At 59.1% G+C, this 57671-nt stretch carries 51 protein-coding genes, 1 pseudogene and 1 other annotated feature (1 of these 53 running past the window's edge); of the genes and pseudogenes, 22 read left to right on the plus strand and 30 right to left on the minus strand.

Going from position 1 to position 57671, the window contains the following annotated elements; genetic code table 11:
- The coding region (locus tag C8J42_RS17240) for an NAD(P)-dependent alcohol dehydrogenase (RefSeq protein ID WP_133021074.1) at nt 1-947 on the plus strand (947 nt) is incomplete at its 5' end.
- 96 nt (nt 948-1043) lie between these two features.
- On the opposite strand, the gene C8J42_RS17245 is transcribed toward C8J42_RS17240, so the two are convergent.
- The 7 genes from C8J42_RS17245 to C8J42_RS17275 form a co-directional block, all read right to left on the minus strand.
- On the minus strand, nt 1044-2636 hold the full coding sequence (locus C8J42_RS17245) for an alkaline phosphatase D family protein (RefSeq protein WP_133021075.1): 1593 nt from the start codon (nt 2634-2636) through the stop codon (nt 1044-1046).
- Nucleotides 2637-2658: 22 nt separating this feature from the next.
- Nucleotides 2659-5298, minus strand: coding sequence for a TonB-dependent receptor (locus C8J42_RS17250; RefSeq protein ID WP_133021076.1), 2640 nt, complete (start codon nt 5296-5298; stop codon nt 2659-2661).
- A 462-nt stretch (nt 5299-5760) separates the two neighbouring features.
- Nucleotides 5761-6372: a DedA family protein gene (locus C8J42_RS17255; RefSeq protein ID WP_056483499.1), complete on the minus strand. Its 612-nt coding sequence runs from the start codon at nt 6370-6372 to the stop codon at nt 5761-5763.
- Nucleotides 6369-6776, minus strand: coding sequence for a hypothetical protein (locus C8J42_RS17260; protein WP_243644566.1), 408 nt, complete (start codon nt 6774-6776; stop codon nt 6369-6371). The genes C8J42_RS17255 and C8J42_RS17260 overlap by 4 nt, the downstream gene beginning before the upstream one ends.
- Entirely contained in the window at nt 6773-8023 is a 1251-nt protein-coding gene (locus C8J42_RS17265) for an arsenic transporter (protein ID WP_133021077.1), read from the minus strand. Before C8J42_RS17265 ends, C8J42_RS17260 begins: the two co-directional genes overlap by 4 nt.
- Entirely contained in the window at nt 8020-9147 is a 1128-nt protein-coding gene (locus C8J42_RS17270; protein WP_243644567.1) for a metallophosphoesterase, read from the minus strand. The genes C8J42_RS17265 and C8J42_RS17270 overlap by 4 nt, the downstream gene beginning before the upstream one ends.
- Nucleotides 9144-10376: an MFS transporter gene (locus C8J42_RS17275; protein WP_243644568.1), complete on the minus strand. Its 1233-nt coding sequence runs from the start codon at nt 10374-10376 to the stop codon at nt 9144-9146. The genes C8J42_RS17270 and C8J42_RS17275 overlap by 4 nt, the downstream gene beginning before the upstream one ends.
- A 590-nt stretch (nt 10377-10966) precedes the next feature.
- On the opposite strand from C8J42_RS17275, the gene C8J42_RS17280 reads away from it, so the two are divergent.
- Together C8J42_RS17280 and C8J42_RS17285 are read left to right on the plus strand one after the other, a co-directional pair.
- Nucleotides 10967-11623, plus strand: coding sequence for a J domain-containing protein (locus C8J42_RS17280; RefSeq protein ID WP_165895537.1), 657 nt, complete (start codon nt 10967-10969; stop codon nt 11621-11623).
- A gap of 368 nt (nt 11624-11991) precedes the next feature.
- Entirely contained in the window at nt 11992-12453 is a 462-nt protein-coding gene (locus C8J42_RS17285) for a VOC family protein (RefSeq protein WP_133021080.1), read from the plus strand.
- A 162-nt stretch (nt 12454-12615) separates the two neighbouring features.
- Here the strand turns inward: C8J42_RS17285 and C8J42_RS17290 are convergent, their stop codons facing one another.
- Nucleotides 12616-14124 carry a diguanylate cyclase gene (locus C8J42_RS17290; protein WP_207897166.1) on the minus strand — a complete coding sequence of 503 codons (1509 nt, stop codon included), beginning with the start codon at nt 14122-14124 and terminating at the stop codon, nt 12616-12618.
- A 469-nt stretch (nt 14125-14593) separates the two neighbouring features.
- On the opposite strand from C8J42_RS17290, the gene C8J42_RS17295 reads away from it, so the two are divergent.
- The 4 genes from C8J42_RS17295 to C8J42_RS17310 all read left to right on the plus strand — a co-directional run bounded on the left by C8J42_RS17295 (nt 14594) and on the right by C8J42_RS17310 (nt 19478).
- The gene (locus tag C8J42_RS17295; protein ID WP_133021082.1) at nt 14594-16081 is read left to right on the plus strand and encodes a DUF389 domain-containing protein; all 1488 of its coding nucleotides are present in this window, start codon (nt 14594-14596) and stop codon (nt 16079-16081) included.
- A gap of 87 nt (nt 16082-16168) precedes the next feature.
- Complete coding sequence (locus C8J42_RS17300; RefSeq protein WP_133021083.1) at nt 16169-17383, plus strand: trypsin-like peptidase domain-containing protein; 1215 nt, start codon at nt 16169-16171, stop codon at nt 17381-17383.
- Between the two features lie 59 nt (nt 17384-17442).
- Nucleotides 17443-18126, plus strand: a complete 684-nt coding sequence (locus tag C8J42_RS17305) for a response regulator transcription factor (RefSeq protein ID WP_279388763.1) — start codon at nt 17443-17445, stop codon at nt 18124-18126.
- 2 nt (nt 18127-18128) lie between these two features.
- Nucleotides 18129-19478: a HAMP domain-containing sensor histidine kinase gene (locus C8J42_RS17310; protein ID WP_133021085.1), complete on the plus strand. Its 1350-nt coding sequence runs from the start codon at nt 18129-18131 to the stop codon at nt 19476-19478.
- Nucleotides 19479-19706: 228 nt separating this feature from the next.
- On the opposite strand, the gene C8J42_RS17315 is transcribed toward C8J42_RS17310, so the two are convergent.
- The 3 genes from C8J42_RS17315 to C8J42_RS17325 are packed head-to-tail and all read right to left on the minus strand — an operon-like array spanning nt 19707 to nt 21946.
- Complete coding sequence (locus C8J42_RS17315) at nt 19707-20054, minus strand: hypothetical protein (RefSeq protein ID WP_243644569.1); 348 nt, start codon at nt 20052-20054, stop codon at nt 19707-19709.
- A 12-nt stretch (nt 20055-20066) separates the two neighbouring features.
- Nucleotides 20067-21080, minus strand: coding sequence for an AI-2E family transporter (locus C8J42_RS17320; protein WP_056483529.1), 1014 nt, complete (start codon nt 21078-21080; stop codon nt 20067-20069).
- Nucleotides 21077-21946 carry a YihY/virulence factor BrkB family protein gene (locus C8J42_RS17325; RefSeq protein WP_165895538.1) on the minus strand — a complete coding sequence of 290 codons (870 nt, stop codon included), beginning with the start codon at nt 21944-21946 and terminating at the stop codon, nt 21077-21079. The genes C8J42_RS17320 and C8J42_RS17325 overlap by 4 nt, the downstream gene beginning before the upstream one ends.
- 332 nt (nt 21947-22278) lie before the next feature.
- Nucleotides 22279-22394: a sequence feature (AL1L pseudoknot), on the plus strand.
- Here C8J42_RS17325 and C8J42_RS17330 point away from each other — a divergent pair.
- Both C8J42_RS17330 and C8J42_RS17335 read left to right on the plus strand, forming a co-directional pair.
- Nucleotides 22294-22454, plus strand: a pseudogene (locus C8J42_RS17330) (IS3 family transposase); the annotation flags it as partial. Its footprint overlaps the feature before it by 101 nt.
- 404 nt (nt 22455-22858) lie before the next feature.
- On the plus strand, nt 22859-23173 hold the full coding sequence (locus tag C8J42_RS17335; RefSeq protein ID WP_133021088.1) for a PilZ domain-containing protein: 315 nt from the start codon (nt 22859-22861) through the stop codon (nt 23171-23173).
- A gap of 75 nt (nt 23174-23248) precedes the next feature.
- Here the strand turns inward: C8J42_RS17335 and C8J42_RS17340 are convergent, their stop codons facing one another.
- Nucleotides 23249-23647, minus strand: a complete 399-nt coding sequence (locus C8J42_RS17340) for a hypothetical protein (protein ID WP_056483538.1) — start codon at nt 23645-23647, stop codon at nt 23249-23251.
- A gap of 688 nt (nt 23648-24335) precedes the next feature.
- Here C8J42_RS17340 and C8J42_RS17345 point away from each other — a divergent pair.
- Together C8J42_RS17345 and C8J42_RS17350 are read left to right on the plus strand one after the other, a co-directional pair.
- Nucleotides 24336-24923 carry a hypothetical protein gene (locus tag C8J42_RS17345; RefSeq protein ID WP_056483541.1) on the plus strand — a complete coding sequence of 196 codons (588 nt, stop codon included), beginning with the start codon at nt 24336-24338 and terminating at the stop codon, nt 24921-24923.
- 375 nt (nt 24924-25298) lie between these two features.
- Complete coding sequence (locus tag C8J42_RS17350; RefSeq protein WP_133021089.1) at nt 25299-25958, plus strand: SOS response-associated peptidase family protein; 660 nt, start codon at nt 25299-25301, stop codon at nt 25956-25958.
- Between the two features lie 21 nt (nt 25959-25979).
- Here the strand turns inward: C8J42_RS17350 and C8J42_RS17355 are convergent, their stop codons facing one another.
- The 5 genes from C8J42_RS17355 to C8J42_RS17375 form a co-directional block, all read right to left on the minus strand.
- Entirely contained in the window at nt 25980-26324 is a 345-nt protein-coding gene (locus C8J42_RS17355; protein ID WP_056483547.1) for a hypothetical protein, read from the minus strand.
- Between the two features lie 88 nt (nt 26325-26412).
- A complete protein-coding gene (locus tag C8J42_RS17360; protein ID WP_133021090.1) occupies nt 26413-26940 on the minus strand; it encodes an ion channel in 528 nt (175 codons plus the stop codon).
- A gap of 106 nt (nt 26941-27046) precedes the next feature.
- Nucleotides 27047-28351, minus strand: coding sequence for a Y-family DNA polymerase (locus C8J42_RS17365; RefSeq protein ID WP_243644570.1), 1305 nt, complete (start codon nt 28349-28351; stop codon nt 27047-27049).
- Nucleotides 28312-28788, minus strand: coding sequence for a translesion error-prone DNA polymerase V autoproteolytic subunit (gene umuD / locus C8J42_RS17370; protein WP_133021091.1), 477 nt, complete (start codon nt 28786-28788; stop codon nt 28312-28314). The genes C8J42_RS17365 and umuD overlap by 40 nt, the downstream gene beginning before the upstream one ends.
- A gap of 3 nt (nt 28789-28791) precedes the next feature.
- Nucleotides 28792-28995: a hypothetical protein gene (locus C8J42_RS17375; RefSeq protein ID WP_133021092.1), complete on the minus strand. Its 204-nt coding sequence runs from the start codon at nt 28993-28995 to the stop codon at nt 28792-28794.
- 135 nt (nt 28996-29130) lie between these two features.
- Between C8J42_RS17375 and C8J42_RS17380 the strand changes: the two genes are divergently transcribed.
- The 6 genes from C8J42_RS17380 to C8J42_RS17410 all read left to right on the plus strand — a co-directional run bounded on the left by C8J42_RS17380 (nt 29131) and on the right by C8J42_RS17410 (nt 34596).
- Nucleotides 29131-29355, plus strand: coding sequence for a YozE family protein (locus C8J42_RS17380; protein WP_133021093.1), 225 nt, complete (start codon nt 29131-29133; stop codon nt 29353-29355).
- Nucleotides 29356-30057: 702 nt separating this feature from the next.
- Complete coding sequence (locus C8J42_RS17390; protein ID WP_133021094.1) at nt 30058-30249, plus strand: hypothetical protein; 192 nt, start codon at nt 30058-30060, stop codon at nt 30247-30249.
- Nucleotides 30250-30449: 200 nt separating this feature from the next.
- On the plus strand, nt 30450-30635 hold the full coding sequence (locus C8J42_RS17395; RefSeq protein ID WP_082452860.1) for a hypothetical protein: 186 nt from the start codon (nt 30450-30452) through the stop codon (nt 30633-30635).
- Between the two features lie 352 nt (nt 30636-30987).
- On the plus strand, nt 30988-31569 hold the full coding sequence (locus C8J42_RS17400; RefSeq protein ID WP_133021095.1) for a hypothetical protein: 582 nt from the start codon (nt 30988-30990) through the stop codon (nt 31567-31569).
- 187 nt (nt 31570-31756) lie between these two features.
- On the plus strand, nt 31757-33403 hold the full coding sequence (locus C8J42_RS17405) for a DUF6311 domain-containing protein (RefSeq protein WP_133021096.1): 1647 nt from the start codon (nt 31757-31759) through the stop codon (nt 33401-33403).
- Nucleotides 33404-33573: 170 nt separating this feature from the next.
- Complete coding sequence (locus C8J42_RS17410; protein ID WP_133021097.1) at nt 33574-34596, plus strand: glycosyltransferase family 2 protein; 1023 nt, start codon at nt 33574-33576, stop codon at nt 34594-34596.
- Nucleotides 34597-34784: 188 nt separating this feature from the next.
- Here C8J42_RS17410 and C8J42_RS17415 read toward each other — a convergent pair whose 3' ends face one another.
- The 7 genes from C8J42_RS17415 to C8J42_RS17445 all read right to left on the minus strand — a co-directional run bounded on the left by C8J42_RS17415 (nt 34785) and on the right by C8J42_RS17445 (nt 43314).
- Nucleotides 34785-36101: a hypothetical protein gene (locus tag C8J42_RS17415; RefSeq protein ID WP_133021098.1), complete on the minus strand. Its 1317-nt coding sequence runs from the start codon at nt 36099-36101 to the stop codon at nt 34785-34787.
- Nucleotides 36102-36495: 394 nt separating this feature from the next.
- Nucleotides 36496-37059, minus strand: a complete 564-nt coding sequence (locus C8J42_RS17420; RefSeq protein WP_133021099.1) for a transcriptional regulator — start codon at nt 37057-37059, stop codon at nt 36496-36498.
- Between the two features lie 244 nt (nt 37060-37303).
- Nucleotides 37304-38338, minus strand: a complete 1035-nt coding sequence (locus C8J42_RS17425; RefSeq protein WP_133021100.1) for a site-specific integrase — start codon at nt 38336-38338, stop codon at nt 37304-37306.
- A 352-nt stretch (nt 38339-38690) separates the two neighbouring features.
- On the minus strand, nt 38691-39650 hold the full coding sequence (locus tag C8J42_RS17430) for an acyltransferase family protein (RefSeq protein ID WP_165895539.1): 960 nt from the start codon (nt 39648-39650) through the stop codon (nt 38691-38693).
- A gap of 421 nt (nt 39651-40071) precedes the next feature.
- On the minus strand, nt 40072-41205 hold the full coding sequence (locus C8J42_RS17435) for a glycosyltransferase family 4 protein (protein ID WP_133021102.1): 1134 nt from the start codon (nt 41203-41205) through the stop codon (nt 40072-40074).
- A gap of 43 nt (nt 41206-41248) precedes the next feature.
- On the minus strand, nt 41249-42076 hold the full coding sequence (locus tag C8J42_RS17440) for a glycosyltransferase (protein ID WP_133021103.1): 828 nt from the start codon (nt 42074-42076) through the stop codon (nt 41249-41251).
- Nucleotides 42073-43314 (minus strand): WcaI family glycosyltransferase, encoded by a 1242-nt coding sequence (locus C8J42_RS17445; protein WP_133021104.1) that lies wholly within the window; start codon nt 43312-43314, stop codon nt 42073-42075. The genes C8J42_RS17440 and C8J42_RS17445 overlap by 4 nt, the downstream gene beginning before the upstream one ends.
- 696 nt (nt 43315-44010) lie before the next feature.
- Between C8J42_RS17445 and C8J42_RS17450 the strand changes: the two genes are divergently transcribed.
- Nucleotides 44011-45093: a glycosyltransferase family 4 protein gene (locus C8J42_RS17450; RefSeq protein ID WP_165895540.1), complete on the plus strand. Its 1083-nt coding sequence runs from the start codon at nt 44011-44013 to the stop codon at nt 45091-45093.
- Nucleotides 45094-45236: 143 nt separating this feature from the next.
- Here the strand turns inward: C8J42_RS17450 and C8J42_RS17455 are convergent, their stop codons facing one another.
- Nucleotides 45237-46250 carry a glycosyltransferase family 4 protein gene (locus C8J42_RS17455; RefSeq protein WP_133021106.1) on the minus strand — a complete coding sequence of 338 codons (1014 nt, stop codon included), beginning with the start codon at nt 46248-46250 and terminating at the stop codon, nt 45237-45239.
- Entirely contained in the window at nt 46247-47689 is a 1443-nt protein-coding gene (locus C8J42_RS17460; RefSeq protein WP_133021107.1) for a hypothetical protein, read from the minus strand. The genes C8J42_RS17455 and C8J42_RS17460 overlap by 4 nt, the downstream gene beginning before the upstream one ends.
- A gap of 160 nt (nt 47690-47849) precedes the next feature.
- Here C8J42_RS17460 and rfbG point away from each other — a divergent pair, with 160 nt between their 5' ends.
- Genes rfbG through C8J42_RS17480 form a run of 4 tightly spaced genes read left to right on the plus strand, consistent with a single transcriptional unit; the run spans nt 47850 to nt 51915 of the window.
- Entirely contained in the window at nt 47850-48929 is a 1080-nt protein-coding gene (rfbG, locus tag C8J42_RS17465) for a CDP-glucose 4,6-dehydratase (RefSeq protein WP_133021108.1), read from the plus strand.
- Between the two features lie 3 nt (nt 48930-48932).
- Nucleotides 48933-49859: an NAD(P)-dependent oxidoreductase gene (locus C8J42_RS17470; RefSeq protein WP_133021109.1), complete on the plus strand. Its 927-nt coding sequence runs from the start codon at nt 48933-48935 to the stop codon at nt 49857-49859.
- A 33-nt stretch (nt 49860-49892) separates the two neighbouring features.
- A complete protein-coding gene (rfbF, locus tag C8J42_RS17475; RefSeq protein WP_133021110.1) occupies nt 49893-50666 on the plus strand; it encodes a glucose-1-phosphate cytidylyltransferase in 774 nt (257 codons plus the stop codon).
- Nucleotides 50667-50703: 37 nt separating this feature from the next.
- Nucleotides 50704-51915, plus strand: a complete 1212-nt coding sequence (locus tag C8J42_RS17480) for a glycosyltransferase family 4 protein (protein ID WP_133021111.1) — start codon at nt 50704-50706, stop codon at nt 51913-51915.
- Nucleotides 51916-51957: 42 nt separating this feature from the next.
- Here the strand turns inward: C8J42_RS17480 and C8J42_RS17485 are convergent, their stop codons facing one another.
- The 4 genes from C8J42_RS17485 to C8J42_RS17500 form a co-directional block, all read right to left on the minus strand.
- Nucleotides 51958-53739 (minus strand): hypothetical protein, encoded by a 1782-nt coding sequence (locus C8J42_RS17485; RefSeq protein ID WP_133021112.1) that lies wholly within the window; start codon nt 53737-53739, stop codon nt 51958-51960.
- A gap of 114 nt (nt 53740-53853) precedes the next feature.
- Nucleotides 53854-55218, minus strand: coding sequence for a hypothetical protein (locus tag C8J42_RS17490; RefSeq protein ID WP_165895542.1), 1365 nt, complete (start codon nt 55216-55218; stop codon nt 53854-53856).
- Nucleotides 55219-55278: 60 nt separating this feature from the next.
- Nucleotides 55279-56469 (minus strand): hypothetical protein, encoded by a 1191-nt coding sequence (locus C8J42_RS17495; protein ID WP_133021114.1) that lies wholly within the window; start codon nt 56467-56469, stop codon nt 55279-55281.
- Nucleotides 56470-56496: 27 nt separating this feature from the next.
- Nucleotides 56497-57671, minus strand: the 3' portion of a protein-coding gene (locus tag C8J42_RS17500) for a polysaccharide biosynthesis tyrosine autokinase (protein ID WP_133021115.1). 1039 nt of this gene lie beyond the right edge of the window; 1175 of the gene's 2214 nt are visible here — the last part of the coding sequence; its start codon lies beyond the right edge, outside the window — the gene reads right to left on this strand; its stop codon occupies nt 56497-56499.

Raw genomic sequence — 57671 nt, forward strand, 5'->3', positions numbered from 1 at the left:
TCGTCAAGGTCGGCGCGGTTTCCCTCAACCACCGCGACAAGATGGTTATCGATAGCGGGCGCGGGCTTACGCTCGACTTTCCATTCACGCCGGGCTCGGATCTAGCTGGCCGCATCGTGGCGATGGGCGACGATGCCGAACGGTTCGCGGTTGGCGATCGCGTGATCTCCTGCTTCACGCCCGAGTGGATCGATGGTGCCCGCGCAGGCACGGCCCGCACCCCAGCCTATCGCACCCTCGGCGGCTATTTCGCCGGCGTACTGGCAGAGTATGTTGTACTGCCTGAAGACTGGCTGGTCACGGCACCATCGGCGTTGGACGACGCCCAAGCGAGTACGCTGCCCTGCGCTGCGCTCACCGCCTGGTTCGCACTGGTCGAGCGCGGCGGAGTGCGCGCCGGCGACACCGTATTAATCCGGGGGACTGGCGGAGTGGCGCTTTTCGGGCTCCAGTTCGCGAAGTTGCATGGGGCGAAAGTGCTCGTCTCTTGTAGCTCGGAGAAGATCGATCGTGTCCTGGCGCTGGGAGCCGACCATGCAATGGATCGACGCCAAGCGGATTGGCTCGAAGCTCTATATGCGTTGACTGACGACCGAGGCGCGGATCACATTTTAGAGACCGTCGGCGGGACTTTTCTCGGCCAGTCGGTACGGGCCGCCGCTGTCGGCGGACGCATCTATCAGATCGGCGCGCTCGATGGTTTTGACATCTCCTCGCCCGTTATGCCGCTCATGATGAAGGACGTGACGATCCACGGCATTGGCACCGGTCATCGCCGTGCGTTTGAGGACATGGTGCGCGCGGTAGAACGGACCAACATGACCCCGGTAATTGACAGCCGCTTTATGATTGCCGAGCTACCAGATGCGCTCGACCGCTTCGACACCGGCCCGTTCGGCAAGATCGTAATCGATAACACAACATTTTCTCACCGCGAACATGCATGAGTGCCTAAAGTTGGGGTGTTGAATCAGCGCGTGAACGGCTGGAGCTGGCCCATTCAAACATGCGAGCAGATTTCGCTAAGTAGTCTCGCGCACCGGTCAGGCGTGATGCAAGCCTGGCTTGCCGCGCTCGGTAACGAAGCTGGCGTGCGTCGAGAGCGTCCCGTTCCGCGTCGCGATCGTGTTCAGGACTTTCAGGTCGCCGCGCCATAGATCGCGACCGACGTCGCATAAGACATAGCCACGCCGGTCAGTCAGGGCCTTCAGGTTCGCATTTTCGGCGCGGGACGAACGAGTGTAGTCGTCGTCCTCGCCTACGCCGTCCGCCCCCGAGCTGATCGAGGTCGCGAGGTATTCGCTGCTGATGATCTTGCCGTTGCCGTGATCCTGGATCAGGTCGCCAGCGTAATGGCGGTGCGCGTCACCGCTGACGGTCATGACGTTGCCGGGGCAATGCGCGTCGATGTGCGCAAGCAGGCGACGGCGGCTGTTCATGTAGCCCGACCATTGGTCCATCGAGACCAGCTGCTCGGTCTGGCCCACCTTGTGATAGCCGAGGTTCATCAGGCAGACCTGCTGCGCGATCAGGTTCCAGCGTGCCTTCGAGCGATCCAGCCCCTTGAACAGCCACGCTTCCTGCGGGGCGCCGGTGATAGATCGGTCGGTGGCGAAGGCGTCCGGTCCTTGCGGCGCATCACGGTCGCCGTAGACCTGGTCGGAACGATACTGCCGCGTATCGAGGAAGAACGCGTCCATCAGATCGCCGAAGCGTGCGCCGCGGTACATTTGCATGTGCGATCCGTCGGGCATCGACGAGCGGCGTAGCGGCATATGCTCGTAATACGCCTGCATCGCCATCGCACGCCGCGTCCGGAACACCTCCGGCGCGGTGTTGTCCTGGTCGATGTCGCCGGCCCAGTTGTTGTCGACCTCGTGATCGTCGAAGCTGACGAACCAGGGCGCGGCGGCGTGCGCGGCCTGGAGATCGGGATCACTCTTATACTGCGCGTAGCGCTGGCGGTAATCGCCGATCGAATAGATTTCGTGGCCGAGGTGGCGACGCACCAGCGGCTTCTTCGCGCCGCGCGCCTGTTCGCCGCGGTCCGGCCCCTCGTAGATATAGTCGCCGTAATGGAACACGAAGTCGATCGGTTCGGCGGCGATGTGACGCCATGCGGTGTAATAGCCCTCCTCGTAATGCTGGCACCCGGCGACGGCGAAGCGCACGCGATCGAGCGGTGCGCCTGGCGGGGGCAGGGTCGCCCCGCGGCCGGTGCCGCTACGCTCGCCGCCGCAGGTGAAGCGGTACCAATAGGGCCGCGCGGGGGCGAGTCCGGCGACCTCGACATGGACCGAATGCGCCAGCTCAGGGTGTGCGATCGCCTCGCCGCGCTGAAGCACCTGACGGAAGTCGGGATCGGCGGCGACCTCCCATGCGACCAGCACCGGAGCCATCATCATCCCGCCATCCGGTTGAAGCGGCAGCGGGGCAAGCCGGGTCCAGATGACGAAGCCGGTCGCGTCCGGATCGCCGGCCGCGACGCCCAACGTGAACGGCGGGGTGGGGAAGCGCGGGGCCTCGATCAGGTTGCGGGGCCGCACCTCGGCGGCGGAGGCCCGCCAAGGCAGGACACCAGCGGCGATCAGGCGCCCCAGGGCGGACAGAAGATAGCGGCGATCGACTTCGTACATGGTCGTAACTCCGTTCGGCGTATCAGCGCAGCATGATGTGGAAAAAGGCACCCTGGCCATAGTCGTCGACTTCGCTGACGTAGCGAAGGCCGTTGCCGACCAGGAATTTCGGCTGGTCGTTTAGCAGGTTGGTGATCTCGTATTTGAACGTCACGTGTTTCGTCACGCGGTGCCACAGGCTGAGGTTGACGGTGGTCAGCTCCGCGCGGCCGTTGTCGTCCTGCGCGGTCTCGCCGATGCCCTCCATGTAACTGCCGCGGTGCGTGACGGTCGTGCGGAACGCGCCGTCGATCGCGGGCAGGCGAAGCGTCGCGCCGCCGTTGATGATCCATTTCGGCTGGTAGATTAGCCGGTCGAGCGTACGCGATCCGGCATCGCTGGTGATCGACATCCGCCCCTTCAGCCAGGTCGCGTTGAAGAACGGATCGATCCGCTGGCCGAACAGGTTCACATCGTGATCGGCCGCCTGGAACTCGATACCGTAGAGGCGCGAATTGTCCGCGTTGAGCGGCTGGCGAACCCGGTAGTTGACGTCGTCGATCAGCTGCGTCGTGGTCAGCGTGAAGATGTCGTCCTTGATCCACTTGGCGAACGCGCCGAGCGAGATGATGCCGTCCTTGTGAAAATACTGCTCGAGCTGGACATCGAGATTGTCCGACCGACGCGGGCGCAGATCGGGATTGCCGCGGCTGATCGAGCAATCCGCCCCGCCCGAGTCCTCGTCGCCGCAATTAAGCGATTCCGGCTGCGCGATGTTGCCGGGCGTCGGACGGCCGAGCGTGCGGCTGTACGAGAAACGAAGCTTCTTTCCGCCGGCGAAGTCCTGGATGCCGGTGAACGACGGCAGCAGGTACTGGTACCCGCCTTTGTTCCGCGTCATGACCGACGATGCGGTGCCGCCGGTGATCGTGGGCTGGAACGCGGAAAAGCGCGTGTGGTCGTAGCGGACGCCCGCAACCAACGTCGTGTCGTCAGTGGCGTAATGTAGCGACAGAAACGGCGTTACCAGCCGCTCGGTGTAGCGATAGTCGCCGGTAATGCTGTCATAGGTGGAATTGGGGACGTCCTTGACGAACTTGGGCCACAACTCCTTCTTCACGCGGGCCCAGTCGACCCACGGGAACGATTGGGGCGCGCCGACCGGGACGTAGCCGGGATCATAGAGATAGGCGTTCATCGCCTGACCGAGCTTGTATTCGGTCATGTCGACGTTGCGCGCCAGTTCCAGGTTTCGGAACTCGATACCGGTGACAAACCCGAAGCCGCGATCCTCCGGCTCGGCATTCCAGCCATAGTCGACGCGCGCATTGGCTAGCCCCTCGTTGGCCATGCGGTAGGTCGTCTGCGCTGTGCTGAGCTTGTAGGGAGATCCGAGCACAAGGCCGGGCTTGTTGATCCCGGTGACATAGGGCAGCCCGCCGGTGCCGTCATTGCCCGCCGCCCAGTCCAGCGAAAGCCCCGTCGGATAGGCGCGGACGCCGATATAGGGCTGCGTATTGTCGTACCGGGCGCGCGTATAGCCACCGCGAACGCGCAACGACGAGCGGTCGTCATGCCATTCGACATTGCCGATCGCGCCGACCGTCGCCTTGTTCCAGGTATCGTAGCGATAGCGTGAATAGAGGCTGTTGATGTCCGATCCGCCGCCCTCCGCGGTCAGGTCGCTGACGCTGTTCTTGGTGTAGTAATCGTTCTTGTTCATCGTCGAGGATTCCCACTGACGATAATTGAACCCCAGCAGCGACGCATAGATGTCGGTGCCAAGCGGACGCCATTCGAACTTCGCCGAACTGCCCGCAGTTTGAAGGCGGTTGGTGTAGCTGCCATAGCTGTGGTTGTACGGCACGGCGATGCCGTTCCACGCGGGATCGTCGGGGCCGGCCAGCTTCTTGCCGGCGTCGCTGAAGTAATATTTGGTGTCCTGCCACCATTTACGCGAGTTGCGGATACGGTTCTCGTAGCGCGCCGACAGGACTACGCCGAACTGGTCGCCCGCGCCGAACTTGTCGGCAAACACCATCTTGCCGCCACCGCCGAAATGCGGCGTGCTGCCGTTGCCGGCATTGCTGCCGCCATCGCCCTTGAACGATGAATAGATGCCATAGCCGTCGACCATAACGTACCGGCGCTTCAGCCCGAACGCGCTGCGCGTGACGATGTCGACGATCCCGCCGATCGCCGCGCCGTCCTGTTCGGCAGTGAAGGTCTTGTAGACGTCATTGTGGAAGGCAAGTTCCGACGGAATCTGCTGGAGGTTGACCTTGCGCGATCCTTCGCCGTCGTTGCCGATCGTAGCGAGCGTGATCCCGTCGATGGTGGTCTGGTTGAGATCGGGCGAGATGCCGCGGATGCTGACGAACCGCGGCGCATCGCCGTCCTCGATCGCGCTGATACCGGGCAGTAGGATCAACTGGCCTGCGACGCTGCCGTCGGCCGACAGCGTCTCGAGATCGTCGAATACGATCGAGTCACGTACCGACGTCGATTGCTCCTTGTCCGAGCGGATCGTGCGATCGCCCATGACGATGATCTCGGACTTGGTCTGCTCGGGATCAGCGGTCGGGTCTTCGGCGTTTGCGGCACTAGCTACGAACAACAGTGGAAGCGCACAGGCCGCGGACGCGATCCACCGGACGCGTCTGGCGGGCGAAAGGAATAACATTGGGCCAGCATCTCCGAGAGGGGCGGGCAGATAGGCCTCCCGAGGATGGAAGAGCTGGTCCTACCCATTGTGAGACCAATCTGCGGCCTCGAGCGCCTCGCCTATGATATCGACGCGACATAACCGCGTCAGTTATACTGACCTTTTATGACAGTCCGTATTAATCAGTCGAACTGTTCGGCCGCGTATCAAAGCTGTTTGGTACTGAGCTAGGCCGGTACTCGGCACCGCGACTACTAGGTAAGGCGGCCCTTTTTCGCAGCGGTCGGGATGACTTTCGGAAGCCACCGATTCCTAAGCAGTCATTTCGACCAACCGCTTCAACCGAAGGCAAGCGCTGCCTTGGAACTCGATGAATGAACGGCGGAGGTTGACACGCGGGGAACGTCGCCCGAACGGCGACTTATGGGTCGTCTGACGTTTTCCGCCGTGCCGTTTAGACCGACCGGGGATAATCAGTCTTCAAACAGTTCCTTCCGAAGGTACTTCTGCTTTTCTTTTCCCGAACAGCTTCCATCCCAGAAATCCTGTGACAAGAAGACCTAGTACGACCCAGGTAAGATTGCCGAGTAAGCTGGCCACGGTCTGAACCTGATCACTAAATTGGCGTCCGAGCGAGACGTATATGAGAAGCCAAAGCAGTTCGCCGGCAACGTCGAGCAGGATGAACCATCTCCAGGGGTATTCCGTAAGCCCGCTCGTTACATTTATCCAAGGTCCAAGCGGGCCGATCAACCAGCGGCTGAAAAAGATGCCCCAACCTGCCCATTTCCGTGAATAGGTTTCCGCTTGGGCCACTTTGTCAGCGCCACCGATGCGCTTGGTCACGGTTGTAAGAAGCGGGCGGCCCCCAAAACGACCAAATGCATAGCCGATCTGGTCGCCAAGCACAGCGCCGGCCGCACCTGAGAGCACTACCGGCCAGAAGCTTAGTTCACCTTGCGCAACGAACGATCCCATTGCGATGAGCGTCAACGAACTGGGGAAAGGAAGCCCCGCAGCCGCCAGCACCATTGCTCCAAATAGGGCAGGCAATCCGTAGGTCGTCAGCAGTTCCAGGAGCTGTTCAGTCACGACTTCGATCTCGTCGACGGGGAAGACTGCAATGGCGGGGCGGGTGGTGGGTAGGGCGGTCGGGCGTGGACGATCGCGTAAGTGAGCTTGGCTTCGATCTGCGTCATTGTTTGCCCAGTGTCCTGCGCGATGCGGCCGAGCGGACGGCGATCGGGTTCCGGGGGCAGGTTCAGCGCGCGGTGGAGGACGTGGGGTGGCACATGATACGAATGCGCGACGTACCCGATCGTCATCCAGCGCTCGATCGGTTCGTCGCGGTGAGCGTTCCAGTAGATCGCGTCGCTGACGGTGCGCGCGGCGTGGTAGCCGGTAAACGCCACCGCAGCCACGAACAGAGCGATCAGCAGGCGCCGCCACATCCCGTCGCGCGTCATCCCATCCGGCGTCATTTCATCCCGTGTCATCCTAGGGCAATCCTGACACCCAAAGCAGCGATCAATGCCAGCGGCATCGCCACCGCGCCGACTTTGAGGAACCGCCAGAACCCGATATCCTGCCCCTCCCGCCGGATCGCCTGCAACCACAATATCGTCGCTAGGCTGCCGGTGATGGACAGATTGGGGCCAAGGTCGACGCCGATCAGCAAGCCATCAATGACCAGCTTGGGCGGCTGGGCCTGGGCAACCGCGGTGCTGGCAACCAGGCCTGCGGGCAGGTTGTTCATCAGGTTCGATCCGAACGCCAGGATCGTCCCCGATACCGCCGACGCCTGCGCCGGATCGGCCGACGCGGTGCGGATCGCGTGCGCGACCCACGCGATCACGCCGGTCAGGTCGAGCGCTTCGACCAGGACGAACAGTCCAGCGACGAGCGGCAGCACGCTCCACGAGATATCGCGCAGCAGCGCGACCGGCGACGACCGCGCGATCGTGCAGACCGCCAGCGTCGTGACGATACCGGCGATCGCGGTCGGCAGGCCGAGTTCGATATCGAGCGCGGATACGGTTAGCAGTACGATTGCGGTGGCGACGATCCCGACGAACGCGGCCTTGCCGCCCGCGGTGAGCGGGGTGCGCTCGACCGCGCTGGTGCAGCTGCCTGCCAGTCGCGTGCGCTCGAGCCAGCGTAGCACGGCGAACGTGACGACGATCGACGCCAGCGATGGCAGCGCGAACGAGGCGAACCATTGCCCAAGCGGCGGCATCTTGCCACCGTAGAGGACGAGGTTGGCGGGGTTGGAGATCGGCAGGACGAAGCTTGCCGCATTGGCGATCAGCGCGCACGCGAACAGCAGCGGCAGGGGGTCAGCCTTTGCCTTCTTTGCCGCGGCATAGACTGCCGGGGTCAGCACCACCGCGGTCGCGTCGTTCGACAGGAAGGTCGTCGTGACGATGCCGGTGACGTAGACCAGCGCGAACAGCCGTGCGGTCGATCCCTTTGCGTGGATCGCCGCGGTCGCCGCGACCCAATCGAACAACCCTTGCGCGCGCGCGACCTCGCTGAGCAGCATCATACCGATCAGGAACAGATAGACATCCATGCCCTTGGCGACCGCGCCGATCGCCGCAGGCAGGGGCATCAGCCCGAACAGCAGCAGCAACGCTGCCCCTGCCACCGCCCAGATCGCCTCCGGCCAGCGGAACGGTCGTGCGATCACCGCAGCGGTCGAGGCGGCGCAGATACCCCAGGTAGCGCCGGTCGCGAGGATCACCAGTGCTTCCCATTCTTGTTCGGGCCGAGCTGCGTGCCGGCGATGCCGTGCTCGGGCCACGCGCCGATGCTGTGGAGATCGCGACCCGGCGCAATCGGCACGCCGCGCCGCGGGATATCCGCTTCGCCGCGGACCAGGATTTCGACCATATCGCGGTCGGTGCCGACGCTGGCCGCAACGCGGTGGAGCCCGGCGTCGAGCGTGATGCGCAACGACCAAAGCGCCGTGCCAGAGACGGCGAGCATCGGCTGGGCGATGCCATCGTCGACCGACAGCAGCACCGGCTGTGTCGTGCCGCCGAACAGCTTGGCGACGATCTCAACTTCGCCCGGCCGCGGGACCTGCGTGGCCTCGGCGGGGCGCGTCACCAGCCGGATGTCGGCAGGCGCGACGATCTGGACGAACGGCCAGTCGCTGCCTGTTTTCTTGAACCGCCAGCTCGGCACGCGACCGTGGAGCGTGACGATCGAAAAACCGGGCTTGCCGCCGCCTTCCTCGATCTCGCCGGTCGAACGCGTTGCGCCGTAGACGACCCGTCCGTCGTTGAGCAGTTCGTTGTAATGCGTATGCCCGGTATCGACGAAGGCGACGCGGGCGTCGGCGAAGATGCGGGCAATATCCTCGCCATCCGCGGCGAGGTCGCCGGGATAGGCATGCATGAACACGACCGGCGTCTGCCGCTCCGCCTCGGCGCGCGCGAGTTCCTCCAGCAGGCGGTTGCGGTGGTGCATCGTCAGTCGAAAATCGGGGCCGCCCGCACCCGCCGAAACGATATCGAGGAAGATGCAGCGATGCCCGGCGATGACCTCGACCTCGGGCCGGTTCGCTTCGGCAAAAGCGGCGTCGTAATGCGCGAGATCGCCGAGTTCGAAATCGTGATCGCCGGGGATGACCCGGTAGGGCAGGCGCAGGGAAGCGAGCGTATCGGCGATGACCCGGTATTGTTCGGCCGTCGCGTGATTGGCATTGTCGCCGGGCAGGTAGACGAAGTCCGCGGCGTCGCCGATATGCGCGTTGATTTCCGCGACGATCGCGGCGAGCCGGTTGCGGCTTTGCCAGTCGTTCGCCTCGTCCATGTGCAGATCGCCGATGTGCACCCATGTGATGGAGGAAGGGTGGGTCACTTGTGCGTCTCCGGCATGGCGGTGAGGTACAACACGAACCCAGCTGCTGCGATCCCGGCGAGTGTCAGGAAGCTCGCGCTGTATCCGGCCCAGACGATGATTGACCCGGCCAGCGTCGCCGACAATGCTGCCCCCAGGCCGAACACGCTCGAAACGACGCCTTGGCTGACGTTGAACCGGCCGGATCCCTTGGTCAGGTCGGCAACGATCACCGGGAACAAGGCGCCGAATATCCCCGCGCCGATCCCGTCGAGCGCCTGTACGCCGACCAGCCACCACGGATCGTTCGACACGGTGTAGAGAGCGCCGCGCGCCGCTAGGAAGCCGAACGCGACCAGGAAGATCGGCTTGGTGCCCCAGCGTTCGGTGTTGCGCCCGACGACGATCGCGACCGGCACCATCACGAGCTGCGCCGCGACGATGCACGCGGCAGTTAGCGACGTCGCCTTGTCGGTGCCGACGGTACGACCGAGCAGCTGGCTGACCGAGGTCAGCATTGCCGCGTTGGCGAGATGGAAAGTGAACGCGGCTGCCGCGAAGATCATCAGCGGACGGTTCTCGATCAACGTCTTCCAGCCGCTCGGCTCCTCGCAGCCTTCCCCCGGCTCGCAGTCGAGGCCGCGCGCGACCGCATTGTCGATGTCGTCGTTCTTCAGCCGCCCCGCGACGATGACGCTGGCGACCGTTAGCCCCGCCATCAGCCAGAAGACGACGACCGGACCGAACGACCAGGCAAGGACGCCGGCAAGCGCTGCCGACACGGCATTGCCGGCGTGGTTGAACGCCTCGTTGCGACCGACCCGCTTGGCGAACAGCTTCGGCCCGACCAGCCCCAGCGTGATCGCCGAGATGGCCGGCGCAAAGATCGCGCCCGCCGCAGCCGCGATCGACTGGGTAATCGTTACCATCGTGAAGCCCGAGACGATCGGCAGTGACAGGCTGCTCAGCGTCACCAGCAGGGCGCCGGCGATGACGATGCGCGGCTTGTTCTTCGCCCGGTCGATCAACCCGCCCGCCGGCGTCTGCGACAACAGGCCGACGATCCCGGCGATGGTCAGCACGAGGCCGACCGTCGCCTCGTTCCAGCCATGCGAAGGCCCACGTACGACCAGCAGGTAGATTGCGAGATACGGCCCGAGCCCGTCGCGGACGTCCGCCAAGAAGAAGTTGAGCGCGTCGAGCGTACCGGTAGGCACGCTGCGCTGCGCCGTGTCTTTCGTCTCGGGCATGGCTGCAGCAGATCCCATCGGGTGTCTCCAGATTTCGCGTAAAGAAAGGTGAACCGCGCAGTAAAGCGCTTCAGAGGCGGTAGCCTGAACGATGCCGTTCAGGTTCGATTTGCAATGGCTTGAAACATGCCGGATTAGCTGCGCAATATCGTTTCGGAGCTCATACAAGTTCCGAAGTGGACCGATATTCGTAAGAATAACCATACATGACAGTATGTTAAAGCTTCTATGAATCGGATTTCACAGTCTGGTAGAGTGCGTTGACTATGGGGCGCGTTCCACGAAGCGTTGATTGGCATGCCTTTGGATCGGCAAGCTATAAATCGAGAGACATCCGAAGGAATGTCCCGAGTCTGACGAGTATGGGCAAGGTGTCGAAGTGATCTGTTGTTGAGGAAAGCGACAGTTTGCAGCCGACGAACGGACCCGGCGCGGTGCGCATGATGCCGGGGGCACGCAAGGCGGTCATGGTGCCGAGATGAATAGATGTCCGAAGTTTGGGAGCGGGCGAGGCCGCCTAGGCATCCGGATGTAGGTTAGCGCCCGGGGGGCGGCGTCGTGTCATCGAAAGCAGGATGTTGCGGATGGGAATGGTAGCCATCTGGCTGTTGGCGCCTAAAGCTGCCCTTTGGATCACCCAGGAGGCTAGGTTTAGATCACGCGCCAGGCGGACTTTTCTTTTTCGCGTTTTAGCCGCAAGTAATGGCCAGATGGCTCTCTCACCCAATTATTATTCTGTTTTAGAGGTGCCCTCGACGGCAAGTCGCGAAACTATCCACGCCGCCTGGAAAGCGCTGCTCCGTCAATATCACCCCGATGCAAATCATGGTGTGGATGTTTCTGCTCGTGCGAAAGAGATCAACGAGGCGTATTCCGTTTTGGGAAAGAAGGAAGCACGCGCGACCTATGATCGGTCGCAGATCAGGCCGTCTGCCCACCGAGCGACCGCGAACCGCGCGTTTCACCCCAGGAAAGCCGGCAGGCGCCCGATGCGACCTAGCCCGTCGATGCAGCCCAGCGGTAGCTTCTCGCAGCCGCTAGAAACCAACGAATGGCTGATGGGTCTTTTCCTGCTGATCCTCACCGCCGCACCGATCGCTACAATCCTGGTTCTGTGGAATGAGGAATCCGGATTGGCACCGACGGTTCGACGTAACGTCGCCGCTAATCACGTGCCTGAGCCCCCCGCAAAAGCCGTCCGCAGCTCATCGGGCACAAAACTCAGATTTGGACAGCCTGCTTCCTAAACTACAGCCTGCTTCCTAAACTATCGCCTCGTCGCGACATTCGAGTTCGCAGGATCAGGCGCCAAAAGCAGTCGTAACACGGAGATGGACGAGCGGCCGAAGTTGGAAGCTGGGAGGGGGCGGGGACGTCTGATTATGGGTCTCCGCGGCCGCTGATCGCCTGATAGCTGCATGACCAAGCTCGTCTGCTCCCAAGGTCTTTCGCATCCTGGAACTTGCTGCTTTAAGAGGCTCAAAGCCTTTCCGTTTCTCCGTGCCCATCAGCCCATATTGGGAAAGTGTATGCGGGGAAGGGTTTAGGGAAAGCGGTTTACGATGGTGAACGGTCGCGTGGTAAGCACGGCCGGCATACCAGTGAGAGGGCAGTAATGACGGACACCGCAAACGTAATTGCCGTGGACCACACAGGCTTTGTTGTGTCGTCTTTGGACGAAGCCGTTCGGTTCTGGACGGGAGCGCTCGGTTTTACACTTGAGCGGCAATCGGAGATGGAGGGCGACTTCCTGCATCAGGTGACAGGTGTCGATGATCCGAAAGTGAGAACGGCGATCGTCAAGGCACGAGACGGCTACGTGGTCGAACTGTTGGAATATTCAAACGGGCTCCAGAACGGGACGGTGCCTAGCGGCGCGGGATCGATCGGAGCGGCCCACCTGGCTCTGACCGTAAAGGATATTAGTGTCGCCATTGCCCGCGTCGAGGCAGCAGGATGGAAGGCGAAAGGCAATCCGCTGCCGATCCTGGGTGGTCCACGGAAGGGAACGTTGGTGGCCTACGTTTCAGGCCCCGATCATATCACGATAGAGCTTATGCAGCCGACAGCCCGTTGATGAGCGGGCAAAAGCTTTGCCGGCCCATCATTCTTTTGAAAGCCGGCTAGGCAGCGGACAGGGCCGAGGCTCAGCACCTTCTTTGCTGCAATACTGAATGGATGACAGAAGTTGGGGAGCCAGAAAGAGACCGCGAATGACCGCAAGTGGGTCTTTTTGATTTTAGGCCAGAAGACTTTTGGTATTTTGCGTTAGTTGTAGCTTCCTTCGATCGTCAATATCAATGTTAATACCCAACCACCTGACAATCCGTCCATCCTTAGTGCGCAACGGAACGGCATGGACGCTCATCCAACGGTACATCCCGTTCTTTCCTCTTAAACGGTACTCCGCATCAACGGCTTGCTGATCGTGTACGGTTTCACGCCACTTCTGCATCGTAGCTACTCGGTCGTCGGGATGGATTGCAGTTAGCCAACCATAGCCTTTCCAATCGTCATAGCTTTGACCGGTATAGGCCCGCCAGCTGGGACTGTCGGTCTCGATAAGACCATCGGGCGCACTTTCCCACGTCGTTGCGGCGATGCCGGTGACGGCTAATCGTTCATACACTTCGCCATCACTCAACATTTCGTGCGTGACCGGGTAGCTGTCTGTGCGCCCTTCCGCGACCGAGGCGTAATCGATTGCATCACGTTGTTTGAGACTGCCGGTATCGACAGGCGGACTTCCAATGCGACTTTTCCGCTCCGCCTTTCTCCGTCTCAGCACTTCGTCTGCAGCCACCAGAAGGCAGTTCATACTCTGATTGTTACCAGTGTAGCGGCTTGATCCGACGCTAGCGGCGCAGTTCACCGAATGGCTGCCCAACACGTATGAACCGTTTAAGGCCTGCTCAATGCGTAATCTGTGTCGCTCAACGTCGAGGTCGGAATCGGAGTTGATTTGCACAACGACAAATTCGTCGCCACCGAGCCGAACAACCACGTCGCCAGGATTACTGCATGCCCGCAACCTATCGGCGACCAAACATAGCAGGCTATCGCCTACCTGATGACCAAGGCGGTCGTTGACTGGTTTGAAGTCGTCAAGGTCAACATAATGAAAAGCGATACGCCCGTGTCGTTCTGGCCGGGCGTTTGTCTCAAATGCCTCGGCAAGAGCGAGACGGTTGCCAAGCCCAGTCAGATGATCCGTTTTGACCTGACGAGCAAAGGCGTGTCGCGTAGTCGCCTTGGCCGACTGCGATCGATATCGTTGGCGGGCGCTACGAAGGCCACCAGCGAGCAGCGCAAACAGGCATAGAGACGATACACTGGCATTCGCATCTCCCCGGAACAAAAGAATGGCAGCCGGTGGTGTCACTGCGAAAATCAGGCTCGGAACGACAATGTAAGGACGCATCGCAACGGTAGACGCTGCTCCGGCAGCGTAGCCCACGACGAGAATGCCGATGGGCATCTGCCATTCTGCAGGTGGCAGCATGTACGATCGTGCGGCAAACAGACCAAAAACTGTCGCGAAGGCCCAATAGGTGAGCGCAAACTGACGTTCAAAGCGCTGGGCGTCGACCAAGGGCGTTTCGGTGTTGTCGTACAACCGTCTACCGCGGACAAGAACGACAAGGCGGGCCACGCTCGCGCAGCCTCCCATCGCAACCAAGCTGGCCAGAGCGATATCCTGTGAGGCACGGACGCTGAGCGCACCAACCATAAGGAACAACAGCGTCATGATCACTGCGGGCATGCGCGTGCCGCACAGACTGGCAACAAGCTCGACGTACGTTCCGTCCGGAATATCGCGAACGATTGGGCTCTCAGTGGCTTTCACATGCCTCTGATTAAAGGCAAAAGGTGAAAGCATCCTATCTGAACGCGCGCTCGAGAACGCGGGTGGGGTTTGGGTAACGGGGACCTAGATTTAGCGGCCGCAGATGGGAGGCCCACCGCCTATCGTGGGCGACTTCTAAAGATGTCGGGGCAGGGGCACTTTCTGCTGCTTGATCGGCTCTTCCCGTCTGCGCGCCAGGGTTGACACGATATAGGACGGCAATGTCTGCGATTGCGCATATTGCTCGTATCGCCACCCTGTGGGCATTTCGCGAAAATCTGTACAACGGTCTATCTAAGACCTTCGCTATGACGGAGACGAACCAATCCATCTAAGCCCATCGAAATTCGTTACGCTCCCCCGGGCGTGGATGGCCAAGGCTACCGAAGGCGTCGATCATGACGGCGTCCTGCGACAGATCGCCGAAGAAGCGGGGTGGTCGGGACGCTATGCCTTCCTGATCGTCATCTCGGCTGCGATCTCCTTGCTTGGGCTGCTGATGCCGTCGGTCGCGGTGCTGATCGGCGCCATGCTGCTGTCGCCCCTGATGATGCCGATCATCGGCTTGGGCTTTGGCATCGCCACGCTCGACTTTCGTGAGATACGCCGCGCCGCAACGGCGTTGGTCTTGGGCGCGGCGATCGCGGTGGCACTGTCCGTCGTCCTGATCCTGCTGTCGCCGGTACAGACTATCACCAGCGAAATTGCCGGGCGGACGCAGCCGACGCTGTTCGACCTGCTTGTCGCACTGCTGTCGGCCATCGCAGGGGGCTATGCGCTGATCCGCGGGCGCGGGGGTACGGTCGTCGGGGTCGCGATCGCGATCGCCCTCATGCCGCCACTGGTGGTAGTCGGGTTCGGCATCGCGACATGGAACTGGGTGGTCTTCTCAGGCGCGTTGTTGCTGTTCCTGACCAACGCCATCACGATTGCGCTGACGGCGGCCCTCGTCGCGAGGTGTTACGGCTTCGGCAGCCATCTTTCGCCGCACCATACCGGATGGCAACTCGTCCTGTTCGCCGTCGCGATCGGGGTCCTGTCCATTCCTCTCGGCGCCGGCCTGCGTCGGATCGCTTTCGAAGCGGTAGCCCAGCGGCAGGTGCGCGACGCGCTCGGGGAGGACTTTCCACCCGGTGCGCGTCTGAGCCAGGTCGAGATCGACCATGGTACGAACCCGGTACGCGTCCGCGCCGTGATGCTGACACCACGGATAGAGCCGGGGGCGGATCGCAAACTTGCAGCGGACCTCCGCCAACGGCTCTCGCGACCAGTTGATGTCCATGTCGACCAGGTGCGCATCTCTCCCGAAACCGGCGCGGTCGAGGCCGCGCAGATTGCGCGGGCGGGCAATGGTGATGCGCTGCGCGCCGCTCGCGAGCGTGATCGTGCGATCGCGGACGTCGCCCTTATCGCAGGCGTTCCCCTATCATCCGTGCAATTTGATCCAGCCGCGCGAACGATCCGCGCCGCTGCGGCGCCGCTGACCGGCCTCGGCATTGCCGGCTACCGCGATCTGGAACGTCGTGCCGACGCTGTGATAGCCGACTGGCACGTCGTTCTCGATCCGCCGAACGACATCGCCTTGCCGGACGTCATGATCGACTCAGGGGTCATCGACGATCAGACGCTCGATGAAGCAGGCTGGGCATCGGCGCGGCTCGCGCGCACGCTCGACGTATCGGGCGGCAGCCTGCGGCAGCGCACGGCAATCGCAGAGGGCATCGTTGCGCGAGGGGGGAGGGCGGAACCCAGGCGGGCGGGCGGCCGCCTTCGCCTGAGGTGGTCGGTCGATACCGATCAAGCTGCGCCCGGCGTCCAGAGCGGCCGCGTAGCACCGGGCAAGCAGGCTGCGCCGTAAGATTACAGCGATGTAATGTTCGCAACAGGCGGCGCTCATCGTCCGGTTCCAAAAGGAGCATAGGCTCACAGGACAAGGACAAAGACCGTGATACTCAACCGTCGACTGACCGTACGCCCGCTGATCGCTGCCGTCGCGCTAGGAACCACGGCACTCGTCGGTGTCGCAGGCGGGGCGATTGCCGCGGATGACGGTCGCACCAGCATCGCCGAGCGGTTCACGGCACCCGGGCCCGCTGCCGTCGCGTCGACAGGGGTGCATGCCTCGCTATCGGACATGGTCGAGGCCGTCGGACCGAGCGTCGTTCAAATCCAGGTCAAGCCCGCGTCTGCGCAGGAGCAGCAATTCGAACCGACGCAGTTCGGGTCGGATGACAGCGAACTGGCCGATCGACTGGGTCAGCTGTTCGGGTTCGGCATGCACGATCGCGGTGGGCAATCCGAGGCGCCACAACAGCAAGGCCCGCAGCGCGGATCGCTAGGCTCGGGGTTCATCGTCGATGCATCCGGGATCGTCATCACGAACAACCATGTCGTCAACGGCGCCGACCGCGTCACCGTCCAGATGTCGGACGGCCGCGAGTTCGCCGGTCGCGTCCTGGGGCGTGATCCCAAGATCGATGTCGCCGTGGTGAAGATTGAAGGGCAGGGTAAGTTCACCCCGATCAAATGGGGCGACAGCGACCATATTCGCGTCGGAGATAGCGTGTTTGCCGTTGGCAGTCCGTTCGGCCTTGGCAATACCGTTACTTCCGGCATCGTTTCCGCACGCGGCCGCGAGATCGGAGCAGGGCCTTACGACGATTTTCTGCAGGTCGATGCTGCGATCAACAGCGGCAACTCGGGTGGTCCGCTGTTCGATAGCGCGGGCCGGGTCGTCGGTGTGAACACCGCGATCTTCTCGCCGACTGGCGGCAATGTGGGTATCGGCTTTGCGATACCTGCCACCATGGCGCGGCAAGTCGCGCTTCAGATCGCGCGAACTGGCCACGTGTCGCGCGGCAGGATCGGCGTCTCGTTGCAGGACCTGACACCGGAGATCGCCAGCGCGATGGGATCGAACGTCACCAAGGGCGCGTTGATCGCCGAGGTTGAAGATGGTGGAGCAGCCGCGCGGTCCGGCCTGCAACGCGGCGACGTCGTTCGGCGCTTCGGATCCAAGCCGGTCGATAACGGGCGCGACCTTGCCCGCGCCGTAGCGGAGGCTCGGATTGGTTCGATCGTTCCGACACAGGTGCTGCGTGACGGCCGCCAGGTTTCCCTGAACCTGCGCATCGCAGGCGAAGCGATAGGCCAGTCCTGAGCCCATGGAACCGGGGGGCGGTACACGCGTCCGCTCCCTGACACCCCGAATGGAACGGTCTGACCTTGAAGCTGCTCCTGATCGAAGACGACGCACAGACCGCAGACTATGTTCGCCGTGGGCTGGTGGAGCTTGGCCATGTGTCCGATCACGCCGCCACCGGCATCGATGGCCTCACTGCCGCAATCGTCGGCCGATATGACGCGATCATTCTCGACCGGAACCTGCCCGAGCTCGATGGACTGTCGGTGCTGAAGGCATTGCGTGCGAAAGGAGATCGGACGCCGGTACTGCTTCTATCGGCCCTGGGGCAGGTGGACGACAAGATCGCGGGCCTTCAGGCCGGTAGCGACGATTATCTGGCCAAGCCCTTCTCGTTTGGCGAACTCGTTGCACGCCTGGAGGCGATAGTCCGTCGCCACAGCGACACCGACACGACGCAAGGTACCCGCCAGACGGGCTCCTTGACGCTCGACCTGCTCGGCCGCACGGCCATGCGCGACGGCCGGCGTATAGAACTGCTCAACAAGGAGTATCAGCTGCTCGACTATCTGACCCGCCATGCCGGGCAGGTGGTGACGCGGACGATGCTGATCGAGGCGATCTGGGATTACAATTTCGATCCGGGGACGAACGTCGTCGACGTCCATGTCAGCCGCCTGCGTGCCAAGATCGACGGTCCAGACGATAGTCCGATGATCCGAACCGTCCGCGGCTCGGGCTACAGGCTGGATGCTGTCTGACGATGCGCTGGCCGTCGACAGCCGCGCTGCGCGGTGCGCTTTGGATCACGCTGATCGCGTTGATCGCGACCGGGATCGCCCTGAGCGTACAATATGTCCAGACGGTACGCCTCCTCGACGCCCGCGCGCAGGCAGCGGTCGACGACGAGACGGCAGGGCTTATCGAGCGGTATCAGAGCGAGGGGCCATTTGCCGTGGCGCAGGCCGTGTCCCGTGCGGTCGGGCGCCCGCGCGTTACAGACTTCATCTATCTGATGACCGACGCTTCGGGCCAGCCGATCGCGGGAAACCTGGCAAAATGGCCCGGCGAGATCGACCGTACCGGGTATCGTAGTTTCGATACGCAGGTCGCGACGACGCGGGGCTTGGTGATCGAGCGACAGGTCGCCGCGCGTACGGTGCTTCTCGGCAACGACTATCGGCTGCTCGTCGGCAGCCTCTCGGACGATCGCCGCCTGCTGCATGACCGCTATATCTCCGCACTGGCCTGGTCGCTGATGGCTACCGGCGTGATCGGCCTGCTGTTCGGCTTCTGGTACAGCCGGCGCGGGCTCGCCTTTCTCGATGCTGCCAGCACCGCCGGCGATCGTTTTCGAGCCGGGCATCTGGACGAGCGCTTGCCCGTGACGGGGCGAGGCGATGAATATGACCGCCTTGCAGCGACACTGAACCATAGCTTTGCGGAGATCGAACGCCTGGTGGATTCGCTGCGAACCGCGACCGACGCGCTTGCTCATGATCTAAAGACGCCGCTGACGCGTATCCGGTCTCGGCTCGAACTTGCGGCCCTTGGCGGGGATCAAAATGATGCGATGTCGGATATGCGCAGTGATCTCGATGCCCTGCTCCGGACGATCGACGACACGCTACGACTGGCTAGAGCGGAAACAACGATGGCCAGCGAGTTCGTTCCTGTCGATCTGGCGGCAATCGTCGGCGAGGCCGTTGAACTGTTCGAACCCGTAGCCGAAGATCGGGGCCTCTTACTGAATGCCAAAGTATCGACGGCGATAGTCAGAGGCGTGCGATCGCTTCTCGGACAACTCGTCACGAACTTAATCGACAATGCGATCAAATATACGCCCCCAGGCGGTCTCGTGTCAGTCAGCCTCGGCCACCGTCATGACGGGCTGTGGTTGATCGTGTCCGATACCGGGCCGGGGATACATCCGGATCAACGCGAGCATGCCTTGTCCCGTTTTGTCAGGCTCGACGCTAGCCGTAATTCCGAAGGCAGTGGCCTTGGACTCAATATCGCGCTCGTTGCCGCAAGGGTTCACGGCGCCCGCCTTGCTTTAGCCGACAACACCCCGGGACTAAGGGCAGAAGTTCACTTCCCAAACGCAATGTGAAATTGCGTTACCTGTAAGGCAAATAAGTTTCCGCGTCGGTGCGCAAATGCCCCCGAACGGCACCTACATTCTGTGATGTCAGATTCTAAGATCGAAAGTCCGGGCTTTCCCGTGTCTCTCTTGAGGTCAGCTCAAGAGCGGCAGGAAACGGAAAAGGGCGCCCAATATTACTTGGACGCCCCTCCAGAGCGAGCTGTGCTTGGGAGCGGCTCGTCCTGTCTCGTAAAATTACATGCCGTTCGACAGGTTCGTGTCGGGATCATTCGTTCGCATGTCTTCAGCCTGATTTTGACCGGTTGCGCGAACGGCGTCGGCCTTGTTCTCCAGACGATCCTCAACTGCTTCGTTATCGACCCGGTCCGCGGCATCCTCGAGGTTATCTGCAACCGCTTCGGTGTTGGATTCGATCTTGTCTGCGGCCTGTTCGCGTGGGCTGGAGTTGCAGGCCGAAAGCGAGACGAGCCCTGCTGCAATCGCGATTACGAATGTCTTCTTCATTTTCGATCCCCTGTTTTTGACTGCGTGTTCTTGTGGCGTAATCGCTGACCGGAGGCTTTGTTCCTGTTCGTTAGGCACTTCACCTCGTCGTTACGACGACAACAGCTTGGCGATCCAGCGGCTGCGATCGAACTGGGCGCAGATCATGACGATCGCCGCGGTCAGCGGCACCGCGATCAGTGCGCCGGCGATGCCCCATACCCAGCTCCAGAACGTCATCGCGACGATGATAGCCAGCGGCGACAGCGACAGCTGCTTGCCCTGCAGGATCGGGTAGACGACGTTGCTGATCGTCATCTGCAGGACCACGAATCCTGCGAACACCAGCAACGGCATCTGCCACCCGCCGAACTGGATGAACGCGAAGAGCACAGGCGGGACGATGCCGACAATGTTGCCGATGACGGGGACGAAATTGAGCAGGAAGTTGAGGATGCCCCAGACCAGCACCAGCTCGAGCCCCGTCATCCACGACCATAAAGATGACGCGACGCCGGTCAGGATGCTGGTCGCGAGCGTGGTGCCGAGATAGCGGCGGATCTGGCCGGAAATCTTTTCGCCGACCTCGAGCATGTCGCGTCGCGCACCGCCCTCGAACATCTCGTACAGCTTGCGCCGAAGCCGTGGCACTTCGGGCAGGCCGAGCATCACCACGATGCCGATGAAGCCGACATAGGTGACGAAGGCGTAGACGCCGCTCGCCAGCATCTGGACCAGCATCGTGATCCGCTGCCGGTTGATCGTCCCGGCGATCGGCACGCCGCGATCCGCCGCCCAAGTGGCGAGGTGGTTATAACCGCGCTCGAGACCTGCCCATTGCGAGGCAACCGCGCCGATCACCTGACCGACCGACAGGTACACCGCCGCGGCGAACGCTCCGAGGATCGTGACCAGCGACAGGAGGGTCAGCGTATAGGCGACCCAGGAGGGCATGAACCGCGCAAGCCAGCGTTTCAGGGGCCAGAGCGCGGCGACGATGATTGCGGCAAAGGCGATCGGCATGATGACCGCAAAGCCGATGCGCAGCGCGGCGATCAGCAGGATCGCGGTGATGATGCCGAGCAGGCGGTTGCGGTAGCGGTCCTGCACGGGGATGTCGGTCATTCGTCACGTTCCTTTATGTGTTCGCCGGCATGGCACATGGCTTCGGCATTGAGGCGCGCGCCCAGCAGAAGGGCCCAGGCCGACACCATCAGCCAGAGCATCAGCACCACGACCGCGGATAGCGAGCCATAGGTGTCGTCGAAGCGCGCGAACCGCGCGACATAGGCGCGAAACATCATCGTCGCGGTCAGCCAAAGGGCAACGCCGGCGATCGTGCCGGGCAGGGCGCTGCGCCACGCGATAGCCTCCGACGCCGGGGCATAGCGATACAGGATGATCAGGCCGCCACCTGCGCCGAGCGTCAACGAACCGAACAGCGTGATCGCCGACGCCAGCCGGGCACCCGGCAGTCCGTCGGGAACATAGCTCTGGAGGAAAGTGAGGACGGACAGTGAGATAAGCGCTGTCAGTACGAGCGCGGCGCAGCTCAGGACTACGATCGTCGACACCAGTTGTCGGCGCAGTCCGCTACGCTCGCGTTCGATCCGATAGGCTAGGTTGATTCCGTGAAGCAGCGACCGTCCCGCACGACGCGCACTGAACAGCGCGATCCCGAGCGACACGATCAGCGTGACGATCCCGTCGCGACCGCTGGCAAGTCCGCGGTTCAGGTTCGCGGCCACCAAATGCTGTGCGCTGACCGGCAGGATGGCGACGATCCTGTCCATATTGTCGGCGACTGCGGTTGGTGGAACCACCATGCCATAAACGCCCGCAATGACGCCGGCGAGCGGGATCATCGCCAGGAAGGCGGCAAACGCGATCGAACTCGCCGCGATGCCGAAATCGTCACGCAGCGCGCTACGGACCGTTCGGACCGATAGCACAGTCCACAGCCCGATCCGACCAAGCGCTTGGGTAGACATCTTGACACGCAGCAGACGAAAGCCGGCACGAAGGATTTGGCTACCCTTCAAGTCCGTAGCCATCATGGGTCAGTATTTCCGGTCCAGGGATCAGCCGTGAAGCCGCGGCAGGAAAGATCGATCACGGTCAGCTCCACGTTGCTCCGGCATACCGTTCGAGATGGGGACGGGGTTCCGCGCAATCGTTAGCATCGTCGTCACCTACCGCAGTCCATTTGTGAGGAGGGCCAAAGTCGTTCTCGGGGTGCAACGAGCGCCCTTCAACCAGCGGTCGCGCGTCGGAAGGCAGCGCTCGCAGAATCATCCCGCGGTTGATGGGCCGAAGGGGCGTCGGCATATTTCGCGCAGGCGGAACTCGACCGCCCGTTCCGGAGATGATCGCTTTTATTGATGCTCACCGCGATGCCTTTGGGTCGGGCCGATCTGCCGTGTCCTGCTGATCGCCCCATCCACCTATTACGAGCACGTCGCGCAGCGACAGGACCCATCGCGTCTGCCGGCACGCGCGTGAGGATCTGATCCTCAAGCCCGAGACTGGTCGCGTGGCTTGAAATCACACAAATGGTGATCCCTGCGGGAATCGAACCCGTGCTTCAGCCGTGGACCCGTAAAACTCTTTGTTATCAACGCCGGTTTCCCGATTGGCCCTCATTGTTAATTCAATAAGATTCAATGACTTACGGGGGACTGGTGCATCGGTCGCGGTCGCGGTTCGAGTGCAGGTGGCGGGAACCCAGGCGAGGACAATGACTTCGCCACCTCAATAAGTGGAGGAATAACAGGAGGACGCGGTTCGAAGGCGTAATGGCGGGGTTGGGGGCTCCAACCCGACATTGCCCCTCTCCAATCGCTAAAACATTCCATCCTGCTTTATGATATAGAAATGTCAGATACGCTGGCCTAACAAGTGTTATGTTCAGCGCAGATTTCGAAGCCGCGAAGACAGGTCAGCGTGGCGCGGCCCGATCAGCGATCGGCTTAGATGCCGAGCTTGATGGCTTGCATCGCACGTTGTGCCGAGTTTCGGATATTTCAGTCAGTGGTGCACGGCTCAGGACGTACTCCGCACTTAAGGTCGGTTCTGTCATCTGGTTGACCCTCCCGTTGGTAGGACGAGTGTCGGCAACCGTGAAATGGGCAGATGAGTACAATTCGGGCTGCCAGTTTGCCGAACCGCTGGAGCCTGCGATGATCGAGGCTTTGCTGGTGGAAGCGGGGCGGAAGTAGGTGTCGTGCTGACAGGTCAGGTGCCAGTATGTCATTTGCCTCGTTGAAAACGACGGGCGATAAGTTCGTCTCTGCTTATCTCAGGCGCCCCCGCACGTCGTCAGCGCTAGGGAAGTCGGCAATGCGACGAACGAACGATCCGTACATCCTAAGCGGGTCACTGCCGTCGGGTAGCGTGTAGATCGTGGACGATGACAGAACGTCCGTCGCCGGGTCGAAAACAGACTGCCCATTGCTCAGCGTGATCGTCGTCTTAAACGGAATTGTACGATGGAAGGTGATGACCACCCGATCGCCCTCAATATTGTACGTGCCCACCACCTCGGCCGCCTCACCGACTCTTATTTCCCCAGCGCGTAGAACGAAAAAGTTCATGGCCGTTCGATCGAGCGACTGTTCTTCCTCGAGATAAAACCATTCGCCTCTCAGGGCATCTTCAGTGATCGTCGCTATCCTTGCTCCCATGCCGATCATTCTATGAACTCGCGGACGGAAACGGAAGGCGTAGGTTCCCGCAATGACTGACTTTGATGGTTCCCTAGATCTCGAACTGAGTGTGGCGTGCAACCGCCTTGCTGCTTGGGTTGGGCCGTTGCCCGAAGGGCAAGTGATCGATCCTGCGTCTGGCCTGACAGAGCGCGACCTAGCGATGATCCTACGCCGCCTTTATGCGACGCGAGAATACGCCCCAAGCAAGACCGCTACCGGGAATGAGGCCGAGGACCGCTACGGTAGGCTATCCGTGCCAGTCATAAAGAAGGGGCCATGGGCATGATCAAATGGGTCGACACGCACGACGGCAGGTAAGTCGATATCCGACACCGACCTTTAAAGCCTCTACGCCGTGGGCGGCAGCAGGTGCGACATGGAAGACGGCGTCTCGCGAATGGTTGTTGCGGCGCAACAGGCGCTGCCGCTACTATGGACCGTCGCGGCGGGCATCTTACACCGTGCTCGTCACACGCGTTCGTCGCGGCATTGTTTCATTTTGAGAATCAGCGGGTATTGCCTACCGTATAGGTAAGTGTCAGTATTGTGACATCGCAGCGGGTTGAGCATTCCCAAGACGCCTCCCCGCTGCGGTGCTTCCGGTTTCTATGCAGGACTGCCGCATGAAGCGATTCTATTTGCCAGACGGCGCTCGATAGCGGTAACTCCCTGTATGGGAACCTTTTTAAAGCTGGCTGCCGCTTTCCTCGCATGGAGTTTCACCGCGGTTCCTGCGCAGGCCGCAGTGACGATTACGTTCTGGAGCCACGAGCTTGGCAACAGCTTCCCCCATGCATTTTTCACGTTGCGCGGAATACCCGATGTTGGTGGCGCGCCGGTTGATACGAATGTCGGGTTCACTGCTAAATCGGTCTCGCCAGCACTCTTGATGGGGCCCGTTGCGGGAAAGCTCGACATTGCCAAGCCAGGGTACATTGCTGGCAGTGATGCACAATTCTCAGTTGTGATGAGCGATGCACAGTATGGAGCGGTGCTGCGGTTGGTCGATGCGTGGAGCGAGGGGAAGCCCGACAGCGTGTATCGCCTATCAGATCACAACTGTGTGACCTTCGTGAAGGAAGCGGCGCGGATCGTTGGGCTTACAGGGCTCGACCAGCCGAAGCTGATGAAGAAACCTAGATCGTATCTGAAGGCCGTACAGGCTGGGAATGCCGGCCGCATCACGCCGCTTGGCCTTCACGGCAAGGCTTATCTTGCCAGTCTTGCTCCCGTCGCTCTGACTGCCGAGATGCCCAGGTGAACTACCGTCGCGGTTGCTAAGCGGCTTAACCCTCCCCATGATTTGCCAGCCAAGGTCGTCCTCCGGCCTGGGCCGGCCCGCCTCGTGTTCTCTTGGCTATCGAGGCGGGCCGTTACCGCGAAACCGGTTCGAGTTTTCCGCGTTGATTCAGTGCCAAGTATCCCCGGAAAGTGACTGCCGGCCCGCCCTTTGAGTAGCCCGGCAATCATAGACCTTGACCATTCTCAGCGATATCGGAACCATCATGAATAACCCGCGCGAATGGTTTCAGCCGAAAGTAGTAGGGATCGGTTGGTCCCCTCGAACCTGGGAGGGTTGGGCGATCATTGTCTCCGTGATCGCGGTCGGCGCGCTTGTCGGTCGGGTGAACCTCTAATGTGTAATCGCGCCCGGTTCGACGGCGAGCCGGAAACCATCACTGAACGATTTAGTGCCGAATGGCTTGCCGCCAAGCCGATGGACAACCGGTTCGATCCCAAGGAGCTGCGCCCGTTCGGGCGGGCGTACGTCGTGCGGAACGAAGCCGATCGCCGCGGGCTCGACGTGATGGAATGGGACGTCCTGGCGGGGCAGGCGAAACAATCAAGCCGCAAGATTGCGCAGACCAACGTTCGCACCCTGCATCTGCCGCAGTGGCGGTCGTTGGTCACTGATCCGGCGAACCGCTGCCTCATCCCGCTAACAGAGTTTTGCGAATGGGCCCGCGAGCCGACCGACCTTGGAGACGGCAAGAAGCCTATCAAGGGGGAGATGTGGTTTGGAGTGACCGATCAGCCGGTGTTCGCGATCGCCGGTTTCTGGCGGCAGGTCAGCGAACAGCGATACTTCGCGATGGTCACTTGCGACGCGAACGAACTGGTGGCGCCGATCCACCCCAAGGCGATGATCACGATCCTGCGGCCGGACGATCATGAGCGGTGGCTGACCGGTAGCTATGACGATGTCCTGTCGTTGCAGCGCCCATATCCTGCCGACCGAATGACGGTACGCGGGCCAGTGTTTCCGACGCGCACGCCGACGTCTCGGTTGATCTAAATACGGTCAGCTTCGTCCGGCTCAGGTTTTAGCCAGACCAGATTGGGCCGGGTCGACCTTTATCTCCGTGTCGCTGGGTTCGAAGCGGATCGTCCAACGGGGATACCCTTCCGGCGAAACTTCAATGTCAGGCAAGCCGATCGGATCGGTACCTGTTTCGACCCAGCCAGCACCGTGGCACCGGTCGCATGCCATTCGCTTGCACCGGAAACTGACGAGATCGATCTCGGTATTCCACTGCCCGCGGCCCTTGCAGACCGAGCACATGGCATCGAGGCTGCCGTTGCGGGGCTGGAGGGGTACGATGTCGAACGCATGCGGGCTGTCAGGTCCGTCGCAGTAAACGATATTGCTGGCGTGGGGCATGCGATCTCAATTCTAAGTTTCGTGCTCTAACGTCGGGTTTCGTCGTGCAGATCCCGTTACGCTGTCATCTCCCTCCGGAAAATTCGTCTTATCTACCGCCGTCTGAATGTTGTTCAGCTTCCGCCCAGGGTGTCAGCGCCAGCCGCTGCCGGAACTCGTCCAGGCATTGGGCGCGACGCGTCGGCTCCTCATCGTGCAGGAAGCGCCGCATGTCGGCCTCGAGCCGGGCTGCAGCGGCAAAGCTCCCGTCTTTGGTCGGCGTCATCATTCCCCGGATCGCCGCGATGTCTTCTTTCAGCTGCTCCTGCTCGCTGTGAGTGAATGCATCACTGTCCACGATCAGCTTGGCCGACATGATTGCCGTCATCATCGGGAAGGCAAAACCTGGACCGAAGTGCATGAGGAAGAGCGCTACCGCCCGACCCGTCTTCGTGACCGGGTAGATGTCGCCATAGCCGGTCGTGGTCGCCGTGGTGAATGCCCACCAGAATGAGTCGACCGCGTCATATTTACCCTCGGCAATCTCGAAAATGATCGCTGATGTAGTGACGGTGACGAAGTAGATTACCGCGACGAGGAGAAACGATCGGCCCATTAGCGATGCGAGTTTCTTCATAGCCCACCCTCGTTGGCGCCCGCCCCCGGACAACTGCGATGAAGCGTATCGCTGTTCACGACATTGATCCACCAATGTCGTGAACGTGCGCTTGAAGGGAATGCGACTACGCCCGAACCGTCGGCACCTGCCCGATGTCCGTCGTCCACGCCGGCGACCGCATCTCGGACCGCATCTTCCATTCGCGCTTGAACCCCTGTGACGCCGTCACCGCAGTCCACGTTCCAAACCTGCCATTGATCGCGTCGAGCGCTCCCATCAGTCGATCGCGCTTGGCCGTATCCTCTTCGAACAGCGTGCGCGGCCGCTCATCCTCGGAAAGCAGATCGTCGAGCATGATGCCGGCCTTCGTGTAGGCGTATCCGTCGCGCCACGCCTTCTCAGCGCCACGCCTGGCCGCCGCGATCAGTTCGAGGCTGTCATTTGTCATCGGATGCAGCGTCACCATGCGCGATGCGCCGTACTGAGGCCGGTCGGGCTTGTGCTTGTTCGTATGGAAGAACGCGGTCAGCCGGGCCGCGACGAGCCCGTGCGATCGGAGCTTCTCGCCGGCTCGCAGCGCGTATTGCGACAGCGCGCCCATCATCCGCTCGAAGTCGCAGATCGGTGTCCCGAACGACCGGGTGACAGCCATGCCCTTGCGCCGCGGCTGGACCGACTCGACCGCATTGGACGGGACCCCGCGTAGCTCGGCAACCAGCCGCTCAAGAACGACTGTCCCGACGGCACGCGCCTGCTTCATCGGCATGTCTCGCAGCGCGCCAGCGGTGTTGATCCCCAGGTCGGTCAGCTTGCGTGCAGTGGCACCGCCAACGCCCCACACGTCACCAACCGCGAAGGCGTGCATCACATCGCGCCGCACGTCGTCGTCGCGAAGATCGGCCACGCCGTCGAACCGCTGGTCCTTCTTGGCAGCGGCGTTCGCCAGCTTCGCCAGTGTTTTGGTTTCTGCGATGCCGACGCAGGTGGGGATCGTCGTCCAAAGCTGGACTTGAGCACGCATCGCATTGGCGTGGGCAACGAGATCACGGCCCTCAAATCCGGCCAAGTCCAGGAACGTCTCGTCGATTGAGTAGATCTCGAAGTCGCGGGCGAAGGACTCGCAGGCAGCGATCACCCGGCGCTGCATATCACCATAGAGCGCATAATTCGACGACCGAACCTGGATGCCGTGCCGTTTCACCTTATCGCGCAGGTGGTGGATCGGATCACCCATCTTGATGCCCAGGGCTTTCGCCTCGGCCGATCGCGCAATGGCGCACCCGTCGTTATTCGACAGCACGATGACGGGCACGCCGACCAGGCTGGCGTCGAAGGCCCGCTCGCACGAGACGTAGTAGTTGTTGCAGTCGATCAGGGCGATGGGCGTACTCATACCATCTTGCGCGCGATGCCAACGACCGTGCCCCATATCTCGACATGCTCATCGACCAGGATGTCCGCGAACCCTTCGGCCTCGGGAACGAGCCAGTGACGGCCGTCGACGTAGCGCAGACGCTTCAGCGTCCGGTCGCCATGCACCAGCGCCACGACAATCGCGCCGGCCTTCGGCTTTTTGGCTCGGTTCACGACGATCAGATCACCGTCGTTGATCCCGGCACCGGACATGGATCGGCCATCCACGCGCATTATGTAGCTCGCAGCCGGATGCTCGACGAGCCACGCACCCAGGTCGATCGGTTCCTGCATGTCGTCCTGCGCGGGCGACGGAAACCCGGCTTGCGTATGGACGAGGAAGAAGGGCACCTCGCACGGCACCAGTTCGAACGGGACGTCGTGGAGCCGCAGCACTTCGTCACGACGGTTCAGCGCAACGACGACCGGCCGGTCTGAGTTGGTCGAGCGCATGATCTACAGGATCGCGGCAAAGAGGAGTGGGTCGTGCTGGTCAGCCAGAACCGACCGTGCGTCCTGGGCAGCGCCCACGGCCTGCCGGTACTCCACAGTTCCGAACCGTTCGGCCTCGTCGAAGCTGAATTGCACTGCGTCAATAGATGGATAGACGTTGCCGTATATTGCGCGGGCAGCCGCTCTCAGCCGCAGATCGTGCTGCATTTCGTTGCTCCGTCAGTATCGAGTCGCCGGTCGTGGCCTGTCCCTAGCTAGGCGCGATCCCCGCTGATTCGCAAGAACATTGCAAGAACATCAACCTGATGCGATTGGCGGCCCAACGATTCGAGGGACGCAAGAATGACCGACGACGACGAGCCGAAGGCAGCATTTGGCCAGTGGCTTATGGCGCAGAAGGACCGAAGCGAGCTCGTTGGCCAGTTGGCGGCCGGCGCCGTCGTCGATCGGCGCTTTCCCCGCACCGGAGATCCAGACGCCGTGCGCAAACATCTCAGCGCCATGCAGGCTGAGGGCGACATGTTCGCCGCGGTCGACGACGCCGAGTCCGACTGGTTGTCGGCTTGATGCCGGGCGCGTGGGAACAGGCCTTCGCATTGATGGCTGATCACGGACAGATGGGCGCCTGCCAGATCGTAGCGTCCGGTATGGCAAAGACGCCACCAGGGCAGCCGGAGCAGTACCGACAGTGGGAGGTTTTAGCCGACTGCCTGAACGCTGTAGCAGACGCGAGCCGGACGAAGCACTGATGAGAGTAGTTCGATGATCGCCCTCGCACCAGCCACGACGTTCTCATGCACGGTGACCCGCGTACACGACGGCGATGGGCCTTTATGGTGTTCGAACGGCGTCAAGGTTCGGATTGCCGGCGTCCAGGCGCCGGACTTCGAAAGCGCGTAGCCTTGTCGCGCGGCGGACCCGCGGCGGGTAAACTATCGCTGTGACAACGCCGCTGCCAAACGCAGCCAGCAGATCGTCGAACGTCTGGTGCTGCGGAAGACGTTGCGATGTGAGGCGACTGGTAAAAGCTACAGCCGTATGGTTGCCAGGTGCACGCTGCCGGACGGACGGTCGCTGTCGTGCGCCGCAATTGCTTCCGGCGCGGCCGTGCGGTGGGATCGGTACTGGCGGCAGTATCGCATGGGGGAGTGTCGCTGACCCAAAGGTGAGCCGGACTGACATCTTGGAGGGGGTGTACGGTGGGCGCAGCGGTGGGGTTGCCCCTTACCGCATTACAGCTCAATTCAGACGAACAACCGGGAGATACTAATGCTTGATCGACTTCAGCAGGCCGCGATGGCCGCAGAAGGTAACCTGGCGGTGACGCTATCGCTCAACATCAGCGGTGCGGTAAAGATGACGCTGCACACGGCAGACGAGCTTGGTGTCCTCGCAACCCTCAATAGCGCCACGACATTCGTGCCGTGGACATCCATCAAATATGTACAAGTCGAAGGTTGAACCCCATTCCAATATCCGGCCCCCCCTAATTACCGTTAACCGTTGAATCAGGCGGCATACGGTAACTGAAGCACGCTGCGAGCGATCATGACGTCATGGTGCAGCCGCTGGTTGCATTCGCATGCGCCGGGCAGGATAGCGAGCCGCGACCAAACTGTTTGGCGGTTCCGCTAATGCATGTTGGCACTGGATAAATTGAAATGACCCCTGCCGAAACCTACCGTGCAAACGCGGCCTCACAACGCCACGCGGCGGAAAATACGACGCTCGCTAACCGTCGCGATATGCACGAGCGCTCAGCTTCAACATGGGAAGCGATGGCGGACGCAACTGAAGCAACTGCTGCGCGTGCTGTCGTCAACGCTGCTGCCAAGGCTGACCGCTGAGGCGTCATACTTTTGCGACAAGGTCGGTTGGCGATGGTCATCCTTTTGTGTGCCATTCGCGTTAAGTCCAATGTCCGAAATATGAAGGAAAGCGGCCGGGCGGCTTTCGGGGCAGCACCCTGGCAAACCTGCCATCGAATGCGCTCGCCAAATGCATCAGGTTTTTGCATCGGCGGATACCCAGCTTTCAGCCGTTCTCTGGCCGATGCAAAATCCGTGAGCTTCGCATCACGAGACGGATCAAGGTAAGCTTACGAAAGCACGACATAAGGCCATTTTAAGGAACTCGAACTACCTAGTTTTGATGCGTCTGATATCTACCGCAACCCGAGTTGGCGTAATCGTGCTTGGCATGCTGACCGCAGCCTGCTCCGATAGGACGGGAACGGGGGAAGCCGTGGGACACACCCAAGTCTCCCTTGAAGGCGTGACCTACGAGTGGCCGTATGATGGATCCAAGGAAAATGGCGACCCAGCTCGCTGGAAACGTTACGCACTCATTCCCAATAGAGTTTGGAACGGGTCGATCGGCTCTTTAACCGGCGAAAAATTACGGCCTGATTCCGGTTATTCTCCAATCTATTTAGCTCCGGTGAAGCCAAAGCAGTGGAATATCAGGCTGGATGGTTCGGGTCTGCCGTTGCTGGGCGGAGAACGCTTCCTGAAGACTGAGGATCATGAAAGCTTTGTGATAGGAAACGGTGTGGGCCCCGGTATTGTCAGTCCAGGAACCATCGTTATTTTTAAAGGCGAGAACTCTGCCTATGCGACATGTAGGCCGCCTGGAGGCCCGTTGCCGAAAGGTTTTTGCGCGCTACTACTGAACGATCGTGGCGTGCAGCACACGCTACCTTTTACTTGGGGAAAGTGGTTAGAAGCACCCGCGCTGCTGAAGCTGTACCGTTCGCTAATCGGCATTCCAACCCCGCGCTAAAACCTGTTGCAGGTGGTGCGGATCGGGATGATGGCGCGTGAGCCGGGCGTGTGACAGATCGACGCAGGCCCTGCGGCGATCGCGTTCCATATAGCAGTGTCATCCCAATACAAGGCAGCAACGTTCCACGATTGACCCGCGTTCCAGAGTAGATTGTCATTCACTACCTACGGTAGAAAGCGTACACTTGCCATTTGCAAGCAGCGATTATGTCGCCAGCGTTAACCAATTTGCGCATGAATCGTGGCAGAGTGCGGTCATGCACCGCCTTGTTACTCCGACCCTACTGTTTTTGCTGCCTTTTGCCTTTTTTCTAGCGTTCTTTCATCCGGCAATTCTGTATATCGACAATCCTGGTTGGCTGATTCACGGTAGCGACCATTTTGACAATGGCGAAGGCGCTCTGGGCTCGCATGCCTATTGGCATGATCCATCCGCAGGTATATCGCTGAAGACCACATTGTTGAACGCCCCGGAAGGCGTGTCGGTGCTATATACCGACAGCAATCCTCTAATTACCGTTACAGCCAAGCTATTTGCGAACCTGTTACCTGCTGACGCTCAATTGGTCGGTCCCTGGATCCTACTCAATTTGATCCTGCAGGCATTTTTCGCTTGGCTGCTACTGCGCCGCCATGCACCAGGGCCAGTCGCGTTATGGGCTGGTGTCGCGTTGCTTGCCTATCCCCCAACGCTTGCTAATCGATTTCTCCATGTCAATTTGATGGCGCACTGGACGATCTTGGCTGCCTTATGCCTGTTCCTTGATGCGAAGCGCGGTCAGCAATTGAGGTGGTGGGCGCTGTTGATCGCAGTCACGGCCCTCATCCACAGCTATCTACTGGTCATGGTCGTCGCGATTTGGGCATCGACCATAATGCTACGCTTTGTGGAAGGGCCTTGCCAGATGCGTCTGGTGACGCTCGCGCATGTTGTGAGCATGTTTGGATTAATAGTGGGGATCGCCTGGTGGCTTGGCGTCGGAACTCCAATATCAACGGGTACGTTCGGCAGCTTTGCGATGCCAATCGACGCGTTATGGAATCCAGGAATTGATCAATTCTCCCGTTTACTGCCCCCGAATGCGCACGGAACTGAAGGCTGGTTCGAAGGATTTCAATATCTTGGCGCGGGGGGCTTAGCGCTTATGGTCACAGCGCTTATCGTTCAGCGATATCGCACCTCCCGCCAAGGTGAAGCTATCCTCTTAAACCGCCTCCGTGGACTTGCTCCAGCGTTGATTGCCCTCGCTATTTTCGCGATCTTTCGGCTATCGCTGCCGGCGCCCATTCTCGTGATGCTTGACCCACTACGCGCGTCGGGCCGGTTGTTTTGGCCAGTAGGGTACGTGCTGGTCCTGATCGCGGTGCTGACAGTGTTTCGCTTGCGCGCCCGAAATGCAGGCCTGATTCTAACTGTAACCATAGCTCTTCAGGTCATTGACTTGGTCGGCATGGCCAACATCATTCGCGCGCAAAGTCGTGAAGCGGACCGGCGCCAGCTCTATGGCCGGACGCTCGATCCTCGCTGGGACCCGTTGATACGGCAGTCGACGTCGATCGCCTTCATACCCGGCGACGTTACCAGCGATCTGAACTTGTTTCAGGAAATCTCCTGGCGAGCCGTCAAGGAGGGACACCCGGTCGCCAATGTCTATGCCGCACGCACCAATCGAGCCTCGCAGAACCGTCTCGCGACAGAGGGGGCCGCCTTTGCCCGCGGCAATTTGGTTCCTGGACGGCTGTATGTCCTGCTACCCGGCGCGCCGCTTCCTGCTGCCGCTGTGCCACGCCGACTTAGGCTGGATGGGGTGACCGTAGTCGTCCCGTATTGAATGCCGCAGATCGCCAGAACAGCTGAACGGGGCACCGAGTGGACTCAGGGGCAATGCGATATCGTCACGACGAGTGGTTCCTGCGTGAGCTATCGTAATGCGACCGAATTCGGTCTCGATTAGACAGTGTTAACCATTTTCCCGTACTTCGCCTCATGAAGGGGCAGTAAATGAGTTTTCAGCTGGCCGGCAAGTATCATCAGCAGGCTTTTACACACGACACGAGCAACGACTACGGCGTCTTGTCAGTTGCGGATATCACGCTGTCCCTCGTCGTACCCGTCAAAGACGAAGCGGAGGCAGTCCAACCATTCCTTGCACGGACAGTGCCGATACTAAAAAGCTTACCCGGCATAGAGAGTTGGGAAATACTATTTGTTGATGACGGCAGCTCGGATGCCACGCTACCGATCATCGTGTCCGCAAGCCATCTGGATGGCCGAGTGAAAGCTATTTCCTTGTCGCGTAATTTCGGCAAGGAGGCTGCACTTTCCGCAGGTTTGGATTATGCAAGGGGGCGCGCGGTAATACCCATCGACGTCGATATGCAAGATCCGCCCGAAGCCATCGCTGCGCTTGTCAATCGCTGGCAGGAGGGGTTTGAGGTGGTGTATGGTGTTCGCAAGGACCGCCGATCTGACAGCATGGCCAAACGCTGGACATCGTCGCTTTACTACCGGCTTCACAATCTCATTTCCGACGACCGTATCCCGGCAAATGCCGGCGATTTTCGCTTGCTAGACCGTCGCGTGGTCGACGTCATACGGACGCTGCCCGAGCGGAACCGGTTTATGAAGGGCATCTTCGCCTGGTCAGGATTCGAGCAATCCTCGATCGAATATATCCGCGACCAGCGAATAAGCGGAAAGACTAAATACAGCTATTGGAATCTGTTTACGCTTGCGATCGATGGCATCACTGCATCGTCCACCGCCCCACTTCGGATCTGGAGCTATATTGGTGGCTTAATTGCAATGCTTGCCTTTGCCTATGCCGCCTTTATCGTTGTAGCTACGATACTTTATGGACCATCGGTTAACGGATATCCTTCTATCATTACCGCGATAATGTTCCTCGGGGGCATTCAGCTTGTGTCGTTGGGCGTGCTTGGCGAATATGTCGGTCGTATTTTGATTGAGACAAAGCAGAGGCCGCTTTACGTGTTGCGTAGCAGCGTCGGATTAGCAAATTAATCCAGGTCATGTAGTATTTCTGGCGTGACAGGTAATTTCGACGAGAATCCTAAATCCTATTTTCATTAAATACATCAATTTAAGTAGATCAGACGAGAATTTTGTTCTGCGCTAACAGCTTTCTTCAGGTGGTTTATTCGATCTTTGTACCCAGGATGAGCGCTATAGCGTATTGCCTTGCATGCGGCTCATGCCAGCGACCGTACTCTGGGTGGTGACAACCGCTGAATAACGTAACGCACGCTTACGACGATCAACTGCGCCGCTAAAAATACCAACAACCCATAAACCAGGTAAGTATAGCGCGGCACGGGCTGCACTAGTGCATAGGGTAGTGCCGCCAACAGGATATAGAGACCTAGAGCGCCGTATCCGCGCCGACGTTGCAAAAGCCCGACGAGCAAGCCCATCAGTCCAAACGCATCGATCGTCGTAAAGATTGCTGCGCGTGCGTCTTTGATTGCGAACCACTCGGTAAAATTCATCTGCCATGGCCGAGGAAAGAAGAATTCCGCGTAATGCCGCAAGCACAATTCAACGAACGCTCCTGGGTTATTCTTGATCCAGCGCTCAGTTTGCACTCCCAAAGCCTTAGCATAGGGCACTTCGCCCCCAGCCGCGCGTAGCGCGTTCGCCGCTACCGCGCTGTGATAGGGGTGAATAGCGTTAAGCCGCTGTGTGAGGACTTCCGCTGAAGGCGGTTGGGTCAAAGCGCCGGGATAATTTCCGATCGCCAGCTCTAGCCCAAAATTACTGCGCAACAGGACAGGACTACCCAGCTGCTGCTCGTTGCGGAGCGCCCAAGGGGCAACCAAAAGCGCGAGCGCGGCAGCACCGAGAAGCGCCAGCCGCCCAACGTCACGTATGGCAAAATGGCGAATCGCGAAGCTTGCCCAGCATACGTAGATCGCCAGCCCCGCTGGCGGGCTGACAAAGAAGGTTACAGCGGAAAGGCTCGCAATAAATACCAGATCTCCTCGTTTTGGTGCCAATTGTTCCTGAAGGTTTAGCAAAAAAACAAGATTGCTCACCGCGAGACACAACGCGAGCGCACCCTCCCAGTAGCGGAAATCAACCGTCTCTTGCGCAACGTAGATTGGGATAATGCAAAGCAACCCCATGCCCAGACGAAGCGCAGCCGGATCGGCTCCTAGCTTCTCGAAAAGTCTACGTAATAGTAGATAAGCGGCTAAGGTCTGTGCTAGCGCCAAGACCAACAGCGTTAGGTTGGCAGCTACGGTTTTCGGTCCTAATACCCAAAAGATGACGCCCGCGATCCATGTTGTCACGGGCAGGATATGTGCGGTCGGGCCTTGGCCGGCAAAGAATGCATCGGAGAAGCCATTACCTGCGCTAAGACTGAGCGCAACGCGAGTGGCTTCTCCGGCTTCAACGAAAGAGGTGACACCGCCTACCGCCGACAGCCAGGTCAACCGGAGGACCAGACCTACGACAAGGGCAGAAACGAGACCAGTTTTCGTAGATCGTTGAGCATTGATCGTCATCGCTGCTATCCGCCCCCTAATCCGGTAACGCCGTCACTTATCGAGTGGCGGTGGGTCATTCGTACACAGACTGACGGCATTTCTGGTCGCAGGTTTTCTGGTTGCAAAGCGGCATGTTCGCTTCTGGTAGCATATGCGTCCGGTAGTAACGAACGGCCAGTTACTGGCCCGCCTATACCGGCTCTCAACGTCCGATTGTGGGCATACTCGCACTCCGGTTACCGCACGTCTGGCGAATGCTATGCCGACGGCGCGCCGCGCGTCCATCAGATTGGCACCAAGTCCTTGCGCCCGTCTTCGCAGACCCGTGGGTGGCGTATTCGCGACAACCGACCGTCGAACGACGAAATATCGGTAGTTCCGCGTGACGGGGCGGCCGGAAGCGCCGACACCGTCAGCCTCCACGACGGTATTGCTCCGCCAGTTCCGTCGCGGCGCCTCGAACCGCAAGCCATCGTTGACGCTCCGCCTCGGCGTCCGCCAGTGCTCTATGAGCTGGCGCCTTGCCGCGCGCGCGCATCTCGATCAGCGTGACCAGATTCTCGACCGTTGCGTCCAGCAGGTCGGGCGGGACACTGGGGGCAAGGATCATGCGGGCTTCTTCGTCGATGGCATCATCGGTGTCGCGAAGGCGAAGCGCCCGCCGGCCGAGGCCCGCACCACGAAGCAGGACGCTAAGCCACTTCCCGTCCCAGGATGGCGCGCTGGCGAGGAGGTCGTGGCCGGAAAGTATGTCGATCATGCGCTGCGCAACGACGTCATGGGGCTCTCCTGCGCTCACAAGCGTGCTGCGAGGGATGCGATGAATCGCCTCCGCGTCTTCGTGCCAGTCGATCCACGATGGTGCTGGGCGGATGAGGTGGGTTTCGGACCGCCCGTCCGCAAACACCCACGCCACCTCGATCGGGTAGCTTTGCTTGGCGAGCGACGAGGCTTCGAAGTCGAGAAAAACCAGCATGAGATCGTTAGCAGCCTTCGCGGGATGGTCCGAATTGATAGTGCATCAGCGTCTCCGCCGCCATGGCTGGGCATAAGCTGGGCCGCGACGGCCAAGGCGCTTTTCACAGACCTGGGCGCGCCTATCGACTAAATTAAATTCCGCCAACTACTCGACATGTTTTCGTGTCGACATGTCGAATATCATACATTCAAAGGGGGTCTGCTTATGAAGCGCAGGCAAGACACACATTATAATCAAAGACTTACAGAAATCGCTGTCCCGCATGATCCTTGAAGAGATCCGCATTACGGACATAGTCGGCAAGCACCTGTACCGATTTATGTCGGCTCACCTCCTGTAGTTTGAAGATCGTCGCCCCTTGCGACGCGCCCTCGGTGAGGAACCCTGCGCGTAAGGAATGCCCCGCAAAGTGCGTCGGATCATACCCGGCTGCCGCTGCATGATGCTGGACCAGCCGTGCGATCGCGCGATCCGACATGGGGGCAGGGGTCATCGCATCGCGCCGCGACAGGCGCCGAAACAGCGGCCCCTCGGCATGCCCAGCCGCAGCCATCCAGGCGAGAAGCAACGCCTTGGGTCGAATGCGCGAGCCTTCGGGGATAGCGATGACGATGCCCTGCCGCGCCTGATCGGTCTTCGAATGGGCGATGGTCAGCCTCAGCCCTTCGGGCACGATCCCGATATGCTCGACTTGCAGTGCGACGATCTCGGAGCGCCGCAACGCAGCCGCCATGCCGATCGCCAGGATCGCGCGGTCGCGTAGCGCCCTAAGCCCTTCGCCTTCGATCGCCGCCAGCATGTTGCGGAGCGCGGCCGCGTCTGCGGGATGCTTTTGCCGTTTGGCACCGCCGTGTTCCGCGCGAATGCCGGCGAGCACTTCGGCCAGGCGCCCCGCGGTCGGCATGGCGGTCGGCGCGGGATACCCGCCAGCGCGGTGATGATGCCCGATCGCCGCCACCCGCCGATTGATCGTCGACGGGTTGAGGCCGGCGGTTGCCTGATCGCTGGCAAAGACGGCGACGACATCGGGCGTTGCCGGCAATGAGGCCAGGCCGTGCTGCGTGCACCAGCTCATGAAGATCGCCCAATCGGAGTCATACGCGCGCCGCGTCGCACCGGCGCGGGCGGCTTTGGCGTATGCGGCCGCCCGCTCGATCTTTTCATGAAGGATAGCAGGAAGCGTCGGCTCAATGGACTCGACATTCACGAGCGCGTTTGGCACCGGCGCGAGGTCGAGATCGACCGGCGTGGGCTCGAGGGGGTGTGGAGCGACCATATAAAACGTGTGCCACACTCGATTTTCGCACGCCACCCTTTCGTCCGAGAATGACAGTTATCGGACACAAGGGGGCGCGTCACTCAGTCCCCTAGCCCGGCGTTCACACCCGGTTGATCTCAGGTACTTTGGCCACCGGATGACGATGGCCAATTCCCTTGTCGGATAGTTGACGAACCGAGCCCTGCAGTCGCGCGGTCGGTAATGACGGCAGTCACAACATCTGGCGCTGCCAGCGGCAATGCTGCGGTGACTTGTGTATCAGGCGACCAAGCTTGTCCGATCAGGATGATATGCGCGATTTTGGCGCAGCGTGCTCATGACCAAAAATTGGCGCGGTCGGCGCGATAGGTTACCGCACGAGAAATTGTAGCGGCTTGATGGCCCATAGGATGCTGACACTGATAAGTGACGCTATGAGCGTGACTACGGCTATTAGAAAAATCTGGTAAAAGTGGTCCGGCTTAAAATATATTGTCAACACAGTAAGAATACCGAGATGAACCAAATACATCCCGAATGAGTACTTCCCTAATTTCGAGAACATTCTTGCCCAGTAATCTGGAATTCTTAGCGACGCGGCAAAAACAAAAAGACCCATAGCCGGCGTTGTGATCAGTTGATCAATATGGTTGTTATGGAGAATATGTACCTCGAAGAGATACGCTACCATTGAACCACTTAATCCAACAAGCGCGGCGGTTCCACCAAAGTGATGTGACGATTGATAGCGATAGCCAATAAAAACCAGTAGGAAGCCAAAGAACGGCCCGTTCCTGGAATTCATCATCGGCGCATAGCCTTCTGGGATATAGGCGCCCATCAACAACCCAATGCCGTATAATATCAAGGCCAGAATAAGCGTTGCGGTGACAGGCCACCGCTGTGTTACCCGCAACAGGATCAGGCACATTCCTAGAGAGGGCACAAACCAGAGGTGAATGGCAGGCCCGCCGAACAGTATTACGCGACCAATATCGCGAATAGACATCGACGAAAAATCAGAGGTCAGAAATATGAGGTATATGCATACCCAAAACACATAGGGGATACCCAACCGGATCATCACCCGACGTATCTCGGATATAGTAGAACGAGATTTACCCGCGGCAAAATATCCCGCTGCAACAAAGAAGAACGGGACAGCCCATCGGCTAAATGTATTAACCCAATAGGAAGGGCCATCCACGATCGGCGCATGTATAAATATTACCGCCAAAACCGCTATTATACGAACCGCATCGACGCCGTAATTTCTGGATTCTTGCGCCGGCTTTATACCATGCGCGTCCACAGCTGATTCTGGTATCATGTCGAGACTCAACTGTTAAATTTACTGCTTTACGTGCATACTATGCTCGGCGCGCGTCAATCATTACCGAGCCGGTATTAATACGTACAGCCCTCCTCACCGACCTTGCGGGCAAAGGGCTGACCCGACCGATCGGTGCCACGTATGCCGCTACGCGGATTGCACATTTGAAACCATTGAGCGCCAGTGGAATCCTCACCTTGGAGTCGCCAGCCGTCCAAGTTCTGACTGACATATTCCGTCCAGCTTTGTCCGTCGCTCGTCGTCCCCTTGCGCACGAGACGCTGTCCTATCCGCCGCTCGATATATGTCGAGCCATCCGCAGCAGTGCAATTGCGAACAAGGCCACTACCTCCGCAAGTCAGAGTGCTACTGTCCGACTGCATAGCAGCAAGAGCAAGTATCAATACGACGCTCATTATCACATCCTGCTTTGTCGAGGCTGATCGGGGACAAAATTAACTGGTCGGCCGACATCCAGCGATCGACCTGTGTGAGATTGCATCCAATCCAGCAACCGCGATTTTTCTGCCGAATGCTCTTGCAGCAGCATATCGTAACGGCCGCGCACCGTTGCTCGCATGTCGCTTCGATAGTGTGCGACAAATTCCCTTAGAGCGGCGGTAAAATCGCTACCAACCGGGACGGCAATGCCGCCGTCGGTGCCGATATCCTCGCCAATCCGACCGCGGTCGAACGCCACGACTGCGACGCCTTCACGCATCGCTTCCAGATTGACCATGCCTTGGGTTTCAGTTGGGTACAGAGTTGGAAAGACAAAGATATCAAGACTCTCGAAGAAGACCTGTTTGTCGCGTGCATAGATAGGGCCGATCCACTGCATGTCAGGGCCGAACCGTTCTTCATGTGCGGCGATGGCAGCCCGTATGGCCGCGTCATGGCACGGTCCGGCCATGATCAGACGAACATCGTCTTTCGTTTCGCGCAGTTTGGCAAAGGCATCGAGCAGAACATAGGCACCTTTTTCGGCAGTGATGTTGGCCAGATACCCCAAGGTAATACCCGTTCGTATACCGCCAGCGGCATGGGCATGATTGCGGCCTTCACCCTCGGCATGCTCGACAATGCCGATATTGCTATAACCCAAATATTGATCCACCCCGTACTGTCCAGCCATCTTGCCTCCGATGGTACCCGACTGGACGATATGCAGCGCTCCCTTCCCGGCGACACGGACCAGCATACGCATAATGCTGGAATGTTGCGTCACATAGCTTAGCGAATGATGGTGAAAAACGACGGCCTTGCCCGATATCCTCGCACACATGCACAGCAGTATTGTAAGAACCATCGCTGCCCCGTTGTTCACGGGCAGATAGGCCAATGGCGCACGAGAGCAAAGAATCGCCCAGGCGGCGACCACGTGACGTCTCAAGCGTCGTAGCAGACGGGATTTTACAGCGTCGCTGGGGCCAATATCGTGGACAGCCACGGTAAACCCCTGTTCGCAGAAGAGTGCAATCATACGCTCAGTCGCTAGCGATTGACCGTGAACGGGAGGCGCCAAGTTACCGGCTGCAAGAATATCCGTCATACATTGGCCCTCTGCAGCCCCGAGACAGCTCGCGCGTAGCGCGTCATGTTTGCTTGAGTGTGCGCCGAAGACGCTTGAGCTGTTGCCGCTGCAACGCTGCCTCGTTGAACATCATATGGAACAGCTTTCGTCGGATCAGCAGCGCGGCCATCCGAACTTGTTCGACCGTGCCGAGTTCATGCGCCTCGCGCAATTCCCTGAATTGACTGAGAAGAGATGTCCAATTGCCTGGCGAGGAGGATGCTCCGCCTTGAGCGAACAATGCGATGGGAACAGCAACGTGACGCCGAGGAAGTGCGGTGAACGCCGCTTTCAGGAATTTGGTATCGGCAGCAAAGTGCATTGTGGCGTCATAGGGATGACGCTGATGATAAGCGGTGGGTATCAAAATCGACTGATGCGACGGCAGGATTCCGACCCTCAGTGCCTCGTCGGTCAACTCCGGCGCCGGTACCACTATCGCCTCACCAGCAATGGTCTTGATACAATCGCCGTACACGATCACAGTATCCAGACTGCCCTGGTTCGACCGGATCATAGCGTCGAACGCTGCCGCATCGACCAGGCAATCCCCTGAGTTCATAAAGCAGATCGTTTTACCTCGAGCGACCGCCAACCCCTTGTTCATGGCATCATATTTGCCCTTGTCGGGACCATGAATGTTACGAATCCCGGCAAATTCGGCCGTTACCGAAGCGCAGCTATCGTCGGGGGATCCGTCCACGACGATCCGTTCGTACTCCTCAGGCAGGCCGGCAAGGCTAGTCAGGGTCACCCGAAGGTCGGCAGGGTTGCGATAGCAGATGGTTACAAAGGTGACGTTGGGGTGAGATCCCAATGGCGATATAATTGGAGGGAACGGCCCCGTCATGCCAATTGCTTCCTGGAACGTGCATTCGAGAATGCCGGGATCAGGCGGTTGAGAATGGCATTGTAATCCCAGACATTTTCAGCGCGATGCCGTGCCACTACGCCCAATCGTCGCCTCTGTGGCGCGTCATCAATTAGCTGTTCGAGTGCGCGGGCGAAAGCGTTGATATCGCCAGGCGGTACAACGCGGCCGCAGCCTTCGACCTCACGCGCCAGACCAGTACCCGGCATCGCGGTCGTTAGTACTGGGCGGCCCGATGCCAGCATGTTGGCCAGCTTTGACGGCAGGACCAGATCCGCCGCATCCGCCAGCTGAGGCAAAAGATGCACCGTGGCCAGTCCCAGCAGATCGCCCAGCCGTTCTCTTGGTTGCAGATCATGGAAACGAATGTTTTGTAACCCTGCTTCCTTGGCCTGTGCCTCGATACGTGCCCGGTTAGGCCCTTGACCGCATACAACAAAGGTCAGGTCGTTACGCGTACGAAGCCGTATTGCGGCCTCGATGACCAGTTCGATCCCCTGCTTGTTCGCAATGTTACCTGAGTACAACGCAACGTGCGGCGTCGTGATGGCCCATTCCTTACGATAAGACGACTCGCCGGTAAGCGGACGGATACCGGCAATGTCCGCCCAGTTGCGGAACTCGACGATACGACCGGGGTCCACACCCGATTGCTCCAGCTTTGCGCACATCTCGGGGCTGATGCTGCTTACGCGGTCGAACGAACGGAATATTCCACGTTCGAGACGCGCAGCCAATGTCCCCAGCGTGGTATCCTGCCGCAACAGGCCAGTGGCAAACGCCGCTTCCACCTCGAAGTCCTGAACATGCAGCCAGTTCAAGGCGCCCGTCAATTTTGACGCTATCACGGCCAACGGCGCAGCAGCCAAAGACGGGGCTACCGTGAAGACAATGTCGGGCCGAAACCGGAGGGCCGCGGCGAGCATCGGCCCCGCGGCCGAGACAGCAAAGGTCGCATGATGAACTAGCCGCTTTAGCCCGCTCGGGTCTGTCGGCACATAATGTGGGCACCGTGTGACGGTGACGTCGTGCTCTATCGTGCGCTGCCAAAGACCTCCGTACCCCGCAGGCACCTGCCACTGGGGGTAATAGGGATGCCCCGCGATGACCCTTACTGAGTGACCTGCGCGAGCCAGTCCCTGGCTCAGACCTGTCGTATACGGGCCGATACCGATCTCTTCAGGAGCGTAGTTGAGCCCCAACACCAGAATACGCATGGTATTAGTACCGATGCTTCGGGAACCGTTGGCACGCTACGCCTTCACGACGCCTGATGCTAATCGGTCGATACAATCGGTTGATAAGGATTATCGCCATCATTTTACGCAATTTACTAACAGGTTTGGCCTCGTTATTGGAAACTTCGCCATGTAGACTAAACTATAAGCACCGCTTTTATGGACAATGCACGTGACCAGGGTGCTTGGCCCGTCACCATGTGTCATTAATTAACCTATTTTAGCAACTACAATGCACCAGTATGGGTAACGAGCCACGTGTAAGCCGGACGCGTGGCCATAGAGACAGTATGAGAAACGTACAACGCATCTCGGCCACTGGCGTGCCATCTCCTACCTGCTTGTCTCTGCAACTGGTCGCATTTCGGGTCTAGATACGGATCCAAATGGGCTTGGATGCTGTATCGAAACAAAAACCTGAAACGTAGGGCCGCGATATGCCGCGGCTTCCGTCCTATCGACATAGCCTGTGAAGCGATCCGCCGAATATCGATCAACGGCAGGTCGTTGCCCGTATGCGTTGCCGGTGATAGGCGCCAACTCGCGTGTTCAGCAGGAGTAGCTTCGATAATGACGCCTATGCGGGGCTCGCCCTATGACGTTACACCCCGAGTCGCATTTATATGTTCCGGCGACCCCTATGACGTGGCCGAATGGTCGGGCACGCCAAACAATATGCTGCTCGCCCTGCAACGTCATACCGACGTCGCCTTGGTCGTTCGACACCCCTTTCCTTCCTGGTTCGTACCCTTTGGTCGCATACTGAAGGCGCTTTCGGGGCGAAGGTTTGAGTATGCAAGATCGAGCTGGTACGTCGCTCTCGCCGGGCGGCGGGCAATCGCCGAAATCACCAAGGCGCGTCCCGACGTGGTCTATGTTGTCTCCTCAACGATCGCGAACGAACTCGTTGACCGTTTCCCGGTGGTCTACATAGCCGATGCCACTATGCGCGCGATGACGGGCTATTATGACGCCATGACGCGGTATTCGGAAGTGGCTCGCATGTCCGCCGAAGCAATCGAAGCCCGGACACTGTCGCGCTCCTTGCGTGTTACATACCCTTCGGCATGGGCCTGCCGCTCTGCACGCGAGGATTACGGCGTAGAGGCCGAGCACGTCCTTGAGATCGCCTGGGGTGCAAACCTCAAGAAGCGAATAGCCACCCCGCGCACCGTCGAACCCGGCGTGCTGAGATTGCTCTTCGTCGGGATTGACTGGGATAGAAAGGGCGGCCCTATTCTTCTTCAGGCCGTCGAGACTCTTTCGCGCCGCGGCATCGCAGTTCAGCTCGATATCGTTGGCTGTAATCCAGATGTCGTCAACGGCGCAGTACCCGAAGGGGTAACCTTTCATGGCTTTGTGTCGAAAAGCACCTCAGAAGGCCAAGCGCTGCTCGACACGCTCTATGCGCGCGCAACGCTATTTGTGCTTCCGACGAAAGCCGAATGTCTGGGAATCGTGTTTGCCGAAGCGGCACATCATGGGTTACCGTCTGTTGCGTTCGCAACGGGTGGCGTGACGTCTGTGGTACGCAATGGGGAAACAGGAATTCTTCTGCCGCTGGGCTCGGGACCGGATCAGTTTGCCGATGTCATTGCCGATCTCACGACCGATCCCGTACGCTATGCGCGCATGTCGCAGGCTGCCGCTGCCGATGCGCACGATCGGCTAGATTGGGACATATGGGCCAGACAGTTGACGACAAAGGTCGATGAGGCACTAGCGCAGCGTAAGCGCATGGGGTCCAACTGGCCATAGTCAATATGGTCACCGAGCGTCGGACGTACAGTCCCAATATTCCGCAGCTATCATCTGTCAACGACTTGACAGATGAACTTTGTACAGTCCTCGCAGACATACGGTTTCACACGGAGCAAATGGCGCCTTCAGCTTGATTCTATCTAACCGTTAGAAAAACTATCTAGATACTCCGTGGCCATGCGATACGGACTAAATTTTTCGAGATGTAGGCGCGCATTCTGCTGTATCGCATATTGCTCGCTGGTCGAACCAATGAGGCGTTTGCAAGCTTCTATCCAAGCGGACTTATCGTCCAACGGTACTAAAATGCCGCCCGAGCCGATCGACTCCAATAGGCCACCACGCGCGGCACCAATGACGCACGATCCACATGCCATCGCTTCGATCGGAACCAAGCCGAACGACTCACGACGATAGGGAACCAAGGTTATCACAGCATTGCCATAGAATTTGGCGACCTGGTTGCCATCGGCTGCGCCTCGATAAACCGAGGCTGGTAGACCGCTGGCAGCGATCGCGGCATTAAGATCAAAGTCAGGCGATCGGGGTCCCACCAAAGCGACACGCCCCCAAGACTCCGGTCCTATTTCGCGGCAATATTCAGCCATGACGTCCAGCGCGATATCTGCTCCTTTGTCCTTGCTCATTGCACCGACAAACAGCAGGTCGATCGATCGCAGGGCCTCCGATGGGCGTAGGGTCAACAGATCACCGCGCACCCCGTTAAGGACAGCCGTGCAAGCAACCGGGACGGTATCTGCAACTGCTTGGCTACATGCGATGTTGGGTGCAAAGGCAAGAAGCGCACGCCGCGACACATCGGCGGCCCTACGCCCTCCGACATACCAGACATGATGCGATATCAGCATGCGGCGTCGCGACATGACAGCCGGCCATCCTAATTTTGAAGATGGATGAATCGACATCACAGCGTCATGGGCGCGGAACTGACGCCACGCCTCCATAAAATTGAACGCGGTCACGACCGTAATTTGGGAGTTTTCAGCAGGAGCGTAGCTCTTCGCGCATCCTTGATCGCACGTAACAACCGTGACCGTATGTCCGATCTCGATGAGCGCGCTAGCGAGCGTTTCCGTGATCGTACGCGTTCCGTGCCGTTCTGCAAAAAGTGGTGTGGCAAGGGCAATCTTCATCGAACACGATCTCGCAAGCGGGTGACATAAGCCAACATCGGCTTGATATCGAAAAGCGCATGGCGAGCAGCGGGGTAGGTAAGACCCACGACCCGCCCAGCCAGAATGCTACTGGTCACTAGTAAGGTGGCCATCAGCAGGATCAGCGGTATCTCAAAGCCTACCCAGCCAAGGCTACGCCCTGCAAAGAGTCCGAGCCCGATAAACCCTACATGTGCCGCTAGATACACTTTGGCATAGGTCAAATGGTGATTGGTAGCCATCAAGATGGTGTCCGAGAAACTCTTGGATGCTGCCAGTGCGCTCTCGATGATCAGCAGCCCAACCAGCAAAGGAGGCGGTGCATGACGCCCCTGCAGCCAGATTTCGAACAGCCAGGACGATATACTGAATAGGGCGACACCTGCAAAGACCGATACTGTGACAGCGAACTGCCCACCCGCCACGAACAGCGTCCGCAGTGCCGCCATGTTCTTCTTGATGTACTGGACCGTGATCTCAGGCCATGTTGCGCCGGAAAAGACCCCGACAGCCTGCTGGAGCGTGCGCGCAAGCGTCCGTGCGATTGCAAAACTGGCGACGAAGACAGGACCGGCGATCAGGTTGAGGATCGGCACCGTCGCATACATTGCGGCAGCGTTGCAGATCGGGAACACCATGAACCACCCCGCATCCCCCATCAAAGCGCGCAGCGTACCAAGATGCGCGTGACGAAAGCCATAGCTGAAATCGGCTGATGCGCGGCGTCTGAGGATGATCAAAATGACAAGGCAGACCAGTCGGCAAATCCCCATCGCCGCGGTGACGCCGAGGAATCCCCCGCCCAAGGACAAGGTCGTACAGATCGCCGCCAGTTCGACCAGCGACATACTGGATTGGACTGCAGACCCCGACGCATAGCCCCCGATCGCTCGCATCGCAGCCTGCGCGATACCGATCTGGAACGATAGCGCTACGACCGCCAGTAGCGCGACCGCGGCGACGGTAACTGATTGGGCGTGCTCGCCGCTTAGCGACAGCATCCGGGCAAGTGGCACGAAGGGCAGGACCAAGGCGCCGGCCGCAACTAGAATGATGCCTGCCAGGGTCGATGTGAGCCAAAACGTTTGCAAGACGCGCAACGCCTTACGGTCATCTCCTTCGGCCACGGCACCGACCAGCGCATTCCCGCTTACCGGCCCGATCCCGGCGTCTGCCATGGCGAACAGCGTCATGATCGTTGCGGTCAGCGACAGCCAGGATCCGTATGTCGCCATTCCCCAATTGAGGATGTAAAATGGAACCGCGACGAAATTACTGACCAGCAGAACGACCTGCGCATATCCGTTCGCACCCACGTTTAAGACGATACGCCTGACGCTACTACCGTTGAAAGCCATTACGTTGTCCAGAATCCGTTCGGCCTCAGCGGCAGGTCCCGATATGCCGTGCGTCGCCAACTTGCCATAGGTGAGTTGCCATCAGCGACTAGGCGTGGCAATCGCAGCACAGCCAAACGGCACGATACGCCACATGCGGAGAGCCGCACGTCGGCCTTGATGCCCGGAATGACGCCGTACGGTCATAGATATATGTCGTGCCCCTTTGCGAAAGACGAGCATGCCCGCCCTCTCCCACGACTTTGAGCGCAAGCTTCATGGCCGACGCATCTTCGTAACCGGACATACCGGATTTACGGGTTCATGGGCGGTGCAATGGCTGCAGATGATTGGTGTCGAGGTCCATGGCTTCTCGCTTCCTGCGCCAACAATGCCAAACCTGTTCGAAGACGCTGGTGCCCACGCTGCGCTTGCCTCGCATACGATCGGCGATGTCGGCGATTTCAACGCGGTTGAGGCCGCGATACGGCAGGCAAAACCTGAGCTCGTGCTGCATCTGGCCGCACAACCGCTAGTACGACGGTCCTATCGCGATCCGATCGAGACGTATCAGGCCAACGTCATGGGCACCGTAAACGTGCTAGAGGCTGCACGCCGGCAAGGCGTAGCCGGCGCAGTCTGCATCACGACCGACAAGGTCTATTTGAACCGCGAATGGGCCTATGGCTATCGCGAGACCGACCGTTTGGGCGGATCGGATCCTTACAGCGCGTCGAAGGCCGCTGCTGAAATCGTCATCGACAGCTATCGCAGTTCGATGACGTCGTGGGAGCAGACGATGTTGATCGCCGCGGCACGTGGCGGCAACATCATTGGCGGCGGCGATTGGGCAGAAGACCGGTTAATTCCGGATTTTGCCCGTGCTGCACGCACGGGTACGCCTATCACATTACGCAATCCGGCCGCTACTCGGCCATGGCAGCATGTCCTGGCTCTGATCCACGGCTATATGATGCTCCTCGCCCGCATGACGGACGGCGACACGAGCATGTCCTCTGCCTGGAATCTCGGCCCGGCTGCAAGCGCGACCTTAACGGTCGGCGAAGTCGTCGAGCGGTTGCGTATACGCTGGGAAGACCTGACGGTCGTGGTGGAACCTACCCATCTTCACGAAACCACGGCGCTCGCGCTGGACAGCACCAAGGCGCAGCGGCAGCTTGGCTGGCAACCGGGCTGGTCTACCGAAGAGGGGATCGACCGGACCGCCGACTGGTACGCAGCCTACACACCGGGCGCAGGCGTCAGCGCTGCGATAACCCGTAGGCAAATCGAAGATTATCGCGCTTCGCTGATACGCTAAATCATGGCACGTATACTCGTCACTGGTGCGAACGGGCAGCTCGCGCCAGCTATCATCGCCAGCCTGAAAACTGCCGGTCATAGCCCGGTGCTCCTGGTACGGCGTCCGTTCACAGCAGCGCCGGGCACGACACTCTGTGTTCTTCCGGCGCCCTGGTCTTTCGAGGCCCTGCGTGATGTGATGGTTCGCGAAGCCGTTACCGGCATCATCAACCTTGCGGCAGCCGGCGTCCGACCAGATTCCAGCGCGATTGGTGCGCTATACGAAACCAACGTCGCGTTGCCGGTGACCTTGATCATGGCCGGCGCGGGGCACGTCCGGCGCTTCGTCAACATTGGATCGGGTGCCGAATATGCCGGCTGTTCCACCGGCCCGATCGATGAAACTGGCGAACTGGGCACCAGTCATGCCTATGGCATGTCGAAGGCTGCGAGCGGCCTGGCAGCGCTTCAGGTCGCAGGTGAGACTGGGTGTACATTTGCGCACCTGCGACTGTTCGGTGCTTATGGCGAGCATGAGGCAGCGCATCGCCTGCTTCCCAATCTCATCATGCGATTGTCGCAATCCGAAGCCGTACCGCTCAGCGATGGTCTTCAAACACGCGACTGGCTGTACGAGGCGGACATTGCGAGCGCCGTCGTTGATGCCCTCGACACTCTCGGTAACGGCGCACTTCCCAGCGGCGTGTACAACCTTGGTTCAGGAAATGGCGCTACAGTGCGCGCCTTCGCTGAAACGGTCGCCGACCAAATGTCTGTCTCACGCACACTGCTGGATTTCGGCCGCATCCCGCGCCGCGGCAAGGAGGTCGACATGCTGGTGGCGAACGCGGCACTGTTCCGCCGCTATACGCGATGGCAGCCCGCCTACGATCTCGCTACAGGTCTGCATCACGCGGTCCGTCGGTATCTTACCAAGGCGTCGATGTGATTAATTTTCTCGTTTTTTGATAGGGGACGATCGTTGAAAGCAGTCATCTTGGCAGGCGGCTTCGGTACGCGACTGGCCGAAGAAACCATGTTGAAGCCAAAGCCAATGATCGAGGTCGGAGGCAAGCCTCTGCTTTGGCACATCATGAAGATGTACAGTAGCCATGGCATTAACGAATTTGTCGTTTGCCTGGGGTATCGCGGCGACATCATCAAAGATTATTTCGTAAACTACCATCAGTTGAATGCGACCATAACGGTCGATTTGGCGGCGGACACCTGCGAAGTTCACGAGCATCAGGTTGAACCCTGGACCGTGACGCTGGCGGACACCGGGCTTCATACGATGACTGGTGGACGTTTGCGCCGCATTCGCAAATTTATTGAAGGTGAAACCTTCTGCATGACCTATGGCGATGGTTTGGCCGACGTGGATATCGGTGCCGCCATTGCCCACCATCATCGTGAAAAGCGCTTGGCAACAGTGACGGCGGTACGTCCGCCGGGTCGCTTCGGGGTGCTCAATCTTGATGCGGCAGGGGAAAGCGTTCAGTCCTTCACCGAAAAGCCGCAAGACGAAGTGGGCTGGATCAACGGCGGTTTCTTCGTACTGCAGCCTGAGGCTCTCGACTATACCACCGAGGATCCGGAGTGCGTCTGGGAAAAGACGCCGATGGAGCGTCTTGCTGCCGACGGCCAGCTGTCGGCCTATCGCCATCATGGGTTCTGGCAACCCTGTGATACGCTACGGGACAAGCAGACGTTGGAAAAGGCATGGGAGGCTGGAGCTCCATGGCTAAAGTCGTGAGCCCTCATGGTGCAGCGGCACAGGAGCCGTTTGCATAATGGTCGTGATGTCAAACGGCTTCAGTCGGTTTCATCTGGCAACCGCTGCGGCCCAGTTGGCGGCTCTGGGCCGGTTGACGTTGTTGATTACGGGCCCCTATCCGGTACCTCTAGTACGCCGGATGCTTCGCGTTGCGCGGCTCGATAAAACGTCGAAGGGACATCGCCTGCTCGCTCGCATTGAAGCGATCGACGACCCGATGGTAAAATCCCTTTGGGCTGGAGAAGCGTTCTACGCGCTAGGCAGGCTGTTTCGCGCGCGCGAGCAAGCGCTGATCGTTCGCGGAATGCAGGCCTATGGGAAATCTGCGAGCCGTCTGCTCGCAGATGCTCACCGTCGTGGTGCACGCATATATCATTACCGTGCAGGATTTGGCGGGGCATCGCTCAAAACGGCGCGTCAGCTCGGCATGACTTTGGTCTGTGATCACTCTATCGTACATCCACTGTTCGTCGAAAGCTTGCCGGCGGTTGAGGGCAATCTCGATACTGCCGATATCACGGCGCCGCTGACCCCGATCGAGGCGCACATTCGCAGCGACATTGACGGTGCTGATCATATCTTGGTCAATTCCGATTTTGTTCGCGAAACCTTTCTCAGGCTGCGCTATGAGCCCGACAGAGTCTCGGTGATCTATCAAGGCATCGACGATGCTTTTGCCCATTCGATCCCGCCAAGAAGCGGTCAACCAACCGGGCCTCTCAGGCTGCTTGCGCCCGCTTTTAGCATTCGCAAGGGCGCGCCTACGCTCGTTGCGGCGCTGGCAGCGCTTGACGATATCGACTGGACCTTGACGATATCGCGAGACATCGATGCCGAATGCCGGGAGCGGTTTGCCACATTCCTTGCTGATCCTCGCGTAACGATGATCAATCCGGAGCGATCCGAACTGCCGCGGATCATGTCTGCGCATGAGGTCGTGCTGTTCCCCAGCTACGCTGAAGGCTCGGCACGTGTGATCTTTGAATCACTGGCAGCGGGTTTGTACGTGATCACCACACCGAACTCCGGGTCGGTCGTCCAGGACGGGGTCCATGGTCGCATAGTACCGGCTGGCGACGCGGGTGCGCTCCGGATGGCGGTTCAGCACACTCTGGGCGTTCGAGACCGGCTCATCGAGATTGGCGAGGCCAACACCCGCTTTGTCGGCGAGCACCATAACCAGAGCGGATACGGCACAGCACTCGCGGCTTTTTACGACCGACTTTGATGAACGATGCAGGACAGCGGCGCCGGAGCCCTCTGTCTTGTATCAGCCTTGATTCTCCCATCCCAGAAATTCAATAAACGCGTCCGCGTCAGCCTGCCCCATGGCCCAAAAACCAAGCGTATCGCCGTGCTTCATGGCAGCGGTATCGATGACTAGTTGCTCAATACGCCATTCGCCCGCCGAGTTGGCGTGGCCGATCGTGGCATGAAGCTGATCGTTGATCTTAACGACCATGTTCCACCCTTTGGTGCTGCGCGAGCGCACACGGTAGAAGATGCGGACGTGGTCACCGATCCCGAAGGTAGAGCCTGCCGCCAGTGAGAACACCATGTTGCTCTTGCCTGCAATAAGCCGCCAGACAAAGCCCTCTGCCACGCTGGTGTCGGCCACGACTTCAGGAAAGATCGTTGCAAAGCCATTTTGCGGCGGCACGATACCGCGAGGAGTATAAACCGCACCCTTCGAAAAAAGGCCGCGCGGTGTAATAACGGAGGGTGCATCCCAGCGCCGTAATGGTGTCCGAACAGCCTCGACGGAGTCGGGCCAATCCTCGGCACAGAGGACACGTGGATTGGCCGCCGCCAGCTGACGCATGTGTACGTTGGCGCCCCGGATCAAAACCCGACCGTTACGCCCCGGATCTCCGAAAGCGTAACCATTGGCTGGTGGAGAGTACGTTGGGGCTTGCGACGACATATCGTTTAAGCAAATCGTACCGTCCATAATAACGTCCTGTGCGCCAGGACCGACATGAAATAATGGAACTCCTTTATTTCCCTGTACGCCATTTAGCGTCCCGCCGAGGAAACGACTTTGTGAGCCGTTAACGTAAATCAGCGCCTTTTGAGCTGACCCCGACGACGTAAGTTCGACATGCCCAAATGTAAAACGCGAACCGTTGCCACTATCCCAGAAGGCATATTCCTCCTCGGACTGGTAGTCCGAATTACCAAATCCAACCCAGTTCGTTTCAACAAGCAGGTTGGAACCGAACGTGTTGGCGGCCTCTTGCATAACGAAACGCCCCCCGCCGCCCCGCCGCATACGTATTGTCGCATCGTCGCATCCCCGTAGCCAGAATGTTCGACGACAGGGTCCCCCGGGAAACCATCCGCTTCCACAATAAAATCCCATCGCTTTAGCCAACGCCACACCGTCGCCATTCAGCGGACCTTTTTTACTACCGACGTACCCAAAGCTCCCCGTACCAGTCAGCCTAAGGTGCATGATATAGCTGACGGAATCGGAGTCCGACGCAGCGTAGCGGCGAGGATCGTTGCCGTACACGAAGCCGAAGGCGTCAAGTTCGGTCCACATGAAGGCTACATCACGAATGTTACGTGGCAATGCATACCCACGCCCCTTGGCCGCTGTGTAATCCATCTCGATAATAGATCGATCACCCTCATAGACGACTTGAGGTCCAATGACCTTTGCAAAGCCGCTAACGGCGCCCTCACCCGCTATGGTAGCCCCCTCGGGCAATTCGTTCTTCCGGTCCCATATTGGCGTCTGGCAAGCCCAATGATCGGCGCCGGAGTTCGTGGTTGTTGGCACGATCAGGACGCTAATCTTACGTTCACGCATCTCCTCGTACGCATCATGAAACGCACGACTCTTGTCTTTAAAATCGCCATCGTAGCGACGTAGACTGACGCTATCGAATGATTCACCGGTCGATTGGTGCGGCAATAGTGGCTTGCGTACCGCCGATGTCCCAGTCTCAGACTCTGTTTTGCCTGATAGACCCGCCGCGGCAAGCCCCGTCATCGCCACGCCGCCACCTGCAAAGGCCAACTCACGCCTTGTCAAGGAATGGGTCATGTATCTTCCTTCATCTGTAGCCAACGTGACGTTGAGCGCCCGCGGGCCCCACTTGATAAAATGGGGCTATGCGAGCGCGGTCGTACCGCGTTAGCGAATGCATTAGCTCGCAAATCAGCGACGCGCCCTAAGCCTCACCAATTGATGCGACAGCTTAGCCGTCCGCTCTAAAGTCCGAGCCCTTACCATCTGCTGCGATAACACCAAGACGACAATCTGCAGAGCCTTGGTAATGCGGGCCTGAGCGCTGAACGGCGAAAACAAAACATCCCAGATCAAGATTAAAGCCATGGTGATAATCATGACGTTTGGCTGGTCACGTCGGGCTACCACGCCATACAACGAACTGAACGCAAGTATTAGTGTCCAACCCCAGAATGGGACTGACAAAATACCCGCTTCAACCCACGATCCAAGCAAATGAGAATGGCTTTGTATGAAATAATCGGTCTCGAACCCAACATCTTTCCAATTAGCTGGAACATCTAACCCTAGCTGACGCTGTTTTACGTAATAAACTATTGTATAATAAGGGTCTTTAGCCCATGAACCGTGCCCTAGTATTGGTGAATCACCAATAGCTTCTAAAGATACGAGCGACTCAGAACGCCCGCTCAATAACAATCCGGCATCGTTATTTGTCTGCATTAAATATTTTTGCCGTGCGGTATCACCAAGGATTCCTTCGGACGCCGAATATTCATATGCGCTGACAATAACCTGAGCAAAAATGACGCCTGAAAGGAATATTCCGGCAAACCCAAGCTTGCTAATACTACGCCTATGACGAAGTATCCACCGTGCAAGCAAAGAATAACCTGCGGACAACGCACCAATCGCAAACATTGTACGTGAATTAAGTAGTAAGCTTACTACACTCAGTACTAGAACAAATATCTCAGGAAGGTATTTTCTGACCCCGTCCCTGAAATACGGAATGCCGGTCAGTCCGGCTGCTACGGTTATGAGCCCCGCTCCGGCACCAAACTTCCACGGGTCTCCCATAGTGTACGGATCTGACGAGGTTAGGGCGCCAAGTACCGAAGCGAGGCCACTACAAATCGTATAATAACTGATGAGTTTAGCGCTTCCCCTGCATAGCAGCCATATCATAGCGATATTGACGCCAAGAAGAATCAGGCGAGACCAACCACGAGCAAAATCGACAACCGCGCTACCATTGTACCAATCGCTTATCGCTAGACCAAAAAACCAGAGACAAAGCAATGCGAAGCAGATCTTCAGCGGTGATAATTGGCGCACCGCACCAGGCTGCGCAAGAAGAAGTAATAAGACAAATGGTGCGATTATGTCCTGTAGAAACAGGACACCTACCGATTGAAATACTACCGCCGACGTGAACGGAATAATCAGTACACCCGTTAGGCGAACGTAACCATATTCGGGCTTTCGGATAGCGACGTTGAAGCTGTCGCGCTTCGGTGGCGATAGCCGGTTCAGGGCTTTCACGCTGACCATGGCATTACGGCATTTCTGTAGGCGAGATGCGGCATAAAGGATTTTCCCACGTCAACCATTTCAGAGACGAGTAATGGCAATATCATCTATCCAACCCGCTGCCTGTCCTCCAGATGCACCGTCTACGCTAATCATTATTCGCGCCAGCTGGCACTGTTCGGAAATATGGAAGCGTGCATGTTCTATCCTACCCGACGAAGGCGCCATTGACGAAAGCTTGGTCAGTTCAGCTCCGCTTGCCTGACAGCGGACGCGTATTGACATTGGTGGTGAAGATTCAGCGTCGGGTACAATCAACGCACTCAGCGAATAGTCACCGGGTTTGAGTACCAAAACCTGTTCAGCAACGGTAGTGTCGCTATCGCCGGAAGCTACGAAAAGCGCAAGACCACGTCCATCGGCTCGCTCTTGCCGAGATGCTGCGCTACTGCCCTCCTCGTGAATCGCCCACTCAAACGGGCCAAATGAGTTGCCCTGCTCAAAACTTCCATCCCGGAGCAAGCTCACTGGGGCTTTACGGATTTTGCGGTAAAACGCGAACGCTCCTTCGCGATCGCCAAGGTTAAGCATCCGGCTAAGCCCGTCTCCTAACGCAGACGCCTCCGATTGATTGGTGGTATCAAGCCTGAGCGACTGGAGTATAATGGGAATAGTCGAGGGGCTTGTACTCCGGGCATTCAAGGCGCCTACGAATTGAGGCCACCAAGCAGGTCGATTTTGCAAGAACGGTACAAGCCCACGGACCGCCTCGGGGTCACTGGTTGCCGATACCAAGATAGGCACCAAGGTATCTCGCAAACCGACATTTACCAACATTGTCCGATTATAATGGCGAAGTGTTCCCGCCATGTCACTTGCAGCGGCCGTAATTTCGAGCAGCGCAAGCTGTGTAATCGTGTCACGACGCGACAGACTTTCAGCGTAATTGAGCCAAGCTTTAAACGAGGCTTGTCGACCTTCGGCAGCAGCGACGAATGCCATCGCTCTAGCAGCGGTTGCATTACCGGGTTCGCGATCCAGCGCAGTCGCCGCCAAACGACGAGCCTTCTCCCGCTCCGCTTTACCGGTGACAGACGCAACAAGATTACTTGCCGCGCCTGCTTGCGCCTGACTGCTCGTCATGCCCAACAATCCGATCGATGGCCGTACAGGATCTAAAACCTGCTTCGCGGTAACTGCGAACGACCACCAAGCGACCGCGAGTCCGACCAGTACAGTACCGGTCATAGTTGGCATGTTCATCCGCCGCATGTGCGACATCCTGACGATCTACCGATCTCAACCCTTGCTGGACGCATTACCATAACCGTAGCCATAATCGTACCCATAGCCATATTGCGATCTTTTGGGTTCAAACTTGGTCAAGACGGCACCAATCACGTTTGCCCTTGTAGACCGCAAACGGTTCATAGCTACCCGTACCATGCGCCTGTCAGTTGCGTTCGCTTCAAGCACATATACTACACCCTCTACTTCGCTTGAAAGGAGTGGCGCATCGGCAAGGCCCATTACAGGCGGCGCATCGAATATTACATGGTCAAACTGAAGCAAAAGATCCGCAATCAACTGTGTGACATTATCGCTTGCCAAAAGTTCAGCTGCACTTGGCGGCTGAGGACCTGCAGCGATAAAGAACAGGTTACCCGCCTCAAGCGGATGAATGATGCGAGTGAGATCTTTGTCTCCGGCGAGATAATTACTCAAGCCAAACTCATTGGTCACGTTGAGCATGTTATTCAGCGACGGCGACCGCATATCGCTGTCAATCAAAACGACGCGCTTACCTGACCTAGCAATCACAGTTGCCAGTGCATAGCTGGTTGTCGACTTACCTTCGGCAGGACGAGTACTCGTAACCAAAATCGATCGCGGAATGCCATGGTCTGTGGAGAAAGAAAGATTAGTCCGCAACGACAGATAGGCCTCAGACATGCTGGACTTGCGGTCGGCCAATGCCTCCCGTGGATCCTGCCCCATGACCTTAGGGATCGCGCCCAGCGTCGGAATTCCGATAAGCGATTCAATATCCGCTGCATCAGAAATATTCTGATTGATCTGCTCTACCAAGAAGGCGGAGATGACACCTAAACCAAGCCCGCCAATCAGGGCAATCGCAAGATTGATGAGCAATCGGGGGCTAGAGGGCTTAACCGGTAGCTCGGCGCTATCTACCACTGCGATGTTGTTGGTGCCGACACCGCCGTCCGCGCTGATCGCTTTATAGCGCTGCAGAAGACCAGCATAGAGCTGTCGATTGGTGTCAACATCCCGTTGAAGAAGGTTATACTGAATGCTGCGCTGCTGAACATTTAGATACGCCTGAGTTAAGGTATCTACCTGACGCTTCAAACTGTTCTCACGTTCGACGCTCGCACGATATGTTTCATTCAATGTGCTACCGACGCGCCCCTCCTCCGCTGAGATCGAACGATCCAGTTGCGTCATTTCGGTTT

Origin of the sequence: Sphingomonas sp. PP-CE-1A-559 (assembly GCF_004340965.1) — a bacterium.
Classification (GTDB): Bacteria; Pseudomonadota; Alphaproteobacteria; order Sphingomonadales; family Sphingomonadaceae; genus Sphingomonas.

Bases quoted from the DNA above. Each gene is read 5' to 3' on its own strand.
- C8J42_RS17245 (WP_133021075.1), bottom strand. From the start codon at position 2,636: ATGTACGAAGTCGATCGCCGCTATCTTCTGTCCGCCCTGGGGCGCCTG.
- C8J42_RS17250 (WP_133021076.1), bottom strand. From the start codon at position 5,298: ATGTTATTCCTTTCGCCCGCCAGACGCGTCCGGTGGATCGCGTCCGCG.
- C8J42_RS17260 (WP_243644566.1), bottom strand. From the start codon at position 6,776: ATGACACGGGATGAAATGACGCCGGATGGGATGACGCGCGACGGGATG.
- C8J42_RS17275 (WP_243644568.1), bottom strand. From the start codon at position 10,376: ATGCCCGAGACGAAAGACACGGCGCAGCGCAGCGTGCCTACCGGTACG.
- C8J42_RS17280 (WP_165895537.1), top strand. From the start codon at position 10,967: ATGGTAGCCATCTGGCTGTTGGCGCCTAAAGCTGCCCTTTGGATCACC.
- C8J42_RS17285 (WP_133021080.1), top strand. From the start codon at position 11,992: ATGACGGACACCGCAAACGTAATTGCCGTGGACCACACAGGCTTTGTT.
- C8J42_RS17290 (WP_207897166.1), bottom strand. From the start codon at position 14,124: ATGACGCTGTTGTTCCTTATGGTTGGTGCGCTCAGCGTCCGTGCCTCA.
- C8J42_RS17295 (WP_133021082.1), top strand. From the start codon at position 14,594: ATGGCCAAGGCTACCGAAGGCGTCGATCATGACGGCGTCCTGCGACAG.
- C8J42_RS17310 (WP_133021085.1), top strand. From the start codon at position 18,129: ATGCGCTGGCCGTCGACAGCCGCGCTGCGCGGTGCGCTTTGGATCACG.
- C8J42_RS17320 (WP_056483529.1), bottom strand. From the start codon at position 21,080: ATGACCGACATCCCCGTGCAGGACCGCTACCGCAACCGCCTGCTCGGC.
- C8J42_RS17325 (WP_165895538.1), bottom strand. From the start codon at position 21,946: ATGTCTACCCAAGCGCTTGGTCGGATCGGGCTGTGGACTGTGCTATCG.
- C8J42_RS17335 (WP_133021088.1), top strand. From the start codon at position 22,859: ATGTTCAGCGCAGATTTCGAAGCCGCGAAGACAGGTCAGCGTGGCGCG.
- C8J42_RS17340 (WP_056483538.1), bottom strand. From the start codon at position 23,647: ATGATCGGCATGGGAGCAAGGATAGCGACGATCACTGAAGATGCCCTG.
- C8J42_RS17345 (WP_056483541.1), top strand. From the start codon at position 24,336: ATGGGAACCTTTTTAAAGCTGGCTGCCGCTTTCCTCGCATGGAGTTTC.
- C8J42_RS17350 (WP_133021089.1), top strand. From the start codon at position 25,299: ATGTGTAATCGCGCCCGGTTCGACGGCGAGCCGGAAACCATCACTGAA.
- C8J42_RS17355 (WP_056483547.1), bottom strand. From the start codon at position 26,324: ATGCCCCACGCCAGCAATATCGTTTACTGCGACGGACCTGACAGCCCG.
- C8J42_RS17360 (WP_133021090.1), bottom strand. From the start codon at position 26,940: ATGAAGAAACTCGCATCGCTAATGGGCCGATCGTTTCTCCTCGTCGCG.
- C8J42_RS17365 (WP_243644570.1), bottom strand. From the start codon at position 28,351: ATGGGGCACGGTCGTTGGCATCGCGCGCAAGATGGTATGAGTACGCCC.
- umuD (WP_133021091.1), bottom strand. From the start codon at position 28,788: ATGCGCTCGACCAACTCAGACCGGCCGGTCGTCGTTGCGCTGAACCGT.
- C8J42_RS17375 (WP_133021092.1), bottom strand. From the start codon at position 28,995: ATGCAGCACGATCTGCGGCTGAGAGCGGCTGCCCGCGCAATATACGGC.
- C8J42_RS17380 (WP_133021093.1), top strand. From the start codon at position 29,131: ATGACCGACGACGACGAGCCGAAGGCAGCATTTGGCCAGTGGCTTATG.
- C8J42_RS17390 (WP_133021094.1), top strand. From the start codon at position 30,058: ATGCTTGATCGACTTCAGCAGGCCGCGATGGCCGCAGAAGGTAACCTG.
- C8J42_RS17395 (WP_082452860.1), top strand. From the start codon at position 30,450: ATGACCCCTGCCGAAACCTACCGTGCAAACGCGGCCTCACAACGCCAC.
- C8J42_RS17400 (WP_133021095.1), top strand. From the start codon at position 30,988: ATGCTGACCGCAGCCTGCTCCGATAGGACGGGAACGGGGGAAGCCGTG.
- C8J42_RS17410 (WP_133021097.1), top strand. From the start codon at position 33,574: ATGAGTTTTCAGCTGGCCGGCAAGTATCATCAGCAGGCTTTTACACAC.
- C8J42_RS17415 (WP_133021098.1), bottom strand. From the start codon at position 36,101: ATGACGATCAATGCTCAACGATCTACGAAAACTGGTCTCGTTTCTGCC.
- C8J42_RS17420 (WP_133021099.1), bottom strand. From the start codon at position 37,059: ATGCTGGTTTTTCTCGACTTCGAAGCCTCGTCGCTCGCCAAGCAAAGC.
- C8J42_RS17425 (WP_133021100.1), bottom strand. From the start codon at position 38,338: ATGGTCGCTCCACACCCCCTCGAGCCCACGCCGGTCGATCTCGACCTC.
- C8J42_RS17430 (WP_165895539.1), bottom strand. From the start codon at position 39,650: ATGATACCAGAATCAGCTGTGGACGCGCATGGTATAAAGCCGGCGCAA.
- C8J42_RS17435 (WP_133021102.1), bottom strand. From the start codon at position 41,205: ATGACGGATATTCTTGCAGCCGGTAACTTGGCGCCTCCCGTTCACGGT.
- C8J42_RS17440 (WP_133021103.1), bottom strand. From the start codon at position 42,076: ATGACGGGGCCGTTCCCTCCAATTATATCGCCATTGGGATCTCACCCC.
- C8J42_RS17445 (WP_133021104.1), bottom strand. From the start codon at position 43,314: ATGCGTATTCTGGTGTTGGGGCTCAACTACGCTCCTGAAGAGATCGGT.
- C8J42_RS17450 (WP_165895540.1), top strand. From the start codon at position 44,011: ATGCTGCTCGCCCTGCAACGTCATACCGACGTCGCCTTGGTCGTTCGA.
- C8J42_RS17455 (WP_133021106.1), bottom strand. From the start codon at position 46,250: ATGAAGATTGCCCTTGCCACACCACTTTTTGCAGAACGGCACGGAACG.
- rfbG (WP_133021108.1), top strand. From the start codon at position 47,850: ATGCCCGCCCTCTCCCACGACTTTGAGCGCAAGCTTCATGGCCGACGC.
- C8J42_RS17470 (WP_133021109.1), top strand. From the start codon at position 48,933: ATGGCACGTATACTCGTCACTGGTGCGAACGGGCAGCTCGCGCCAGCT.
- C8J42_RS17480 (WP_133021111.1), top strand. From the start codon at position 50,704: ATGGTCGTGATGTCAAACGGCTTCAGTCGGTTTCATCTGGCAACCGCT.
- C8J42_RS17485 (WP_133021112.1), bottom strand. From the start codon at position 53,739: ATGACCCATTCCTTGACAAGGCGTGAGTTGGCCTTTGCAGGTGGCGGC.
- C8J42_RS17490 (WP_165895542.1), bottom strand. From the start codon at position 55,218: ATGGTCAGCGTGAAAGCCCTGAACCGGCTATCGCCACCGAAGCGCGAC.
- C8J42_RS17495 (WP_133021114.1), bottom strand. From the start codon at position 56,469: ATGCGGCGGATGAACATGCCAACTATGACCGGTACTGTACTGGTCGGA.